The organism is Curtobacterium pusillum (assembly GCF_013359865.1).
Taxonomy (GTDB): Bacteria; Actinomycetota; Actinomycetes; order Actinomycetales; family Microbacteriaceae; genus Curtobacterium; species Curtobacterium pusillum.
Map to the genome: position 1 here is coordinate 227,141 of NZ_JABMCE010000085.1, position 54,080 is coordinate 281,220.

Here is a 54,080-nt window from a genome sequence, read left to right on the forward strand (position 1 = left end):
ATGGTGACGCCGAGTTCCCGGTTCACCCGGCGCAGCAGCGCGAGGACCTCGGACGTGGTCTCCGGGTCCAGGGCGCTGGTGGCCTCGTCGGCGAGCAGCAACTCCGGGTTCGAGGCCAGCGCACGGGCGATGCCGACGCGCTGCTTCTGGCCGCCGGACAGCTGCTCCGGGTAGGCGTACGCGCGGTCGAGCAGCCCGACGAAGTCGAGCAGCTCCGCGACACGACGGTCGCGCTCCTCCTTCGTCACGCCGGCGACCTTGAGCGGGTACGCCACGTTGCCGGCGATGGTGCGCGACCGGAAGAGGTTGAACTGCTGGAAGATCATCCCGATGCGCCGACGCGCCAGACGGCGGTCCCGCTCGGGGATCGCCGTCAGTTCCTGGCCGGCGACGGTCACCGATCCCGACGAGGGCAGCTCCAGCGCGTTCACCAGACGGACGAGGGTGGACTTGCCGGCACCCGAGTACCCGATGACGCCGAGGACCTCTCCCTGGTGCACGTCCAGGGAGACGTCCTCGACGGCCACCACGGTCTCGCCGGTGTCGGCGCGGCGGTAGTGCTTCGAGACGCCGCGGAGTTCGACGAGGACACTCACTCCTGCTTGGCCGCCTTCGCGTCCTTCTCGACCTTCGCGAGCTCGTCCTGCAGCGACGAGGCGCTCTCGTCACGGACGACCGCGTCGGGGTTGTCCTTGAGGAAGACCTTCTGCACGGACTCGTCCTGGAACAGCTTCGCGAGGGCGAGGTACGTCTTGTTGTCCTTGTCCTCGTCACGGGCGGCGAAGATGTTCACGTACGGGGCGGCGCTCGCGCTGGAGGGGTCGTCCTGGTAGACGACGTCGTCGGAGGGCAGGCCGGCGGCGGTCGCGAAGTTGTTGTTCACGACCGCGGCGGCGACGGAGCCCTGCTGCAGGGCGTTCGCCGTCTGCGAGGCGTCGAGCGGCTGGACGTCGACCTTGTGCGTCTCGATGTCGGACGTCGTCGAGAAGGCCGAGCCGCCGTCCTTGAGCGTGATGAGCTTCGCGCCCTGCAGGACGAGCAGCGCACGCGCCTCGTTGATCGAGTCGTTCGGGATCGCGATCTTCGCGTTCTCCGGGATCGCCGAGGCCTTGTCGTACTTGGTGGCGTACAGGGGCAGCGGGTACACGGCCGTCGAACCGATCGGCTGGAGGGTGTCGTTCGAGGTGACGTTGTAGTCGGCGAGGTACTGGATGTGCTGGAACTGGTTGAGGTCCAGCGTGCCGTCCTTGAGCGCCGGGTTCGGCAGCGAGTAGTCCGAGAAGTTGGTCAGCTTGACGGTGACGTTGAGCTTCTGCTTCGCGAGCTTCGTGTACGTGCTCCAGTAGGAGAGCGACTTGTCCGCGACGCCGATCGTGACGGTCTTCGGCGAGCCACCGGCAGCGGCGCCGTCGTCACCGGACCCGCCGGAGCGCACGGCTCCGACGATGACGGCGACGACGATCGCGACGACGACCACCGCGGCGGCGATGATCCAGCCGACCGGGCGCTTGCCCTTCGGCTTCTTGGGCAGTGCGGGTGCTGCGGACATGGTGCTCCTCGTGGGCGGTGCTGTGGGGCGCAGCGGTGGTCCGCGGCGTGCAGTCGAGTGTGACGGGCCGTCCGCGCGGGTGCGAGTTCCGTTCCGCCGTGTTACATCCGTGTCACGCGCTCGCGGGCACTGGGCCTGGAGGCGCGGGTCAGGTCCCGAGCACACGCTCGCCGAACGCCGACGCGAACGTCCGGTCCGGGTCGGCCGCCGCGACGAGCGCGCGGAAGTCCGCGAGGCGCGGGTACAGCCCGGCGATCGCCGTACCGTCGAGCGAGCTCATCTTCCCCCAGTGCGGTCGCCCGCCGAACGGCGCGAGCAGCGCCTCGAGGTCCGGCAGGAGCGCCGCCACCTCGACCGGGTGCTTCTGCCACGTGAACGCGATGCAGAGCACGTCCTCGCCCTGCGACGGGCTCAGCCAGAACGGGTCCGCCGCCATGGTCCGGATCTCGCACACGTGCAGGTGCGGCTGGATCCGCTCGGACATGCTGCGCACCGCGTCGAGCGCTCCGGCCGCGTGCCGGAGCGGGACGAAGTGCTCGCTCTGCACCTCCGACCCGTGGCTCGGCACCGATTCGATCGGGAAGTGCGGCAACCGGTCCCACCACGGACCGACCGAGCCGTCGCGGGCGGTGTGGTGGCCGTCGCCCGGGGATCCCGGCAGCTTCGGCGCCCCGAACAGCTCGTCGGGCACGGCCACGTCGTCGGCGCCGTCCGGGACGCGGGACTTGAGCAGTACCTCGCTGACCTCGTCCCCGAACACGGTGTACGAGCACACCGAGGCCGCGGCTGCGTGGACCTCGGCGACGTTCGCCGTGAACCTGTCCCACGGGATCGGGCCGTACGAGTCCTGCCGCATCCGGTAGGTCGGTTCGACGTCGAGGGTCACGCGGGTGACGATGCCGAGCAGCCCGAGGTGCAGCACGGAGCCGTCGAACGCCGGGTCGTCGCGGCCGATCGTACGTCCGGCGCCGTCGGGACCCAGGGCCTCGAACGAGCGGACGGCCGTGCTGAGCGAGCCGAGCGCGGTGCCGGAGCCGTGCGTGCCGGTCGCGATCGCGCCGCCGAGGGAGATGTGGGGGAGCGACCCGGTGTTGTGCAGGCCGAACCCGGCGCGGTCGATCTCCGGAGCGACCGCCCCGTAGCGCGTGCCGGCACCCATCGTCACGGTGCGGCGGTCGCGGTCCACCTCGAGGTCGGTCGGGATCCCGGTGAGGTCGAGCAGCACGCCGGGGGAGTCGGCGACGTCGTTGAACGAGTGCCGGGTGCCGAGTCCGTGCACGCGCGGCGACCGCGCGACGATCTCGGCCGCCTCGTCGATCGACGACGGGCGGAAGACCCGTTCGGCCGTGTACGTGACCGTGCCCGACCAGTTCAGTTCGCTCGTCGTCGACCGCATGGGGCCCACGATGCCACGCGTCAGTGCATCGTCGGTGCGGGTGCGCCCTCGGGCACGGCCGGACGGCGGACCATCGCGGACGTGGCGATCCCGAACAGCGAGATGACCGCGCCGACCAGGAACGCCGTCTTCACGCCCGACGCCGTCGCCGCGGCGAGGCCGGACGCACCGCCGCCCGCCGCCGCGCCCGACGCGCCGATGGTGAGCAGCGTCACGAAGAGCGCCGTGCCCGCGGCACCGGCGAGCTGCTGGGCCGTGCCGAGGACCGCGCTGCCGTGCGAGTACAGCTTCGGCGGCAGACCGCCGAGCGCCGCGGTGAACAGCGGCGTGAACGTGAGGGCGAGTCCGATGCTCAGCACGACGTGCGCACCCAGCACGAACCACACGCTCGTGTGGACGCCCACGGTCGAGAGTGCCCAGAGCACGGCGCTGACGATGATCGAGCCCGGGACGAGCAGTACCCGCGGACCACGGCGGTCGTAGATCCGGCCGACGACGGGGGACAGCAGACCCATGACCAGCCCGCCGGGGAGCAGCAGCAGGCCCACGCGGAGGACGTCGAGCCCGAGCACCCGCTCGAGGTAGATCGGGAGCAGGATCAGCGTGCCGAACATCGCGACGAAGCTGAGCGCCATGGCGACGATCGGGATCGTGAAGCCGCGCGTCCGGAACGTACGGAGGTCGAGCAGCGCGTTGTCCGAGCGCTGGAGGCGGGTCTGCCGGAACACGAAGAGGCCGAGTGCGACGACGCCCACGACGAGCGCCAGGACCGGGACGAGCGGGCCGGTCGTCGCGGCCTCGCCGATGCTCGACAGGCCGTAGACGACCCCGCCGAACGCGAAGGCGGACAGCACGACGGAGAGCACGTCGAGCGGGGCCCTGCGCGGCGTCGACACGTTCCGCACCTTGACCATGCCGAGGACGAGTGCGGCGACGGCGATCGGCAGGACGAAGCCGAACAGCCAACGCCACGAGAACGCGTTGAGGATGAGGCCCGAGATGGTCGGGCCGATCGCCGGGGCGACGGAGATGACGATCGAGATGTTCCCCATCACGCGGCCGCGGTGTGCCGGCTCGATGAGGGTCAGCACGGTCGTCATGAGGAGCGGCATCATGATCGCCGTCCCGCTGGCCTGCACGATGCGGCCGAGGAGCAGCATCGTGAACCCCGGCGCGAGCAGGGCGATCAGGGTGCCCGCGGAGAAGAGGCTCATCGCCCAGACGAACACCGGCCGCGTGTTGAACCGCTGCAGCAGGAACCCGGTGATCGGGATGACGACCGCCATGGTCAGGAGGAAACCCGTGGTCAGCCACTGACCGGTGGCCGCGCTGATCCCGAGGTCGTCCATGAGGCGGGGCAGGGCGACACCCATGATCGTCTCGTTGAGGATGACGACGAACGCGGAGACGAGCAGCAGCCCGATCACCAGGCGGGTCTCGCCGGCGGACGGTCGGGGGACGCTCCCCGTGCGGGGTGTGGAATCGACGGCCTGGGACATGCGGGGCTCCTGGTGGATCGCGACTGGTCGTACGAGGGGCGCGAGACGCGCTGACAGGGCAACCGTCTGAGTGGATTCGATTATTCCGCTCACCGGTGACATCGACGAGCGGGAATCCGGGAGCGGTCAGTGCAGGATCGAGAACCCCTCCGCGTCGCCGTGTGGCTCCACGGTCCGGCAGGTCACGTCGGTCACCGTCGCGGAGGGCGGGCCCGTCCGGATGAAGGTCATCAGCGCGTCGACCGCCGGGGCCGGTCCCTCCGCCTCGACCTCGACCGTGCCGTCGAACAGGTTCCTGGCGTACCCGGCGAGTTCCAGCCCGTCGGCCTTCCGCGCGGTCCAGTACCGGAAACCGACCCCCTGGACCGTCCCCGACACCACGGCGTGCACCCTCGTCACCGTCGTCATGCAGCTCAATGTAGGCGCGCTCCCCGGGCAGGAGTTTTCGCCGCTGTTTCCGTCTCGTGAAAGCCGGTGATAGTGTCATCCCAACCCGAACACTTCGAGTCAACATGACACTATCAAGCTCATCACGCAGTGAACCCTCCATCCGCGTCGCGGTCTCGACCGTGATCGTCGCGCTGCGCCGGCACCCGGACACGGGTGCGCCGGCGCTGTGGATGCCGCTCGTGCGCCGCGTGGCCGAGCCGTTCGAGGGGTTGTGGGCGCTGCCCGGCGGCTGGGTGCAGCCGGACGAGGGGCTCGAGGCCTCCGCCGCGGCCCGCCTCCGCGAGACGACCAACGTGCAGCCGCGGTACCTCGAGCAGCTCTACGCGTTCGGTGACGTCGACCGCTCCCCGAACCGGGTCGTGTCGATCGTGTACTGGGCCCTCGTGCACCAGGACGAGGCGAGCTCCGTGCCCGAGGACTGGAACGTGCGCTGGTTCCTGGCCGACGAGCACCCGCCGCTGGCGTTCGACCACGACCGCATCGTCGAGTACGCGCTCTGGCGGCTCCGCAACAAGATGTCGTACTCCCGGATCGCCCAGGCGTTCCTGGGGGACCGGTTCACCCTCGCCGAACTCCGCGGCGTGTACGAGGCGGTGCTCGGCCGTGCGCTCGACCCCGCGAACTTCCGTCGCCAGGTCGAGAAGACCGACGCGATCCTGCCGACGGACGAGACAACGAGCGGGGACCGGCACCGCCCGGCCCGGCTGTACCGCTCGAACCCCGACCTGGCCTACGCGGACAACGGCCCGCTGCAGCAGGGCAAGAAGCCGAAGAACCGATAGGAACCGACGTGTCCATCGCCACCACCATCGAACGCATCTCCAACGGTCGGGCAACCGGCAGCACCTGCACGCCCGACCTCGCGATGCCCACCTGGGACTTCGACGCCCTGCCCGGCTACGGTCCGGGTTCCTCGATGTCCGACGTCATCCCCACCTCCGCGCCGCGGCAGGGCGCCATCCCGGACGAGTACAAGCACGCACCGGTGGACGAACTGCACGGGCGCATCGAGCGGGCGAAGGCGACCCTGGGCGACCGGGTCGTGGTGCTCGGCCACTTCTACCAGCGCGACGAGGTCGTCCGGCACGCGGACTTCCTCGGCGACTCGTTCCAGCTCGCCAACGCGGCGCTGACGAAACCCGACGCCGAGGCGATCGTGTTCTGCGGCGTGCACTTCATGGCGGAGACGGCGGACATCCTCGCCCGGGACGACCAGCGCGTCATCCTGCCGAACCTCGCCGCCGGGTGCTCGATGGCGGACATGGCCGACATCGACAGCGTCGAGGCCGCCTGGGCCGAGCTCACGGCCGTGTACGGCACCGAGCCGGACGCCGACGGCCGCGTGCCGGTCATCCCCGTCACGTACATGAACTCCGCGGCCGACCTCAAGGCGTTCTGCGGCCGGAACGGCGGGATCGTCTGCACGTCCTCAAACGCGGCGACCGTCCTCGAGTGGGCGTTCGAACGCGGGCGGCGGGTGCTGTTCTTCCCCGACCAGCACCTCGGCCGGAACACCGCGAAGGCCATGGGGATCAGCACCGACCGCATGCCGATGTGGAACCCCCGTCGGGAACGAGGTGGCAACACGGTCGAGGACCTCGAAGCAGCCGAGGTGATCCTCTGGCACGGCTTCTGCTCGGTGCACCGTCGGTTCACCGTCGACCAGATCGACCAGGCCCGGCGGGACCACCCCGGCGTGCAGGTCATCGTCCACCCGGAGTGCCCGATGGCCGTCGTCGACGCCGCGGACGCCGCCGGCAGCACCGACCTCATCCGGAAGACCGTGGCCGCCGCGACCGAACCGACGACGTTCGCGATCGGCACCGAGATCAACATGGTGAACCGGCTCGCCGCCGAGTACCCGCAGCACACGATCTTCTGCCTCGATCCCGTGGTGTGCCCCTGCTCGACCATGTACCGGATCCACCCGGGCTACCTCGCGTGGGTGCTCGAGGCGCTCGTCGCCGGCGAGGTGCTCAACGAGATCGTCGTCCCCGCCGACGTGCAGGCCGACGCCAAGGTCGCGCTCGAGCGCATGCTCGCCGCGAAGCCGCGCGACTGACGGAACGGGGAACAGACAGTGCACGTCGTCATCGTCGGCTCCGGCATCGCCGGACTGACCGCGGCGATCCGCGCGAGCGCCCGCCACGACGTCACCCTCGTGACGAAGGGCGCGCTCACCGACGGTGCGACCGCGTACGCCCAGGGCGGTGTCGCTGTCGCACTCGGCGCCGACGACTCCGCGTCCCTCCACCAGGCGGACACCCACGTCGCGGCGGTCGGCAGCGCCGACGTCCGCGCCGTCGAGGTGCTCTGCACGGACGGCCCGGCCAGGGTGCGGGACCTGCTGTCGCTCGGCGTCCCGTTCGACCGCACCTCCGACCCGTCGAGCCTCGACCGGTACGGCGACGACCTGGCCCGGGGGCGCGAGGCGGCGCACGGCCGGTGGCGGGTCGTGCACGCCGACGGCGACGCGACCGGCGCCGCGATCGAGCGCACCCTCGTGGACGCCCTGCACCGCCGGCACGTCACGATCCTCGAACGCACCTGCCTCACCGACCTCGTCGTCCGCGACGGCGCGGTCGTCGGGGTCGAGGTCCTCGACCTGCTCGGCGAGCCCCGACGGCTCGACGCGGACGCCGTCGTGCTCGCCTCCGGCGGCGCCGGACACCTCTACCGCGAGACGACGAACCCGCTCGTCGCGACCGGTGACGGGCAGGCGGCCGCCTGGCGTGCCGGTGCCGTCCTCGCCGACCTCGAGTTCGTCCAGTTCCACCCCACCCGGCTCGCCGTCCCCGGGGGCGGGCTCGTCTCCGAGGCCGTGCGCGGCGAGGGTGCGGTCCTCCGTGACGCCCGGGGTCGGCGCTTCATGACGGGGATCCACCCGGACGCGGAGCTCGCACCGCGCGACGTCGTGGCGCGGGGGATCGCCGCCGCGGTACGGGACCAGGACGGGGAACCGGTGCTCCTCGACGCGACCGGACTCGACCCGGCCTTCCTCGTCGCCCGGTTCCCCGGACTCACCCGAGCGACGCGCGCGGCCGGCTTCGACTGGACCCGCGAGGCCGTCCCGGTCGCGCCGGCCGCCCACTACTCGATGGGTGGGATCGCCACCGACGCCGAGGGCCGCACGAGCGTCCCGGGCCTCCTCGCGATCGGCGAGGTCGCGTGCACCGGCGTCCACGGCGCGAACCGGCTCGCCTCGAACTCCCTCCTCGAGGGACTCGTCTTCGCCGTCCGCGCTGCGGACGCGCTGGACGCGCCGCGACCCGGCAGGCTGCGCCTGCGCGGCGACGCGGATCTCCACGTCACCACCGTGAGCAGCGCGGCCGACGCGATCCGCGCCTCCAGTCCGACCGACTTCGTCCACGTCCGCCAGGTGGTCCAGTCCGTCATGACCGACCGGGTGGGTCTGCTCCGCGACGCGGCCGGACTCGCGGTCGCGCGCCGCGCCCTCGACGGTCTCACCGTCGCGGACCCGATCGGCGTCCGAGACCACGAGGACCGTGCACTGCTCGACCTCGCCCGGATCACGGCGCTCGCCGCCGAGACCCGCACCGAGTCCCGCGGCGCCCACGCCCGCACCGACCACCCCGAAACCGACCCCACCGCACCCGCGTCGTACGCGTGGGTCGCCCAGCACGCCGCCGTCCCGCAGGAGGTACCCGCATGACCCTCGACCCCGGCACCATCCCGCCGCACGCCCTCCGCAGGGTCATCGAGACCGCGCTCGAGGAGGACGCACCCTGGGGCGACGTCACGAGCGAGACCCTCATCCCGGCCGACGCGACCGCGACGGCGACCCTCGCCGCGCGCGAACCGGGCGTCCTGAGCGGCGGCGGCGTGTTCGTCGCGGTCATGCACGCCGTCGACCCGACGATCGACGCGATCGTGCACGTGCCGGACGGCAGCAGGTTCGCCGCCGGGGACGTCCTCGCCACGGTGAGCGGCCCGGCGCGTGCCGTGCTCCGCGCCGAGCGGGTCGCGCTCAACCTCGCGCAGCGCATGTCCGGCGTCGCGACCGCGACCGCGCAGTACGTCGCAGCGGTCTCCGGGACGAGCGCCCGGATCGTCGACACGAGGAAGACGACGCCCGGGCTGCGGGCGCTCGAACGGTACGCGGTGCGGTGCGGTGGGGGCCACAACCACCGGAGCTCGCTGTCGGACGCCGTGCTCGCCAAGGACAACCACCTGGCCGTGCTCCTCGCCGGCGGCATCGGCATCGGTGACGCCGTCCGAGCCGCCCGGGAGCGCATCGGCCACACGGTGCACCTCGAGGTCGAGGTGGACCGGATCGACCAGATCGAACCCGTCGTCGCGGCCGGCGTGGACACGATCATGCTCGACAACTTCACCCCGTCCGAACTCGAGGCCGGCATCGCACTCGTCGCCGGTCGGGCACTCGTCGAGGCCTCCGGCGGCGTGTCCCTCGACACCGTCGCCGCGATCGCCGCAACGGGTGTCGACGTGATCTCCGTGGGGGCGCTCACACACTCCGCGCGGGCGCTCGACCTCGGACTCGACATCGACGTCGACGTCGCCGGTGCGGATGCCGGTGCCGCTCCCACCGAGGGCTGACGTGTTCTACCTCGACCGCGCGGCCACGACCCCGGTGCGCCGCGAGGTGCTCGAGGCGATGTGGCCGTACCTGACCGGCACCTTCGGCAACCCGTCGTCGACCCACGGTGTCGGAGACGCCGCCGCCCGTGGCCTCGCCGACGCCCGGGCCGCCGTCGCCGCGGTGCTCGGGTGCCGTCCGGCCGAGGTCGTCTTCACCACCGGCGGCACCGAGGGCGCGAACACCGCCGTGAAGGGCATCGCGCTCGCCGCACCCCGGGGACGACACGTCGTCACGAGCGCGATCGAGCACGAGGCGGTGCTGGAGAGCTGCCGGTACCTCGAACGGTTCCACGGCTTCGACGTCACGGTGTTGCCGGTCGACGCCGAGGGGCTCGTCGACCCCTCCGTGCTCGCGGGGGCGCTCCGGCCGGACACCACGCTCGTGTCCATCGCGCACGCCGACAACGAGATCGGGACGGTGCAGGACGTCCGGGCGCTCGCCGCGGTCGCCCACGAGGTCGGCGCGCGCTTCCACACCGACGCGGTGCAGTCGGCGCCGTGGCTTCCCGTCGGGCTCGATGTGCTCGGGGTCGACGCCGTGTCGCTGTCCGGGCACAAGCTCGGCGCCCCGAAGGGCACCGGGGTGCTCGCCGTGCGTGCCGGCGTGCCGCTCGAACCGCTGCTGCACGGCGGCGGCCAGGAACGGGGGAGACGTTCGGGCACCGAGGACGTCGCCGGCGCCGTGGCCGTCGCGACGGCGTTCGCGCTCGTCGCCGGGGTACAGGACGCTTCGGCATCGATCGCGACCGCGACGCGGGACGCCGTGCTCGACGGGGTGCTCGCCGCGGTCCCGGACGCGTTCGTCACCGGCTCGCGGACCTCGCGGCTGCCCGGGCACGCATCGTTCTGCTTCCCGGGCGTCAACGGCGAGGCCGTGCTGGTCGAACTGGAGCAGCGGGACGTCGTGTCGTCCGCCGGCAGTGCGTGCGCGGCCGGCAGCACCGAGGCCTCCCACGTGCTCACGGCCCTCGGCCTGCCGGAGGACGTGGCCCGGACGGCGCTCCGTCTGAGCTTCGACGGGAGCCTCACCGCGTCGGACGTGCCGGTGGTCGTGCGTGCCGTCCGTGACGCCGTGGCGGCCGTCCGGACGCTCGCCTGAGTCCCAGGTGGGGTGTACTAGACGTTCTACTCCATGAGTGGGGTCGTGTCCCCCCTTATGCGGACCGGCGAAGTACGCCAGAGTGTTCACATGGCAAACGCGATGACGACTCGGGCCCGGCAGGAGGACCACTTCCGGGCGGTCCAGCTCCTCCCCGCACCCGCGACGGTCGTCGCGCTCGTCCTGGCCGCACAGCACGACCTCGGTACCGCCCCGCTCGGGCTCATCGCCGTCGTCGGAGCACTGGCGACCATCGGGAGTGCGCTGCTCCCCATGGTCCGACCCGCCGCGGCCCGACGGTCGATGCCCGCACCGACCGAGACAGACCGGTACCGAGAGGACACCGAACACCCTTGAGGACCAGCACCGACGAGTCCGAACCCCTGCGGACCCGACGGTGCGACGAGCCGGACGCTCGCCCCTGATCCGCGTCCGGCGCGGGACACGACACCCCCTGATACGTCGTGTCCCGCAGTACCTGCGACCCGTCGTGGGCGCGGGCGCCGCTTCCCCTGCGCGGCGCCCGGCCCCCTCTGCCCACGACGGGTCCCGGTGAACACCCCGCCGTGGGCACCGCCCCGCCGCGGTACGGTGAGCCCGTGCCCTCCTACCGCGTGACCCTCGCCGTCGGAGCGCTCGCACCCGGTACGGCACCCGCTGCGGTCCTGCCCGAAGCGGCCCGTCTGGTGGCCGAGCTCACGGTGGTCGAAGCTCAGGACGTCCGGCTGCTCCGAGGTGTCCCGTGCGCCGTCGTCCGGTTCGAGGCACCGGAGGACGACGTGGCCCTGACGGTCGCCGAGCACGCCGTCGACGGGCTGGGGAGCACCGCCGAGGTCCGTTCCGCCATCGTCACCCGGCGAGACGGCCCGCGCTGGACGCCCGTCCGCTGACCGGCCAGATGTACTCGAGGTCGTCGGGGACGTCGGGGAACAGCGGCCGGTAGTGCTCCGGCGCCTTCTGCACGAGCTTCGACCGGTGCGAGCGGTGCACGGCCGGGTCGTCGTTCCACGGCGGGAACGGGTGGTCGCCGCGCTCGTACGCCACGAGGTCCTCCGGCACGAGGGCCAGGTCCGCGAGCGTCTTCCCCAGGCAGGTGTCCGCGTACCCGCGCTCGGTCCAGACCCGGCACGTGGCGTCCTGGTACGCCATCAGCGCCGGGCGGTACCCGCGCCACATCGCCACGACCGGGTGGCGCTGCCAGCCGTAGTCCGGCAGCGTCAGCGCACGCATCACCTGCAGCGTCTCGACCCGCTGCTTGCCGAGCCGCCGGTCGTCGAGCACCTCGGCGGAGGCGCGGAAGTCCGGGTACGGCAGGAACGTCTGCATGCGCCGGACGGTACGCGGGAGCGATCGGACCTCGACACATGTCGTCACAACCGGACCGCTCCGAGGACATGCGTGTGAGCATCGACCGCATGAGCGGAGAACTCGTCGTCGGTGTCAGCGGCAGCCCCTCGGACCCCTCGCGGACGTCCACGCTGGTGGCTGCGACGGTGGCGCGCCTCGGCCAGGAGATCGAGGGCGCGCGGACCGAGACGATCGAGATCGGGCCGCTGCTGGCGGACCTGGGCGCGGCGCCCTCGCGCGAGGCGATGTCGGCCCGCACGCGGCTCGCACTCGAGACGGTCGAGGCCGCGGACGTCCTCGTCGTGGGCAGCCCGGCGTTCCGGGCCGCGTACTCCGGCGCGTTCAAGCTCTTCTTCGACTGGATCGGGCAGTACGACCTCGTGGACACGCCGGTGCTCCTGACCGCGACGGGCGGCAGTGACCGGCACGCACTGCTCGTCGAACACCAGATGCGCCCGCTGTTCGGCTTCTTCCAGTCGACGACGCTGCCGATCGGCGTCTTCGGTAACGAGCGCGACTTCGCCAAGCGCGAGGGCGGCTACGACATCGCGAACGTCGACCTCGAGCTCCGCATCGACCAGGCCGTGCACCGCGCGCTCCCGCTCATCCGCGGGGGCTTCGCGACGGCCGGTGCCGCCGAGGTCCGGCGTCCCGCCGAATTCTGACCCGCGCGCGGCGCGCAGGAGTGCCGCCGCGCGGATGCGGAACGCGCCGAGTGACGGACGGGAGGCGCGGTGCGAGCTGGCACCGTCCCTCCAGACACGGCCGTCACCCCGCTGGCGCGGTGCGCCGGTACCGGCTGGTGGGACCCACCTCCAGTCCGCCCCGACTCAGCCCTGCAGGGACGCGACGTGCGCGACCGCCAGACGGTACCCGTCCGGGCCGGCGCCGGCGATGACCGCCGTCGCGGCGGTCGCCACGTGGTCCACGTGCCGGAAGGGCTCCCGCTTCCAGGTGTTCGAGAGGTGCACCTCGACGACCGGGACGGACAGGGCCTCGACCGCATCGTGCAGCGCGACGGAGGTGTGGGCGTAGGCGGCCGGGTTGATGACCACGCCCACGAAGTCGTCGAGCGCCTCGTGCAGCCACTCCACGAGCTCGCCCTCGCGGTTCGTCTGCCGGAAGTCCGCTTCGAACCCGTGCACCGCGGCCTCGGTGTGGACGATCGCCTCGATCTCGGCGAGCGTGACGGTGCCGTACTGCGCCGGATCGCGTCGTCCGAGGATGTCGAGGTTGGGGCCGTTGAGGACGAGGATGCGCGGCTGCTCGGTCATGTCGCGAGCCTACCGGCGGTCATTTCGTCGTCCCCCGGTTCAATGACACATGCAAGGGCTATGTGAACGGTCACAATAGGCCACCGCGCGGATCGGCGCAAAAGTTACAGAACGGTACTGCTGGGGTAGTGTCCCCCGATGGACCTGCGCAGACGCGGGTCGTGCAAACACATCGACGTGGAGTGTGAATGGTTCTCGCTGCAGCGAACAACGGGATCCGGCTCGATCTGGGCTGGGTCGACTACCTGATGATCATCGTGTACTTCGCGGTCGTCATCGGCATCGGGTTCACCGCCCGCCGGCAGGTCCGGACGAGCATGGACTTCTTCCTCTCGGGCAGGTCCATGCCCGCGTGGATCACGGGCCTCGCGTTCGTGTCCGCGAACCTCGGCGCGACCGAGATCCTCGGCATGGCCGCCAACGGTGCCCAGATCGGCATGGCGACCCTGCACTACTACCTCGTCGGCGCCGTGCCCGCGATGGTGTTCCTCGGGCTCGTGATGATGCCCTTCTACTACGGCTCCAAGGTCCGCTCGGTACCGGAGTTCATGCTGCGGCGGTTCGGCAAGGCCCCGCACCTGGTGAACTCGATCGCGTTCGCGGTGTCGAACGTCCTCATCGCGGGCATCAACCTGTACGCGATGGCGATCGTCATCGAGGCGATGCTCGGCTGGCCGGAGTGGCTCGCCATCATCGTCTCCGCGGGCTTCGTGCTCGTCTACATCACCCTCGGTGGGCTCTCGAGCGCGATCTACAACGAGGTCATGCAGTTCTTCGTCATCATCGCCGGGCTCATCCCGCTGACGATCGTCGGTCTGCACCGCGTCGGCGGCTGGGACGGGCTCACCACCGCAATCACCAAGACGCAGGGCGTGCAGCACCTGCAGGCATGGGCCGGCACCGGCTTCGGTGACGTCACCAACCCGATCGGTGCGAACTGGCTCGCGATCGTGCTCGGCCTCGGCTTCGTGCTCGGCTTCGGCTACTGGACGACGAACTTCACCGAGGTGCAGCGCGCGTTCTCCGCGAAGAACATGTCGGCCGCCCGACGGACCCCGCTCATCGCCGCGATCCCGAAGCTGTTCATCCCGGCCATCGTCGTCATCCCCGGCCTCATCGCCGCGGCCGTCGTCGGCAACCAGTTCGCCTCCGGCGCGCTCGACTACAACGACGCGATCCCGAAGCTCATCCAGATGTACCTGCCGACCGGCGTGCTCGGCGTCGCCGTGACGGGCCTCCTCGCGTCGTTCATGGCCGGCATGGCGGCGAACGTCTCGTCGTTCAACACCGTCTTCACGTACGACATCTGGCAGCGCTACATCAAGCCGAACATGCCGGACGTCCACTACCTGAAGACCGGTCGCTGGGTGACCGTCGTCGGAGTCCTCGTCGGCATCGCGACCGCGTTCATCGCCGCGCAGGCGTCGAACATCATGACGTACATGCAGACGCTGTTCTCGTTCTTCAACGCGCCGCTGTTCGCCGTGTTCATCCTCGGTCTGCTCTGGAAGCGGATGACCACGCAGGGTGCGCTCTGGGGGTACATCCTCGGCATCGTGACGCCGACGATCACGTGGATCGCCTACCTCGTCAACCCGAAGCTGTTCGCCACGGGAACGGCCGAGACGCTCTACGGCGCGATCATCTCGTTCGTCACGGTGCTCGTCGTCGGGTTCGTCGTGTCGATGTTCACGAAGCCGAAGGCCGAGAAGGAGCTGGGCGGCCTGGTGTACGGCGTCGGCAAGATCGACCTGCACGGGGACTCCGTCGCGACCGACACCGCCTGGTACCGCTCGCCGGCGCTGCTCGGCACCGTGGCGCTCGTGCTGTGCGTCGTCCTCTACCTCCCGTTCCTCTGATCACACGAAGGAGATCTCCCATGAGCGACACCAACACCGCCATGACCGAGGAGCAGAAGGCCGCCCTCGTCCGGTCCACCCGCCGACTCGACCTGCGCCGCATCCTCGGCGGACTCTTCGTGGTCTACGGCGTCATCACGACCATCGTCGGCATCGTCCACTGGGACACCGACCCCGAGAAGACCGGTGGCATCCACATCAACCTGTGGGTCGGGCTGTCGATGCTCGTCGGCGGGCTGCTGTTCTTCCTCTGGGACCGGCTGAACCCCGTCCCGGCGGAGGACATCATCGGTCAGGCCGAGGCCGAGGAGCACCAGAAGGCGGCCGGCGAGGGTCGCGAGCTCGCCTGATCCTGCTGCCCTGACTGGAGGCGCGGTGCCGGCTGGCACCGCGCCTCCCGTCCGTCTCGGCGCCGCTTGACGGCGTGTCTCACGAGAACTAGTATTGACATGTCGGTCGGGTGCTCTCGGTCGAAAGTGATCCCCGGAAGACCTGCAGCCAGCGCGGGGCCCGGGGATTTGCGCTGTCCGGAGCAGGCGAGGTCACGCCACCACGATCTCCTGCGCGCGATCGTCGTCCCGGAGCGCTCCGGTGCCGTGCGCGCCGCATGCGATGTCCGCGAGTGCGAGAAGCGGTTCGTCCGCTCCCCGGACGTGCTCGTGTCGCAGCGACCTGCCGAGGCCGCTGCCGCGGATGGCATCGAGCATTCGCCGGTCGCCACGGTCGGCGTGGGGGCCGCGCGATTCGAGAACCAGGTGCCGTACGCCCCGGGCGTCGAGTTCGAACACGAGGCGCTCGAGGCAACGTCGCCGACGGCGCTCTGGCCTCGCCGGGGCACCGTCGTACCGGATCACGAGGATCTCGACAGCACGGCGAAGCAGGTCGAGCCACGAGAACCGTTGCGTCGGGAGAGCCTCGTACCAGTGCAACTTCCGCATACGTGCCGGACGCAGCGCTTCCACTGCCCGGCGCGCGTCGTGCTCCTCTGCGACCGTCACCACAACCGCTGCGATGAGGTAGCTCCTGTTGTCGCGGCCGCCGCCCGGCTCTGACTCGTCGACGTACGCGCGCTGCATCGGAGCAGTATATTGCGTTCCAGTTGCTTCGCCGATGAAACGGTTGCGCGCCGGGCGACGGCGCGCCAGGTTGAAGCACGACGACGAAAGGAACCCGCATGGACACGATGGTCTTCATCAACCTGCCCGTCGACGACCTCGAACGGTCGAAGGCCTTCTACGAAGCACTCGGCTACTCGATCAACCCCGCGTTCACCGACGACACGGCCGCCTGTGTCGTGGTCAGCGACACGATCTTCGTCATGGTGCTGACGAAGCCCAAGTTCGCCGAGTTCACCGACAAGACCATCGCCGACCCGAGCTCGATCGAGGTCATCAACTCGCTCAGCGCCCCGTCGAAGGACGACGTGCGCCGGGTGGTCGACGCCGCGGTCGCCGCCGGGGGTACCGAGGACCGCCCCGAGACGGACCTCGGGTTCATGTACCAGCGGAGTTTCACGGACCCGGACGGGCACCGCTGGGAGTACGTGTGGATGGACCCGCAGGCGGCGCAGGACGGTCCGCCCGCCGAGTGATCGCGGAGCCGGGGTGGGCGGTGTCGGCGGCGCCCGCCAGGATGGGCGCATGAGCACCGACCCCGTCGCCGCACCCCCGTCGGACCTCGTCGTCGGGGACGACGGCCTCGCCCGCCCCGTCTGGGCCTCGACGGACGCGCTGCTCCGGGACTACTACGACACCGAGTGGGGCATGCCCGTGCGGGACGAGCGCGGCGTGTTCGAACGGCTCTCGCTCGAGGCGTTCCAGTCCGGCCTGTCGTGGCGGACGATCCTGGCGAAGCGGCCGGCGTTCCGTGCGGCCTTCGCGGACTTCGACGCCGACACGGTGGCCGGGTTCGGCGAGGACGACGTCGCCCGGCTGATGGCGGACGCCGGCATCGTCCGGAACCGGGCGAAGATCCTCGCGACGATCACGAACGCGAACGCCACGGTGGCGCTGCGCGAGGACGGCGGGCTCGCCGAGTTCGTCTGGTCGTTCCGTCCGGAGACGACCCCCGAACCGCACTCGTACGCCGAGGTCCCGACGAAGTCCGACGAGTCCGTCGCGCTGTCGAAGGCACTGCGGAAGCGCGGGTTCGCCTTCGTCGGTCCGACGACGATGTACGCCCTGATGGAGGCGCTCGGCATCGTCGACACGCATCTGGTCGGCAGCCACCGGCGGGGGACCTCGGGCGTCTGGAACTGACCGGGACGGCTCGGACCGACCAGGGCTAGGGTCGCGACATGAGCTCCGAGAACCCGCGCGTGCGCCCCGTCCACCCGGTCGACGCCGAGGTGGTGGAGGTCCCCGTCGATGCCGAGGTCCCGACGCCCGAGCCGGCCGACGGTCCCGACGCAGTGTCGCCCGAGCACGACCCGGACGAGGTCCGCATCGCGTTCCTGCTGTTCCCCGACCTCACGCAGCTCGACCTGACAGGCCCGGCGCAGGTGCTCTCGCGAGTGCCCGGCGCCCGTGTGGAGTACGTCGCCGCGACGCTCGACCCGGTCCGGAGCGACTGCGGGCTCGCCCTCGTGCCGACGACGACCATCGCCGACGCGAGTCCCGCGGACGTGCTCGTCGTCCCCGGCGGTGCGGGCGCGTTCGACGCCATGCTCGACCCCGAGGTGATCGGTTTCGTCCGGCGCGAGGCCGAGCGGGCGACCTGGGTGACCTCGGTGTGCACGGGCGCGTTCGTGCTCGGTGGCGCGGGGCTGCTCGCCGGCAAGCGGGCGACCACGCACTGGGCGTCGAAGCCGATGCTCGCCGCGTTCGGGGCGCAGCCGGTGGACGACCGCGTGGTGGACGACGGCGCGGTCGTCACGGCGGCCGGGGTCAGCGCGGGCATCGACATGGCGCTGTGGCTCGCGGCGGAGCTCGCGGGTCAGCCGGCGGCCGAGGCGATCCAGCTGCAGATCGAGTACGACCCGCAGCCGCCGTTCGACGCCGGGTCCGCCGAGCGGGCGGACACTCGGGTGGTGGCGGAAGCGCGGGCCGCTGCGGAGGAGGCGCGGGGCGAGCGGGTCGCGCGGGCTGCGGCGGCCGTCATCCGCTGACCACGGCGGGCGCGAGCGGGCCGCTCGTCAGCGGTTGCCCTTCGAGCCGCGCTTCGGCTTGCCCTTCATGCCGCGCTGGACACGACCGCGGCCGGCCTTGCCGGCGCCGGTCTTCCCGCTCGTGCCCTTCGTGGCGGCCTTCTTCGCGGCGGACTTCGTGTTGCCCGCTGTCGCCTTGCCGCCACGAGGCGGACGGGGGGCGGTCCCGTCGTCGGGATCCGCGCCTCCCGACTGGTCCTGCCCACGGGAACTGTTGGCGGTGCGGCCCCGGACCACGCCGATGAACTCCTCCGTCGAGTCCGAGGTGTCCTCGTCGCGCCAGGCGAGCACGATATGCGTGCCGGGCGAGCCGACGAGTGTGCGGGCGACGAGGTTCTTGCGGCTCGCGGCCCGGAACAGCGACTGGGGGAGGACCGCGACGCCGACGTTCGCCTCGACCAGGTCGAGCGCGGCATCGACGTCCGCCGGCACGGGTCCGGCGTCGACGACGTGCACGTCGGCCTCGGCGAGGTCGATCTCGTCGAGGTCGGCGAGCGGGGAGTCCTTCGGCATCGCGACCACGGCGGTCTCGGTCCAGAGCGGGATGGCGTGGTGCGCGTCCGAGACCGGCACCCGCGCGAAGACCATGTCGGCCTCGCCCGCGAGCGCGTCGTCGACCTCGTCCGCGCCGACCGGGCGGAGTCGGAGCTCGACCTCGGGGAAGCGTTCCCGCCAGACACGGGCCCACTTCGCGGGGGACACCCCGGGCACGAAGGCGATGGTGAGGGCCGCGGTCATGCAAACGAGCATAGGGGCCGTACCCTTGTCGGTATGGCGCAGGAACAGACCATGAAGCCCGAGACGGCCGCGAAGAAGCTCGGCATCCTGCTGGCGGCCGCCCCGGAGACCTTCCGGGACGCGCCGATCAGCCGGACCGCGTTCGACGAACTCCGCACGGAGCCCCCGACCTGGCTCGAGGAGCTCCGTCGCGACGGACCCCACCCGCGACCCGTCGTGGCGCAGAAGCTCGGCGTGTCGATCTCGGGACTGACCCGTGCCGGCATCGACGAGCCGCTGACCACCGCGCAGATCAAGACGCTGCTCGAGGAGAAGCCCGAGTGGCTCGTCCGTGAGCGCGCGACCCAGGCGGCCGTGCACGCCGAGAACGCCCGCGTGAAGCAGGAGCGCGCCGCGAAGGCCGCTGCCCGCGCCGAGGACTGACGACCCGCACCCCGACTCCGCCCGAGGACACCCGTGCACGAGACCGTCGCCGACGCCATGCTCGTCGTGCCGCAGTTCGCGTCGGTGTGCTGCATCGTCGGGGATCGGTACCGGCCCCGTCCGGGCGTGATCGTCCCCGCGGCCGTCATGCTCGTCGCGATGCTCATGCCCGTCGTGCACGCCGGTGCGGGGTGGACGCTCCTCGCGGCGACGCTGCTGCTGCTCCTCGCGCCGATGCCCGTGATGCGTCGTCGCCGTGCGGACGGCCGTCGTGCGGAGCCGATGGACGTGCACCGCGCGCTGTCGGCGGTCGTGATGGCCGGGATGCTCCTGATGGGGCACGCGACGGGGATCGCGGACGGGCATGCCGGGCACGGGATCGCGCTGACCGCGGTCCTCGGCGCCGGCGTCATCGGGTACTGCGCGTTCAGCGGGTGGCTGCTCCGGTACGAGTGGGCGCGAGAGGACCGGCGTGCGGTCCGGAGCGGCGAGGTGTTCGCGATGACCGTCGCCGTCGTCGGCATGACCCTCGCGATGTAGCCCGGTCCCGGGACCGCGCACGGACCGTACCGGGGAGCGGCGCGCGGTGGTGCCGCGACCGACAGGAGGCCCGGCTCGCGTCGTCGACGCGGGTCGGGCCTCCACTGTGGTCGCGGCGACGACCTAGTCGGTGACCCCGTCGAGATCGGTGATCCCGCGGGCCGCGGCCGCTGCGCGCCGGGCACGCATCGACGGGGCGATGAGCGCCCCGACCACGGCGAGGACGGCGACGCCGGTGCAGGCCCAGAAGCCGATCGTGAACGCGTCGTCGGTCGGCAGGCCCTGGGGCGTGCTGTGCGAGGTGATGAGCGCCGCGATGACCGCGGTGCCGACGCTCGACCCGATGGTCCGGACGACGGTGTTCGCGCTGATCGCCTCGCCGGTCTGGTTCGCGGGGACGCTCTCGATGATCGCGTTCGAGCACGCGGCGAGGGCGAGACCGATGCCGATGCCGGTCAGGACGCCGGAGACGACGACCTCGGCGATCGCTGCGTGCGAGATCGCGGGGATGACGAACGCGGCGACGATGGCGATCCCGCCGAGCAGCATCGGCGGCTTCGGGCCGACCTTGCGCACGAGGATGCCGGCGATGGGTCCGGCGACGATCATCATGACGACTGTCGGGAGGAGGAAGAGGCCGGCCTCGGTGACGTCCTTGCCGAAGCCGTACCCGACGGCGGTCGGCAGCTGCAGGAGCGTCGGCACGAGGACGAAGGTGCCGAACATCGCGAAGCCGAAGACGAGTGCGACGACGTGCGCGGTCCACACGCCGCGGACCGCGAACAGGCGGACGTCGATGAGGGGCTCGGCGACGCGGAGCTCGACGAACACGAACGCGATGAGCGCGACGGCGCCGAGGACGAGCAGGCCGATGGTCTTGCCGTCACCCCAACCCCAGGTCTCGCCCTCGCTGATCGCCAGCAGGATCGCGACGAGGGAGATCGCCAGGACGAACGTGCCGGCCATGTCGAGGCGGCCGGGCTTCCGCACGGGGGACTCGGGCATGCCGAAGATCGCCCCGAGCAGCGCGATGACCACGAGCACGGCGGGCAACCAGAACAGCCAGTGCCACGAGAGGTGTTCGACGATGGGGCCCGCCGCGACGATCCCGACGCCCGCGCCGATGCCGAAGATCGCGGAGAGCAGGCCGATCGTGACGCTGACCTTCTCCTTCGGGAGCTCGTCGCGCACGATGCCGATGGACAGCGGCATCACGGCGCCCGCGGCGCCCTGGAGCGCGCGGCCGACGATGAGCGTGCCGAGGTTCGGCGCGAGGGCGGCGAGGACGGCTCCGACGAGCAGGATCGACAGGACGACGATGAGCACCTTGCGCTTGCCGACCATGTCCCCGAGCCGGCCGAGGATCGGCGTGAGCACGGACGCGGACAGCAGGTAGGCGGTGAGGACCCAGCTCGTGGCGCTCGTCGAGGCGCCGAGGTCCTGTCCGATGGTGGACAGCGCCGGGGCGACGAGCGACTGCAGCACGGCGAAGGACAGACCACCGAGCGACAGGTAGACGATGATCGCCGTGCTGTTCGGTCGGCGACCGTCGGTGGTGGGGTGGGACCCGGTCCGCGGGCTCTCCATGGTCTCGGTCATCGTGCTCCGTACGGTCGATGTAAACACTTGCTGACTTGACGAGGGTACGCGGTTCCGTGCGGATGTCAACAGTTGCTTACATCGAGCGCGGAACCGGTACGCTTCGACCATGAGCAAGGACGCCGAGGCCACCCGCCTGCTCCTCGTGCAGGCCGCGCGCCGCCGCTTCGCGTTCGACGGCTACCGGGCCACGACGGTGCGGGACATCGCTGCCGACGCCGGGGTGAACGTCGCGCTCATCAACCGCTACTTCGTGTCGAAGGAAGGGCTGTTCCGGGCGTGCCTCGACCGGGTGGTGCGGGACCTCGACGCGGAGGAGCGGGCGACGCCGGACCTCGAGCGAGCCCTGCGGGACCTCATCGCGCACGTCGTGCAGTCACCGACCGACGAGGACTCGATCCAGCTCATGGTGCTGCTGCGGTCCTCGGGCGACGAGGGCGCCGACGCCATCCGCCGCGAGACGCTCCGGCACTACGCCGAACGCCTCGCCGGCGTCGTCGGCGGAGAGGTCACCGACGAGCTGCTCGTCCGTGCCGAGGTCGCGCTCGCCGTCGTGCTCGGCATGACGATGCTGCGGACGTCGACGCAGGTGGAGCCGCTGGCCTCCGCGGAGCACGCGGTCGTCGCGCGAGCGCTCGAGGACGCCCTCCGCGGTCTGTTCGACCTGGCGGACGAGGGCTCGTCCGCGCGCTGAACCGGTCGGTCGCGGTAGCGTCGAGCCGTGTCCGAACGCCCCGTCCGCCGCCCCGAGCCCGCCCCGCGCCTCGACGAGGTCGACGAGCGCATCCTCTGGACCCTGGCCGCCGACGCTCGGATCCCGAACAACCGGCTCGCCGCCGCCGTGGGCATCGCTCCGTCGACCTGCCTGACCCGGGTGCGGGCGCTCGAGGACGCCGGGGTCATCCGCGGCTACCGTGCGGACGTCGACATCGCCCGGCTCGGGTTCGCGATCGAGGCGATGGTCTCGGTGCGGGTGCACGCCGCCGCTCGGCACGAGCTGCGGGACTTCGCGAAGCGCCTGCTCCGCGTGCCCGTCGTGCAGGACGTGTCGTTCCTGGCGGGGGACAAGGACTTCCTCGTGCACATCGCCTGCACCTCCACCGAGCAGCTGCGCGACTTCGTGGCCGACGAGCTCAGCGGGGACCCGTCGGTGGCGACGACGCAGACGAACATCGTGTTCGAACGGCTCGTCGCGGAGCGGTCGCACCAGGGCCGGTCGTTCGACGAGCTCCGCCGGTGGCGGGCCTGACCGGCGCCCGCAGAGCGGCCGCTACCAGCAGCGCTCAGCGCGTGCGGGTCATCGGGACGTGCGGGATGCCGTCCTCGAGGAAGTCCTCACCCGCGCGCACGAACCCGAACCGGGCGTACCACTGCTCGAGGTACGCCTGCGCGTCGATCGAGATCCGCGCGGAGCGTGACTCGGCGATCGCCGCCTCCATGAGCTGCGACGAGAGGCCCTGCCCCCGCGCGGCCTTCGCGGTCGCCACCCGGCCGATGCGCTCTGTGCCGTCCGGTTCGCGCAGGAGGCGCAGCGTCGCGTCCACGGATCCCTGCCCCGCCCAGAACTGCAGCGTCCCCGGTTCGAGGTCGCGCCCGTCGATGTCGGGGTACGCACAAGCCTGCTCGACGACGAACACGTCCTGCCGGAGGCGGAGGATCTCGTGCAGCGTGACGATGTCCAGGTTGCGAGTCGGAGCGTTGAAGATCGAGACCAAGACCGGCCTTTCCTGACGATTTCTTCCGAAACGGGATGCGATCCGGAGTGGAGCGGCGTACCGTGCCGACCAACCACTCTACGTGCGCAGCCGAGATCGGGAGGTGAGCGCATGGACCAGCCATTGCGCGCACCGTGGCGCGCGGTGATCCGGTACGCGCTGTTCGGCGTCGGCATCGTCGCCGGCCTCGTGCTGCTCTCGCTGGTCATCGGCGCCCGCCCGGCCGCTGCGGCGACGCCCGCGCAGTCGCAGCAGACCCAGGAGCAGCCGCAGCCGCAGCACCGAGGGCTGGTCGCCGGCCTCGGCGACACCGTCCACGGCCTCACGAGCGGTGTCGGACGGACCGTCGAGAGCGTCGCCGAGCCCGCGCGGAAGGCCGTCGCCCCGGCGGCCGCCGCACCCGCACCCGCACCCGCACCCGCACCCGCACCCGCTCCGGCGACGCCGGCCTCGGCACCGGAACACACCGCGCCCGCTCCGGCACCGGCTGCTCCTGCCCCCTCGGCAGCCGCTCCGGCCGCTCCGGCTCCTTCGACGCCCGCCACGGCAGCGCCCGTGGCGGAGACGCCCGCGGTCAGCGCGGAACCAGCCACCCGTCCCGACCCGACCACCCCCGCGGCGCAGGCCGGATCACCTGGGGCGAGCAGCGCCTCCAGGCCGGCGACCGACACCCTCGTCACCGTCCTCCGACCCGCCACCGGGACCGTCCGGGCACTCACCGGCGCACGTCCCGTGACCGCCGTCGTCACCGCACTCGACCAGGTGGTCGGCGCCGTTCCGGTAGTCGGCACGGTCCTCGGTGACGACACGCTCGGCTCCGTCACCGGTCCGGTCACCGGACTGGTCGACGACACGCTCGGAGCAGTCGGGACGACCGTCGGTTCGGTGCCGGACGTCCTCACCGACGTGCCTCCCGTCGTCGGCGTCCTGCCTGGAGGCACGGATCCCGTCGTCGACGTCCCCCCGGTCCCCGCGGGCGGCACGCCCAGTGCACCGCTCGCCACGGCGACGGGCGCGCACGACGCGCGCGTGGTGGCCGAGCGCTCCGCCACGGGGTCCCGAATGGACGCGACCGTCCTCGCCGGGACCACCGGCATCGTCGCGGCCGGCGAGCCGCAGGACGCCACGTTCGGCGGCCGAGCGCTCCTCGTCCCGGAAGGCCACGGCGCCGGGTACGGCGATGGCGCGGTCGACGGCGCCGGCTCGGGCGTACTCGGCGGCAGCGCTGCCGGTTCGGCCGGCTCGGCCCCAGCGGTCGGCACCGTCGGCACGGCCGACGCCCGGTTCTCCCTCGCCGCGGGGTCACGCGGCAACCTCTCCGACGACGCCGTCCCCGCGTCGATCGTCGGCGAGCACGACGTCGCCCCTGACTGAGATCGGTGCGCCTGTCCGGCACGGCAGGCACCCACCACTGGCCGCCGCCACCGCGGTCGGCCGCCGATCTCGATCAGGAAGAAACGACCATGAACAAGTACGTCTCGAGAGGGCTCTGGTTCGCCCTCTTCGTCGGCGGGCTGACGCTCGGAGGTGCTGCTGCGGCGAACGCTGCGACGACCTCCGGCGCGGACGGCACCGCTTCGGGCACGCAGGTGGCGCCGTCGATCGACGCGCCCGTGTCCGCGACCGGCGACGCGCTCGGGGTGCTCGGCGACGCGGTGTCGTCGCCCACGAGTGCTACGACGCCGGCCGATGCAGCAGCGACGGATCCGGCCGTTGCCCCGTCCACCTCGGGTGCGGACGGCACGGCGTCGGGCACGCAGGTCGCCCCCGAGGTGACAGCGCCCGTGCAGGTCTCGGACAACGCGATCGCCGTCGACGGTGACGCTGCCGCTGCGCCCGCGTCGGCGGCTCCCGCAACCGAGGAGGCGGCACCGGTGACCGCCGCTGACTCCACCTCGGGTTCGGACGGTGTCGCTTCGGGCACCCAGGTCGTCGGCGACGTGACCGCACCGGTCGAGGCCTCCGGCAACGCGATCGCCGTGGGCGGTGACGCGGTGTCGTCCGAGCCCGCCGCAGCGCAGACCGCGGATGCCGGGTCCACGGCGTCGTCGGCGTCGACGACCTCGGGGTCGGACGGCACGGCGTCGGGCACGCAGGTCGCTCCGGTCGTCGCGGCACCGATCACGGTGTCGGACAACGGCGTCGGGCTGCTCGGTGACGGCGACGCGACCGGGGCGACCGCCCCGGCGGACGGTTCGACGGGTACGACCGGTTCGACCGACGCGACCACGCCGGCCGCGGACGGCACGACCTCGGGGTCGGACGGGATCGCGTCGGGTTCGCAGGTGTCGCCGGTGGTGTCGCTGCCGGTGAGCATCGGTGGGAACGGCATCGGCCTCGTCGGTGACGGTACGAGCACGGCGTCGACGACCTCGGCGACCGACACGACCGCGCCCACGGCGGGTGGCACGACCTCGGGGTCGGACGGCACGGCGTCGGGCACGCAGGTCGCTCCGGTCGTCGCGGCGCCGATCACGGTGTCGGACAACGGCATCGGGCTGCTCGGTGACGGCGACGCGACCGGGGCGACCGCCCCGGCGGACGGTTCGGCGGGTACGACCGACGCGACCACGCCGGCCGCGGACGGCACGACGTCGGGGTCGGACGGGATCGCGTCGGGTTCGCAGGTGTCGCCGGTGGTGTCGCTGCCGGTGAGCATCGGTGGGAACGGCATCGGCCTCGTCGGTGACGGTACGAGCACGGCGTCGACGACCTCGGCGACCTCGGCGACCGACACGACCGACGCGACCGACACGACCGACACGACCACGACCGGCGGGACCACCTCGGGTGACGGCGCGGTCCTGGGTGGGACCCAGGTCACGCCGGTCGTCAGCCTCCCGCTCACGATCGGCGGCAACGGGATCGGTCTCGTCGGGGACGGCACCAGCACCACCACCACGCCCGGTGACGGCACCACCCCTGGTGACGGCACCACCCCCGGTGACGGCACCACCCCGGGCGACGCCACCATCCCCGATGACGCGATCGGCGCAGGAGACGTCAGCACGACCGGAACCGTGACCCCCGTCACCGGAGCCGACGTGGCGGTGTCGACCAGCGCCTCCAGGGCCGGGACCGTCATCGCGACGACCGCCGGCATCGCGACGATCGCCCGGACCGCCGTGCGTGCCGTCGACGCGTGGAGCACCCAGCCGGCGCTCGCCTACACGGGAGCGTCGTCGCCGATCGTTCCCGCCGGCATCGCGCTGCTGCTGCTCCTCGCCGGGGCGGGAACGCTGGTGCTGCACACGCGGCACTGACCGCAGGCGCGCACCGAACCACGAGACCGACGTCGAACCAGGCGCGCAGCCCGGTTCGACGTCGGTTCCGTGGCTCGTCACGGACCGGAGGAGCACTGTGTGACGCCCCGCGAACCGGCGAGATCCCGCCGTCGTCCGTGTGGGGTATCGTTCCGACTACGCAAGTGCTCCGGGGTCGGTGCAATTCCGAACCGGTGGTGACAGTCCACGAACTGATGACGGGTGCGAACCCGGCAGAGGTTGACCCGGTGGGATTCCGGGACCGACGGTGAGAGTCCGGATGGGAGGAAGCGCTGGCGGACGAGACGCGACCACGAGCTGGACGCGACCCGTCCGTCGATGCCGACGATCGTCGAACGCCCCCGGAGTCCCGTTGAGAGGACACCAGTGTTCACCGGCATCATCGAGGAACTCGGCACCGTCACCGCCGTCGAGCAGCACGGCGACTCCGTCGCGCTCACCGTCCACGGGCCGCTCGTGGTCGGGGACGCCCGGCACGGCGATTCCATCGCGACGAGCGGCGTCTGCCTGACCGTCGTCGAGCAGACCCCGGAGACCTTCACGGCCTTCGTCATGAAGCAGACGCTCGACATGAGCGCGCACGGTTCGCTCGCCGTCGGCGACCGCCTGAACCTCGAGCGCGCAGCATCGGTCGGCGACCGGCTCGGCGGTCACATCGTGCAGGGCCACGTCGACGGCACCGCGACGGTGCTCGAGACGACGGACGGCGACGGCTGGCGGCGCGTGCGCTTCTCGCTCGCTCCCGATCTCAGCCCGCTCGTCGTGGACAAGGGCTCGGTCGCGATCGACGGCGTCTCCCTGACCGTGAGCGCGGTGTCCGCCGAGGACACCCCGCCCGCCGACGCCTGGTTCGAGGTGAACCTCATCCCGGAGACGCTCGAGGCCACCACCCTCGGCACTCGCGTCCCCGGCGACCGGGTGAACATCGAGACCGACGTCCTGGCGCGGCACGTCCGGCGGATGCTGCGGCTCGACGCCGCGCTGCGTCCGCTGGAGACGGCCGGTCTGGAGGCGCGGTGATGGTCGCCGAGACCGGCTCGGTCCCGCAGACGGTAGCGCCCGGCGGGAGTGTGCCGGCTGTGGCCGCGGTCGCTGGTGCGCCGGCCGCCGGTGCACTCGGCCTGGCGAGCATCGAGGACGCCGTCGCGGCGATCGCTGCCGGTCGTCCGGTCATCGTCGCGGACGACGAGGACCGTGAGAACGAGGGCGACGTCATCCTGTCCGCCGAACTCGCGAGCCCCGAGTGGATCGCCTGGACGGTGGCCCACTCGTCCGGGTTCATCTGCGCCCCGGTGAGCATCGAGATCGCGGACGCGCTCGACCTCCCGCCGATGGTGGCCCACAACGAGGACGTCCGCGGCACGGCCTACACCGTGACCGTCGACGCCGCCGCCGGCGTGACCACCGGCATCAGCGCGCACGACCGGGCCCGGACGCTGCGGGTCCTGGCCGACCCCGCCTCGGTCCGCGACGACCTGCACCGTCCCGGACACGTCGTGCCCCTGCGTGCGCGACCGGGCGGCGTCCGCGAGCGTGCGGGTCACACCGAAGCAGCGATCGAGCTCGTCACCGCCGCCGGACTGCGTCCCGCCGCGGCGATCTGCGAGATCGTCGACGAGGACGGCGGCATGATGCGCCTGCCGGGACTTCTCGCACTCGGGGCACGCGCGGGCGTGCCCGTCATCACCATCGCCGCACTCGTCGAGTGGCTCGACGCGGCAGACCGGGCAGCGGCCGAGGCCGCGCCCACGGAAGGAACGACACGATGAGCGGAGCAGGCGCGGCGGACCGCGACCACGTCGACGGGACCCGGATCCGGGTGGCGATCGTCGCCGGTCGGTGGCACGACACGATCGCGGGCGGCCTCCTCGCCGGTGCCCAGCGCGAGGTCGAGCGGCTCGGGGCGTCGGCGGAGGTCATCCCGGTGCCGGGGAGCTTCGAGTTGCCGGTCGTCGCGAAGGCCGCCCTCGAGGCCGGTTTCGACGCGGCGGTCGCCCTCGGCGTGATCATCCGCGGCGGCACACCCCACTTCGAGTACGTCTCGGACGCGGCCACGAGCGGGCTCACCCGCGTGGCGCTCGACACCGGGAAGCCCGTCGGGTTCGGCGTGCTCACGCTGGACGACGAGCAGCAGGGGCTCGACCGCGCCGGGCTGCCGGGGTCGAAGGAGGACAAGGGTGCCGAGGCCGTGCACGCGGCGGTGTCGACGGCGGTGACCCTGCGCGCGCTGCGCGTCCTCGCGTAGGCGCCCCGCGCCTCCCGGGAAACGCAACGGGCCCCGCACCTCGAGAGGTGCGGGGCCCGTTCGGACGCGGTGGGTGACTACCGCTTGCCGAACACGTGGATCGGCAGGAAGAACGAGAGGGACATGAGCAGGAGACCGCCCATGAAGATGAACGCCTGACCCGAGCTCACCTGGAACGCGAAGCCGAACAGGTACATCGACACCAGCAGCAGCAGGATCGAGAAAACAGCGGCGATGACGCGGCCCACAGTGGTACCTCCGGAATCAGGCGGGTGGATCGGACCCAGTCTATCCCCAGCAGCGGGGATGTTCGTTCACGCGCCGGGTCTGGTGGCGATCAGGCGGTCGACGACGGCGAGCAGCGGCTCCATGTCGACGCTCGCCCGGTCGGGGCGGACCTCGCTCGCGGCGCCGAGGGAGGCCGCGTGGTACAGCCCGTCGCCCATGAGCTTGATCGCCTGCGCCGTCGGGACGTCACCGAGCGAGTCGACGAGCGCCGCCAGCCAGGCGTTCTCGGTCTCGTCGAGGGTGCGGCCGGCCTCCTCGTAGCCCGCCTGCTGCAGACGGCTCGCTGCCAGGAGGGCGAGGTCGAGCTCACTGCCGACGAACTGGCAGTTGCGCACGAAGTAGCGCGGCGCGCCGTCCTCGGCCTCGCGCATGCGCTCGACGTCGATGGCGGAGAGGTCGGACAGTCGCTCGCAGAGCCCCTCGACCAGCGCCGCCTTCGACCCGAAGTGGTAGAGCAGTCCGCCCTTCGACACGCCGGCGCGGGCGGCCACGGCGTCGAGGGTCGCCGGACGCTCTCCTTCCTCGCACACGATGGCGACGAAGCTGTCCAGGACACGATCGCGGGCGCTTGCCATGCGCACGAGTCTAGGGATTCGCGGGCAGCAGTGCGGGACACGCGCTGCTGCCCGCGAACCCTCAACCCTTCAGAGCACCGGCGGCGATGTTCGCGATGAAGTGCCGCGAACCGATGATGAACACCCCGATGAGCGGGAACACGCTGATCACCGCGCCGGCCATCACCGCGCCGAGGTCCGTCGCGTTCACCGAGCTCAGGCCCGCGAGCGCCACCTGCAGCGTCTGCCCCTTCGGGTCGATGAGCACGATCAGCGGCCACACGTAGTCGTTCCAGGCCGTGACGAAGGTGAAGATGCCGAGGAACGCGAGGCCGCCGCGGAGCATGGGCACCGCGATCGACCACCAGGTGCGGAAGAACCCGGCACCGTCCACCCGCGCGGAATCGATCACCTCGTTCGGGATCGAGCCGGTCGCGAACTGCCGCAGCAGGAAGATGCCGAACGCGTTCGCCGCGCCGGGGACGATGAGCGCCTGCAGCCCGCCGATCCACCCGAGCTTCGCCATGAGCACGAAGCTCGGCACGAGCGACAGGCTGCCCGGCACGAGGAACGTCGCGAGCATCACCGTGAACAGGGTCCGCTTGAACGGGAACTCGTACTTCGCGAACGCGAACGCCGCCAGGGAGTCGAACACCATCACGAGGACGGCCGTGCCGCCCGACACGATCACCGTGTTGAGCAGGGCGCGGAGCATGTCGACGTTGCTGAACACCGACGCGACGTTCGCCATGGCGTTGCCGCCGAACCACAGCGACGGCGGGTACCCGAAGATCTCCGCGTTCGTCGAGGTCGACATCACGAGCAACCAGTAGAACGGGAAGATCGACAGCACCACGCCGACGATCAGGCAGAGGTGCGTGACGGCCGTCCCCACCCATCCGCGCCGGAACCCGTGGCCGCGGTCGTTGCCCGCGGCACCCGGTCGTCCGAGCGCTGCGGCGGTGTTGGTGGTCGTCGTGGTCGGCGTCGCGGTCATGCGTCGACCCCCTTCGCGCTCGTGCGGGTCGTGCGCGGTGCGCGCAGCCGTCTCGGTGTCTTCAGGCCGTCGCGTTCGCTGAGGAGGCGCCAGTTGATGATCGCGAAGACCACGGAGAAGATGAACAGCACCCAGGCGATCGCCGACCCGTACCCGAAGTCGAACTGGTTGAACGCCTGCTCGTACTGGTAGAGCACGATCGTCATGCCGGCCTCGTCCGGACCGCCGACGGCCTGCCCGTTGAAGAGGATCTGCGGCTCGGTGAAGAGCCCGAGTCCACCGATGGTCGACGTGATGACGGTGAACAGGATGACGGGCCGGAGGAGGGGGACCGTGATCCGGGAGAAGATCTGCCAGGTGTTCGCGCCGTCGACCTTCGCGGCGTCGTACAGCTCCGTCGAGATCGACTGCAACCCCGCGAGGTAGATGATCGCGTTGTACCCGGTCCAGCGCCAGATCACCATCACCGAGATCGTGACCTTGATGCCCCAGTAGGACGACAGCCAGCCGACCGGGTCGGCACCGAGAGCACGCATCGCGGCGTTGACGAGGCCGAAGCCGTCGGAGAACACCGACCCGAACACGATGGCCATCGCGACCATGCTCGTGACGTTGGGGATGAAGAAGGCCACTCGGTAGAAGCCCTTCGCGCGGATGTCGCCGTGCAGCAGGAACGCGAGGACGAGCGCCAGGAACAGCATCGGGATCGTGGACATGATCCAGATGAGGAAGGTGTTCGAGACGGCGTTCCAGAACCGCGGGTCGCCGAGCAGGTACTGGTACTGCGCGAGTCCGACGAACGCGGGCGAGCCGATGCCGTCCCAGTCGGTGAACGACAGGACGATCGAGAACACGATCGGGAACAGGCCGAACACGAGGAACAGCACGTAGAACGGTGCGATCGCGACGTACTGCGGCCAGAACCGGCGAAGGCCGAAGCGCTTCCCGGTGGCGGCCGTGGTGATGGACGAGGTGGGGGTGCCGACGACGGCGGGGATGCTCGTGGTCCGTGGTGCCTGCTTGGTGCTCATGCCCGGACCCCGCGCTTCTCGAGGACCCGGTTGGTCTGGTCGACGGCGTCCTGCCAGGCGCGGTCGGGGTCCTTCCCCGCTGCCTCGACGTTGGTGATCTCGGTGGTGAAGGCGCCGATGAACCGTTCGGAGTTCGAGATGTACGTCACCGGGACGTCCATCGCCGAGGCGTTGAAGAACCCGAGCGGGTCCTGGTCGCCGAAGTAGTTCCCAGGGTTCCGCATGAGGCCGTTGTCGAACGACGCGGGCGTGGAGGGGAACAGCTGGACGTCGTTGTACGTGTGCGACTGCACCTCGGGGGAGGTGATCCACTGCGCGAACGCCGCAGCCGCAGCGGGGTCCTTGGAGGACTTCGGGACGGCGAGGAAGGAGCCGCCGCTGTTCCCGGGTCGCTCCGGCTGCCGCGCGATCCGCCACTTCCCGGCCGCGGCGGGAGCGGTGTCGTGGATGACCTGGGTCCACCAGGCGCCCTCGATCTGCCCGGCGACCCGGCCGGAGACCCAGCCCGCGTTCTGGTCGGTGCCGGACTGCAGGTTGCCGGTCAGGCCGGAGCGCACGCACGCGACGGCGTTCTCCCACGCCTGCCGCACCGAGCTGTCGCTGCGCTCGAACACCGGCTGGTCGTCGCGGTCGAAGTACCGCGTGGGGCTCGCGGCGATGTACTGGGTGAAGAGCTGGTTCGCCGTGATCACGGTCGCCGACCCGGCACCCTTGCGGATCTTCGCGCCGAACGTCCGGAAGTCGTCCCAGGTCGTGATCGCGTCGGCGACCTCGTCCGGGTCCGTGGGCAGCCCGGCCTTCGCGAGCACGTCCTGCCGGTAGAAGAACCCGGTCGGGCCGGTGTCCACGGGCCAGAAGCACTGCCGACCGCTCGGAGTCCGCCCGAGCGCGAGCTTCCAGTCGTAGTACTCGCCCTTCTTCGACGCACCGCCGTGGTCGTCGAAGTCGGTGAAGAGGTCCTCGTCGGGGAAGTACAGCCAGCAGTTCGAGTTGACCATGAGCACGTCGGGGATGAACGCGTTGCCGGCGAGGGCCGTCCGGAACTTCGTGTCGTAGGACGCGCCGCCGATGAGGTCGGGCCTGAGCCGCATGGGCTCGTGGCCGCTGATCCCACCGGCGGCCTGCTTCAGGAACTTCGGGTCGAGGGAACGGTTCCAGTACCAGAGGACCAGTTCGTCGGGGTCCTTGGAGATGGCGGTGCCGGTGGAGCACCCGGTGAGGAGCGCCGTCGTGGCGAGGGCGCCGAGGGCGCCTGCGCCGGCGAGGAACCCCCGCCGGCTGAGACTGATCGATGGTGCTGCTGTCACGGAGTACCTGCTCTCGTCGTTGAGATCGGGATACCTGGAGCGTTCGACCGTGAACGCTCACGAAGTGGCTCAGAGCCTGCCCGCACCGACACGCCGTGTCAAGCACCAGGATCGTTGCAGTGCTGCTCCGAGGGCATTACGTTCGTCACGACCGTGAAGGTTCACGACACGATAGGGATCCGCATGTCAGCGCAGACCGCGCCCACCACCGGCAACAGCACGACCGGCCGCCACGACGCCCCCGGCTGGGCCGTCCTCGGCCCCGGCGGCATCGCCCGCCGCTTCCTCTCCCAGCTGCCGGCGAGCGGTGTCGGCGCGACCATCGTCGCGGCCGGGAGCTCCTCGCCGGACCGCGCGCGGGCCTTCGCCGCGGACGCCGTCGAGCACGGGTTCGCCGACGTCGCCGCGGTCTCCTACGCCGACGCCCTCGCCGACCCCAGCGTGGACGCCGTGTACGTCTCGACGGTGCACACCGGTCACGCCGCGCTCGTGCTCGCCGCGCTCGAGGCGGGCAAGGCCGTCCTGTGCGAGAAGCCGCTGTCGCCGAACCACGGCACCGCGATGGCGCTCGCCGATGCCGCGCGCCAGGCCGGCCTGCCGCTCGTCGAGGCGTACATGTACCGCTTCCACCCGCAGACCGCGGCACTGCTGGACCTCGTCCGCCAGGGCTCGATCGGCGCCGTGACGCACGTCGACGCCTCGTTCGCGTTCCGCTCCGGTGACCGGACCGGGCGTCTCTTCGACGTCGACACCGCCGGTGGGGGCATCCTCGACGTCGGCGGCTACCCGGTGACGATGGCGGCGGCGATCGTCCAGGCCGCGACCGGGGTGGCCGCCGCGGAGCCGACCGAGCTCACCGCCACGGGGACGCTCGGGCCGACGGGCGTCGACGAGTGGACCGTCGCGCACCTGACGTACACGCCGGGCATCACCGCCAGTGTCCGCACCGGTGTCCGCGTCCAGGACGAGAACGCGGTCGTGGTGTACGGCACGACCGGGAAGATCACGCTCACCGACCCGTGGACGCTCGGCGAGGAGCCCACGATCGAGGTCCACACCGTCGACGAGGAGCCGCGCGCGCTGTCCTTCGCGGGGGCGCACCCCTACGCGCTCGAGGCCGACGCCACCACCGCGGCCCTCGCCGACCGCAGGGTCGACGCGCCGCAGATGACCCTCGACGAGTCGCTCGCCGCAGCTCGCACGCTGGACCGCTGGCGCGCCGCGATCGGCCTGCGCTTCCCGTTCGAGGCCGAGACCGCCGACATCCCGACGGTCAGCGGCCGACCGCTCGTCGTCGCCGCACGCGAACCAGAGCGGACCGACGTCCCGATGCGGTACGGCGAGATCGCGGGCGTCGGGAAACGGATGTCCCGGCTCGTCATGGGCGTCGACAACCAGCCCGACCTCGCGCACGCCAGCGCGATCTTCGACCTGTTCGTCGAGCAGGGCGGCAACGTCTTCGACACCGGGTACATCTACGGCGGCGGCGTGCTCGAGGGGCGGCTCGGCACGTGGATCCGGAACCGCGGGGTCCGCGAGGACGTGGTGGTCATCACGAAGGGCGCGCACACGCCCTACTGCGACCCGGAGTCGCTCAGCCGACAGCTGCTCGAGAGCCTCGAGCGCCAGGGCACCGACTACGCGGACATCTACATGATGCACCGCGACGACGAGGACGTCCCCGTGGGGGAGTTCGTCGACGTCCTCGACGAGCACCGTCGCGCCGGCCGCATCCGCGTGTACGGCGGGTCGAACTGGAGCACGGCGCGCTTCGACGAGGCGAACGAGTACGCCCGTGCCAACGGCAGGCACGAGTTCGAGGTCCTCAGCAACCACTTCGGCCTCGCCGAGGCGTACGACGTGCCGTGGGCGGGGTGCCGGCACGCGACCGACGCCGCGTCGAAGCAGTGGCTCGAGGAACGTCAGGTGCCCCTGCTGCCGTGGTCCTCGCAGGCGCGCGGGTTCTTCACCGGCCGGGCGAAGCCGGAGGACACCAGCGACGCCGAGCTCGTCCGCTGCTACTACAGCGACGAGAACTTCGAGCGCCTCCGTCGCGCGTCCGAGCTCGGCGAGCGGTTCGGCGTGCCGGCCACGGCGATCGCGCTCGCCTACGTCCTGAACCAGCCGTTCCCGACCTTCCCGCTCTTCGGACCGCGTACGATCGCGGAAGCCCGTTCCTCCATGACGGGTCTCTCCGTCGACCTCACTCCCGAACAGGTGGCATGGCTGGACCTCCGCGACTGACGCCCCAGCACCCGGACCCGCTCCCCGCGAGCAGCAGCCCCGGCGGCCGGGCGACGATCCTCGACGTCGCCGCGGCCGCCGGGGTGTCCCGGCAGACCGTCACCCGGGCGATGAACGGCATGTCCGGCATCAGTGCGGCGACGAAGCAGCGGGTCCTCGCCGAGGCCGAACGGCTCGACTACCGCCCCTCGCGGTTCGGTCGCGGACTGGTCACCGGCGGCGACCACCAGCTCGGACTCGTCGTGAACGACCTGCGGAACCCCTACACGCCGCAGCTCGCGTCCGCGGTCTTCCGGCTCGCGGCCGAGCAGGGGTGGAACGTCATGCTCGCCGACGTCGACCTGGCGAGCGACGCCGACCGGATGGTCCAGGCGCTCGGGGCGCAGACCGACGTGGTCATCGGGTACCTCGGTTCGCGCCGGGAGCGGTGGAACGAGCTCCTCGGCACGGTGCCGATGGTGGAGCTCGACCCGTACGCCGAGCCGCCGACCGCAGCCGTCTGGATCGACCCCGCGGACGCGATCGAGGTCCTCGCCGACCATCTGGTGGCGACGGGCGTGCGGCATCCCGTCGTGCTCGACAACTCGTCGCCGGAGCACACCAGCGTCCGCGGCGTGCTCATGATGGACGCCCTCCAGCGCCGCGGCTACCTCCCGGAACTCGTGCACGCGGAGCACGGTACGGCCGAGTGCGGCGCCGAGGAGACGGTCCGGATCCTGGCGCGGAAGCGTCGACTCGACGCGATCCTGGCGTTCAACGACGTGATGGCGCTCGGTGTGCTGCAGGCCTGCCGTCGCGCCGGGGTGGACGTCCCCGGAGACGTCCGCGTCGTCGGGGTGGACGGGCTGCCCCTCGGCTCGCTCGTCGCACCGACGCTGACGACCCTCGCGGTGGACCTCGACGCCGTCGCGCGCGAGGCGCTCGACCTCGCGCTCGGCATGCTGTCGGGTGCGCTGCCCCGCCAGGGCGCTGCAGTGCAGCGGACGGTGCGACACAGCCTGCTCCTGCGCGAGTCGGCGTAGCGCGACGCTCGGCGGCGACGCGCCTACCGGGCGGCGACGCGCCCTGGACGTGACCCGGTGACGGACTGGAGGCGCGGTGCACGCCCGCACCGCGCCTCCAGTCCGTCGACCGGTTGCATTTGCAACCAATACCGTCCAGACGGTACACTCGTGAGGTCCTGACGGGGCGCGTGCCCGCACCGCGCCCCGTCTCGTCTGCACCGCCGTCGACCCGGTCCGGCTCGAAGTCCCAGGAGTCCGAAGTGTCCGCACTGCTCACCAGCCCCGTCGCCACCGCCGTCACCGGCAGCCGTGCCCGACGGTTCGCCGCGCTCGCCGTGCTGATGCTCCCCGTCCTGCTCATCTCGGTCGACAACACCGTGCTGAGCTTCGCGCTCCCGTCGATCTCCCGCGCACTGAACCCCGACGCCACCACGCAGCTCTGGATCGTCGACGCCTACCCGCTCGTCCTCGCGGGCCTGCTCGTCGTGATGGGCAGCATCGGCGACCGCATCGGCCGCCGCCGGATCCTCGTGACCGGCGCCACCGGCTTCGCGGTGTTCTCGGTCGCGGCGGCGTTCGCGACGGATGCCTGGATGCTCGTCGCTGCCCGGATCGTGATGGGCGTGTTCGGGGCCATGCTCATGCCGGCGACGCTGTCGATCATCCGCAACGTCTTCGTCGACGCGGGGGAGCGGCGGATGGCGCTCGCCCTCTGGTCGACGATGTTCGCGGCCGGCAACGCCCTCGGGCCGCTCGTCGGCGGCGTCCTCCTCGCGCACTTCCACTGGGGCTCCGTGTTCCTCGTCGCGGTGCCGATCCTCGTGCTCATGCTCGTCGGCGTGCCGTTCTGCGTGCCGGAGTCCCGCGACCCGAACCCGGGGCCGGTCGACGTGCCGAGCATGTTCCTGTCGCTCGGCGCCCTCGCCCCCACGGCGTGGGCGATCAAGTCCGTGGTGCATCCGGAGGAGCGGGGCTTCGCGATCGCCATGCTCGCGGTCGGCGTGCTCTGCGGGGTCGCGTTCGTGCGCCGGCAGCTCCGGTCGCGGACCCCGATGCTCGACCTCAGACTGTTCCGGAGCACGGCGTTCACCGGCGGCGTGCTGATGAACATGACGGCGATGTTCTCGCTCACCGGGTTCCTCTTCTTCATCGCGCAGCACCTGCAGCTCGTCGCCGGCCTCGACCCGTTCGCCTCGGGCGTCGTGCTCGTCCCCGGATCGGTGCTCACGATCGTGGCGGGGCTCGTCGTCGTGCCGGTCGTCGCCCGGGTAGCGCCGCGCTGGGTCGTCGCCGTGTCCCTGCTGTTCTCGGCGGCCGCGTACGCGATGGTGTCGGTGCTCGGGCACCACGCCTCGATCGTGGCGCTCGCGTTCGCGTTCGTGCTGCTCGGCATCGGCATCGGGGCGTCCGAGACGGTCACGAACGACCTCATCATCTCGACGGCGCCCGCGGACAAGGCCGGTGCGGCGTCGGCGATGTCCGAGACGGCGTACGAGATCGGCGCCGTGCTCGGCACCGCGGTGCTCGGGACGATCCTGGCCACCGCCTACCGGGCGCACGTCGTCGTGCCGGACGGGTTGTCCTCGTCGGCGCACACCGCGGCCCAGGAAACCCTCGGCGGTGCGGTGTCCGCCGCCGCCGACCTCGGCGGCTCGGCGGGACAGGCGCTCCTCGAGTCGGCGCGGGCGGCGTTCGACTCCGGGGTGACGGTCACGGCGGGGGTCGCGGCGCTCCTCATGGTCGTCGCGGCGGCCGGCGCGGTCGTCATGCTCAAGCGGCGCTGAGGCGACAGCTCGCCTCGCCGGAGCCCCGCACGGCACGCCCGGGATCGGACGAACCTGGGAATCGTTGACCTCAACCAGGGTTGAGGTCATACGTTGGGACAAGGCCGCGGAGCCGCGGCCCTCCCCATCCGAAGGAACGGCCACGACTCCCATGCCCGACGAAGCACCGGCGACCATCGCGGACGCGTACAAGGCCGCCTTCCGCGGGCACCCCGCCGGTGTCGCGGTCATCACCGCGGAGGGCCCGGACGGCCCCACCGGCCTGACCGCGTCCAGCGTCGCCAGCGTCGCCATCGACCCGCCCGTGCTCGTCTTCTCACTGTCCACGAACTCCGGGTCCGCCGGTGTCGTGCTCGGTGCCCCGGTCTTCGTCGTGCACCTGGTCGACTCCCTCGGCGTCGCCCTCGCGAAGCGCTTCGCCGCGACGGGCAGTCCGGCGGCCGACGACCCGATCTGGGGCACCCTCCCGTCGGGGGACCGCTACCTGCCGAGTGCCGCGAGTGCCCTCCGCTGCCGACCCCTGTCGACCACGCCGATCGGTTCGTCGACGGTCGTCGTCGCCGAGGTCCTCGACATCGTCGTCGGCCTCGAGCGGGGCGAGCCGCTGGTCTACCACAACCGGGAATTCCACTCCCTCACCGATCGTTCCCGGCTCTCGTGAGCCGCGGAGCACCATCCGCCCACCACTGATCGAAAGGAACTCACATGGCTGAGTACACCCTGCCGGAGCTGCCGTACGACTACGCCGCGCTCGAGCCGCACATCAGCGGCAAGATCATGCAGCTGCACCACGACAAGCACCACCAGACCTACGTGACGGGCGCGAACACCGCGCTCGAGCAGCTCGCCGAGGCCCGCGAGTCCGGGAACCTGGCGAACGTCAACAAGCTCGAGAAGGACCTCGCGTTCCACCTGGGCGGCCACGTGAACCACTCGATCTTCTGGACCAACCTCGGCCCGGAGACGAAGGTCCCCGAGGGCGAGCTCGCCGCGGCGATCGACGAGTTCTTCGGCTCGTTCGAGAAGTTCCAGGCCCAGTTCGCCGCCGTCGCCAACGGCATCCAGGGCTCCGGCTGGTCGGTCCTCGCCTGGGACACCCTCGGTCAGAAGCTCACGACCTTCCAGCTGTTCGACCAGCAGGGCAACATCCCGTTCGGCCTCGTGCCGATCTTCATGCTCGACATGTGGGAGCACGCCTTCTACCTCGACTACCTCAACGTCAAGGCGGACTACGTGAAGGCCGTCTGGAACATCGTCGACTGGGAGAACGTCGCCGCGCGCTTCGCGAACGCGAAGTCGCAGAACTTCGTCACGCTCTGAGACACCGTCAGCGGGTCGCGATCGTGACCGCTTGACGGACTGGAGGCGCGGTGCCGGCCGGCACCGCGCCTCCAGTCCGTCCCGGGGTGCGTCCCGTGCCTCAGGCGGCTTGGAAGTGGACGCCCGAGACGAGCTTGTCCGCGATCGCGCGCAGCGCGGCGTCGGGGTCCGATCGATCGCGGTCGACGATCGCGCCCCACTGGATGCCACGCGCGGCGAGGACTGCACCGCGGGCAGCGCGCTCGGCGTCCGATGCGCCGTACCCGTGGGCGACGCACCACGCGGTGATCGCGGCGATCTGCTCGCGGTGGAAGGTGCGTTCGCGGTCCCGCCCGTCGAGGGACTCCACCGATCCCAGTTCGAACGTCAGCCGTGCCGCGAGGGACCGCTCCGGGTCGTCGAGCCCACCGAACACGGCGATCAGGTAGTCGGCCAGGGCGAGGTCGTCGGCGCGGGGGTCGAGCACCACGTCCGAGACGGCGATGGCGAGGTGGTCCACGACCGCATCGATGAGCGAGTCGCGCGTGCCGAAGTGGTAGACGATCGGGTAGGCGCTCGTGCCGAGCACCCGGCCGAGGCTGCGGACGGAGACGTCCTCGAGCTTGGTGTCCTGGAGGTGCTCCGCCACCTTGGCGATGATCGCGGGCTTGAGCGTCGGGTCGGGCTTGCGGGGCATGGCGTCTCCAGCATGGTCGTGGGCGGTACGCGACCGTTCACATACGATCTATGAGTATATTACCCTCTCGATCTCCGGAGCGCCAGGTGCGCCCGGGTGGGCGCGAGCGGCTCGTGGGTGTCGAAGCGGCGAAAACGGAGATTTGCTCGATTCCGCGTAGGATGGCGGCGATGAGCATGTCGTCCGAACCCCGCGCGTCCCCGCCGCACCCCGTGGCGTCCCGTGCCGGGCGCGCGGAGGCGGGCCGGCGCCGTGGCGCGGGCAAGCGCTTCCTCGTCGTCGGGGACGTCCTCGACGGAGTCCTCGTCCAGACCACGGCGACGTCCACCGGGGCGCACGACCCGGCGGCGGTGATCCGGCACCGGGCGGTCGGGGCTGCAGGCAACACCGCGACGTGGCTGGGGTGGCTCGGCGCCGAGGTCGACCTCGTCGCGCGGGTCGGCGTCGACGACGTGTACCGGCACGAGCGCGCGCTCGTCGACGCCGGAGTGCGCCCGCACATCCGCTACGACGCGAGGACGGCCACCGGTGCCGTCGTGTCCGTGAGGAACAGCGACGGCCACACCGCGATGTCCGATCCCGCAGCGAGCGGTGCGCTCACGGCGGCCGACGTCCCGCTCGACCTCGTGGCGCGCGCGGACATCGTGCACCTGACCGGCTCCGCGATGCTCGGTGGCGGCGGAGCCGAGCGCATCGCCTCGCTCGTCGCGCGGGCCCGGTCGGGATCGGCGCGGGTGTCGCTCGACCCGTCGTCCGCGGCGGTCGTGCGGGCCGTCGGGGCCTCCGCGTTCGTGGAGGCCCTGGCCGGCGTGGACGTGCTCTTCCCGAGCGAACCGGAGGCGCTCGCCCTCACCGGAGCGTCCACCGTCGCCGACGCGGTCCGGTCGCTCACCGACCACGTGCCGCTCGTCGTGGTCACGATCGGTCACGAGGGGGTGCTGCTCGGTCGGCCGGGCCGGAGTCCGCAGCGGGTGCCGGTGACACCGGCGATGGTCGTCGACACGCTCGGCGCGGGCGACGCGTTCGCGGCCGGCTTCCTGCGCGCGTGGGCGACCGACCCCGTACGGGTCGGCGCGGCTGCACGCGAGGGGACCCGGGTGGCGGCGCGTGCGCTCGGCTTCGTGGGTGGTCGGCCGCCGGTCTGATCGCCTTGCGGCTGGGGTCAGCGTTCGCCGGGTTCGGGTCAGCGTTCGCTGGGTTCGGCGGTGACGTTCAGCGTCTGGACGAGGCCGGTCGCGAGCGGCGCCAGCCGGATCTCGACCCGGAGCCGCCCGGCCGTGCCGGACAGCCACCACCGCAGGTGCGACGGGGCCGTGGACTGCTCGTCCGAGGGCGCGGCCGTCAGGTCCGCGCCCACCTGCGCGGCCGCCTCGGCGATCGCGCGCCGACGGCGTTCGTACGGCACGTCCATGGCCACGTTCGGCGTGCAGATCGCGTCCGCGAGGTCGTCGCTCCAGTCGGCCAGGAGGCGCGACACGGCTCCCTGCGCCGCCCGCGTGGCGTCCGTGGTGCGTCCGGCACCTGGTGCGAGGTACGCGTCGCCCGCGGCGTCGACGGCGCCGTCGGCCACGCGGTGCGCGAGGACGAGGTCGAGGGCGTGATCGGCCGCGGCGGAGACCTTCGCCTGCGTGGCGTTCTCGAACGCGACGACCCCGACGCCGTCCCGCAGCGACCACCGCATGTGCGCCGAGAACCCCGGATAGCCGCCGGAGTGGGACACGAGGTCGCCGGATCGGGCGTCCTGCTCCACGAAGAGCCCGAAGCCGTACGCGGTCGCGCGGCTCGACGTCGGCACCACCGACGCCGGCACGACGCGCATCGCCTGCTGCATGAGCCGTCGGTCGGCGGGGGACACCGGGCCGGGTTCGGGCGCCTCGGTGAACGCCGAAGCCAGGTGCGCGCCCCAGCGGGCCAGGTCGGTCACCGTGGAGAACAGACCGCCGATCGACGAGAACGCCCCGGGACCGGTGAGCGGCAGCGGTTCCCAGGCACCGGCGTGCGGACGGACACCGGTGACCACGAAGCCGCGAGCGTCGGCGGCGCTGAACACGGTGTCGTCGAGTCCGAGCGGGCGCAGGACGGTGTCCGTGGCCACCTCGGTGTAGGGGCCGCCGGCGACGACGGCGATCACCCGACCGAGCAGCGCGTACCCGAGGTTCGAGTAGGCGAAACGCGTGCCCGGCACCGAGTCGAACAGCAGCCCGCGCCGGAGGACGGCGTCGAGGTCGGCGTCGGTGATCGACTCCTGCCGGTCGGCCCACGGGTCGTCGGTCGGGAACCCGCCGGCCATGGTGAGGAGCATGCGGAGCGTCGGGACGGGGGAGTCCGCCGTCGGGAGCGCGACGTCGGCGAACGCGGGGACGAAGTCGGTCACGGGGGCGTCGAGCCGGACCCGGCCGTCGGCGACGAGTGCGAGCAGGGTCGCGGCGGTGACGCTCTTCGTGCAGGACGCGATCCGGTAGACCGTGTCGGCGTCGGGTGCGCTGCCGTCGCCGCGGTCGCCGTGCCCGCCGGAGGCCACGAGCCCGGTGCGGTCGAACACACCCCACACGCTGCTCGGGGCGACGCCGCGCTCGACCCGCTCGCGGAAGACGGCGTCGACGTCGTCGAGCAACTGCGGACCGAACCCGCTCATGATCGACGCATCCGGTCGTAGGCGTCGAGCGCGCGCTGACGGGTCTCCCTGAGGTCGACCATCGGCTCGGGCCGCAGCTCGTCCGACGGGACCCATCGGTGCACGTACTCGCGGTGCGGGTCGAACCGCTCGAGCTGCCGATCCGGGTTGAAGACCCGGAAGAACGGGGCGGCGTCGAACCCCGAGCCCGCGACCCACTGCCAGTTCGCCGGGTTGTTCGCCGGGTCGGCGTCGACGAGGGTGTCCCAGAACCACCGCTCGCCCACGCGCCAGTCCACGAGCAGGTTCTTCACGAGGAAGCTGCCCGCGGCCAGGCGCACCCGGTTGTGCACGGCGCCGGTGCGCCAGAGCTCCCGCATGCCGGCGTCGACGAGGTCGAACCCCGTGTCGCCCCGACGCCATCGGTCGATCTCGTGCTCGTCCGGTTCGCGCCAGGGGAAGGCGTCGAACTCGCGGCGGACGTTGACCGTCGCGATGTCCTCGCAGTGGAAGTACTCGTTCCAGTTGAACTCGCGCCAGGCGAGCTGCCGGAGGAACGCCGATGTGTGCTTCTGCTGCTCGGGCTCGAGGCGCTCGTGCAGGCGGTGCCACACCTGGTACGGGCTGACCTCGCCCCACCGCAGGTGCGGGGAGAGGGCGCTCGTCGCTTCCATCGCCGGCTCGTCGCGGTGGTCGTAGTCCTCGAGCGCACCGGTGACGAAGTGCTCGAGGCGCAGGTGCGCTCCGCGCTCCCCGGGCTCCCATACGTCGCGGAGTCCGCCGGCCCAGTCCGGTCGCGTGGGCAGCAGCGCCCAGTCGTCGAGGTCGTCGCTCGCGACCCGTGCCGGAGTCGGCAGATCACGGGGCATCGGCAGCGGGTGCCGCGGCTCGGGCATCGCCTGAGCAGCACGCCAGAACGGCGTGAACACCTTGTACGGCTCGCCCTGTCCGGTGAGGACCGTCCACGGTTCCCAGAGCAGGTTGGCGGCGAAGCTGTGCGCCGCCGTGCCGGCGTCGGTGAGCGCCGACTTGATGCCGGCGTCGAGATCGCGCTCGGCCTTCCCGTAGCGCCGGTTCCAGAAGACGGCATCGGCGCCGGTGTCGGCGATGAGCGTGTCGATCACCTTCGCAGCCGCCCCGCGACGGAGCACCAGCCGTGACCCGCGCTCACGGAGCTCGGCGTCGAGCGCTGCGAGGGAGTGGTGCAGCCACCACCGGCTCGCCGCCCCGATCGGCCGGATGCCCGGGGACTCGTCGTCGAGGACGTACGCGACCGTGACCGGTCCGCCGTGGTCGATCGCGGCGCACAGGGCGGGGTTGTCCGCGAGCCGGAGGTCGTCGCGGAGCCAGACCAGTGCGCCGGTCACACCGCTGCCGGGTCCGCCGTCGGGGTCACCCGCGCCGTCGTGCGTCGAGGGGGCGTGGACGCCGCTGCCGTCCGGAGCTTCGTGCACAGCTCGGTCAGCGTGCGGAGTTCGGCGTCGTCCAACCCGGCCCCGACCTGGTCGGCGATCGTCTGGGCGTGCTGGACGGCCACTGCCCGGTACACGTCGAACCCGTGCGCGGTGAGCGCCACGATGACGCCGCGCGCATCGGCAGGGTCCGGCTGCTTCTCGACGATGCCGCGCGCCGCGAGGCGGTCGACCAGGCGGCTGACGCTCGGCTGGGTGAGGAGGAGGTGCCCAGTGAGTTCGCGCATGCGGCACCGGCGCCCGGGCTGTGTCGACAGGTTGAAGCAGACGTCGTACTCGTTGAAGGAGATCTCGCCGCCGGGGAACTCGGCGTTGAGCGCACGCATCACCGTCACCTGGGCGCGGAACAGCGCTTCCCAGGCCGCGACGGCGGTCGCCTTCTCGCTCCGGCGTGACTCGTCCACGATCGCGCTCCCTCTGGTCGTACGGTCATCCCACACTACCGACGGGCTGCGACACCGGAGGCCGGTGGACGCAACGAGGGCCGGTCGTCACGGGGACGACCGGCCCTCTCCCTTGCACCAAGAGTGTCCTGCAATCACATTCCACAGGCGATGCCACAGCAAACATCGTCTGCACCGACGACTGTATAACGAAGCGGTAACGGCGCGCTAGGGACCGCGGCGCTCGTTCGCTGCGAGTTCACCAAGAGCTGCCGATGCGGATCAGAAGAGGTCGGGCGACGGCGTCGAGGCGTAGCGCACGGCGACGTCCGCGTGGCGGTCGAAGCGGTAGCCGACGCCGCGCACGGTGCGGACGATCTCCTCGAACGCGCCGAGCTTCGAACGGAGCCGGCGGACGTGCACGTCGATGGTGCGCTCGTTCGGCGTCTCGTCCTCGCCGTCGGACCACAGCCCGTCGATGATCGCCGAACGGTCGACGGTCTGGCCCTCGCGCAGGACGAGGAACTGCAGGAGCTCGAACTCCTTGTAGGTCAGGGGAGCGGCCTCGCCGTCGAGGGTGACGCGCTTCCGCGAGATGTCGATGACGACACCGGTCTCCTCGGGCTCGGGCTTCTCCGCCTGCTTGCGGGCAGCGACCGCGGAACGGTCCTGCAGGGCGAGGCGCACGACGTCGACGTCCCGCCCGCCGGAGCCCTCCGCGGCGACGGCCACGGCGGCGTACGTCTCCGAGGTCGGGACCAGCTGCGCCGTCAGGGCCTTGAGCTGCTCGACGACCGCCGCGAGGGTCGTGCCGGCCGCGGCGGCCTTCGCCTCGTCGATGCCGACGTAGAGGGCGAAGCCGCGGGCCTCGGTGCCCTCGGGGAGTGCGCGGTTCCGCTGGGGCGCCACGACCGGGCTGGTCGGCACGCCGTTCGTCGTCGACGGCGTGACCGGCTCGCGGCGCGGACGGATCGGCGTGACCGTGCCGAGGTCGGTCGGCGCGGGAGCAGCGGTGCGGAGGGCGGTACGGGGCTGGGCGATGGTGAGCGACATGGCGGTTCTCCGGGCGATGTGGCTGCGGTGCACGAGATGGCGCCGCGGCCGTGTCGAATGCGTCGGCCCGGGCGCGGCGAGAGCCGCGGTGCCCTGCGGTCCTGCTGCGGACCGGGGCGGACCCGGGGGTACGGGAGACAGACCTCGTGACGTGGTACGCGTCGTCGACGTGGTCGTCACCCGGGGATCACGCTCGCGCGACGGGGGTGGTGTCGCGGGGGATCCGGCTGGAACGGGTGCCGATCAGGCACACATTCGACAACGCATGACGGCCATGGCCGGCATCATCATGCCGGTGGTCCCCAGTGCCTCGGAGAGGACGCGGGTGGACACGGTTGCAGTCATGGGACGAGTATCCGTGGGATACCAACGTCGTGTCAACCGTCCGTGCGGACGGTCGGGGGAACCGGACAGGCGGGAGACAGCAGACGGGAGGCGCGCGCCAACCGGCACCGCGCCTCCCGTTCGTCAATGGTCGCGTCGCGGCGACCGCTCGCTACTCGGCCAGGCCGTAGAGTCGGTCGCCGGCGTCGCCGAGGCCCGGCACGATGTACCCGTTCTCGTCGAGCTTCTCATCGAGGGCGCCGAGCACGATCGACACGTTGCGGTCGCCCACCGATTCCTCCACAGCGGCGAGGCCCTCGGGGGCACCGAGGATGCACACGCAGGTGACCTCTTCCGCACCGCGGTCGAACAGGAACTCGATCGCCGCCGCGAGCGTGCCGCCCGTCGCGAGCATCGGGTCGAGCACGAAGCACTGGCGACCGGACAGATCGTCCGGCAGGCGTTCGGCGTAGGTCTGCGGCTCGAGGGTCTCCTCGTTCCGCGCCATGCCGAGGAAGCCGACCTCGGCCGTCGGGACGAGCTTGACCATGCCCTCGAGCATGCCGAGTCCGGCGCGGAGGATCGGCACGACGAGCGGCCGCGGCTTCGCGATGGCGACGCCCATGGTGTGCGCCACGGGCGTGTCGATGGGGGTCGCGGTGACGCGCACGTTGCGGGTCGCCTCGTACGCCAGGAGCGTGACGAGCTCCTCGGTGAGGGCACGGAACGTGGGGGAGGGCGTCGTACGGTCGCGGAGCACCGAGAGCTTGTGGGTGATGAGCGGGTGGTCGGCGACGTGGACTCGCATAGGGTCGAGCCTACCGTGCTGCCGACCGCCAGGAGGTCCCGTGGAAGAGCCCGCCGCCCGCCCGTTCGTCCCGGCGATGGAACGTGCGCTGGACGAGGCCCGGGCGTGCCTGGCGACCGGGGACGTCCCCGTCGGCGCCGTCGTGCTCGACCGGGACGGCACCGTTGTCGCCGTCGGACGGAACGAGCGCGAGGCGCTGCAGGACCCGACCGCGCACGCCGAGGTGCTCGCGCTCCGTGCCGCCGCGGCCGCGGCGGGCGACTGGCACCTCGAGGGCCACACCCTGGTCGTGACGCTCGAGCCCTGCCCGATGTGCGCGGGCGCGATCATGGCGTCCCGGGTGTCCCGGATCGTCTTCGGCGCCTGGGACCCGAAGGCCGGCGCCAGCGGGAGCGTCTACGACATCGCCCGCGACCGCCGGCTGCCGCACCGCTCGGAGGTCGTCGCCGGCGTGCTCGAGGGTGCGTGCGCAGCGCTGCTGGACGCCTTCTTCGCCGAACGGCGCTGAGGTCAGCTCCAGAGCACCGCGATGAGGACGTTGACGATCGCGAGCGCACCGGCCGAGTGGAAGAACGGCAGGGCGGCCTTCGGCTTCGCGGCACCGCTGTCGGCCCGCTTCTGACGGGCCCGGGCGACGAACGCCAGGACGAGCGCGACCGCCGCGATCACGAGCTTCACGCCGAGCTTGGCGTGGTTCGCGCCGCCGTCGTGCGTCGCGTCGATGATGCCCATCATCCCGAGGCCGGTGACGAGCTGCACGATCAGGCCGGTGATCGGCCAGAACGTCTGGAAGCCGCCCTTGCGCCGGACCTGCACGAGGAACGCGCCGATGACCGCCGCGAGGCCGAGGAAGTGCAGGATGAGCAGGATGTTGAAGAGCACCGACATGCCACCATCGTGGGTGATCGACGAGGGTGCTCGCCAGCAAGGCAGCCCTTAGTCGGCGGCCCGGATCACGATCGCCTCGGTCGGCGGACGCGGTCCGGTGCGGAGCACGTCGGGCTCGACGTAGATCACGCGCGCGATGGGCACGCTCGCCCGGACCCGCTGCTCGACGGTGTCGATGCCGGCCGCGACGTCGCCGAGCCGCCGGTCCCCGTCCACCGCGACCTTCACGCCGACCATGAGCTCGTCCGGCCCGAGGTACAGCGTCTTGATGTGGATGATCGAGTCGACCTCCGGACCGTCGAGGACCGCCTGCTTGATCCGCTCGACGTCGGCGGGGCTCGCGCCCTCCCCGACGAGGAGGCTCTTCGTCTCGATTCCCAGCACCACCGCGACCGCGATGAGGAGCGCCGCGATGAGGATGGTGCCGATCGCGTCGAACACCCCGTTGCCGGTGATCGCCGTGAGACCGACGCCGAACAGGGCGAACACGAGGCCGAGCAGCGCCGCGGTGTCCTCGAGCATGACGACGGGCAGCTCCGGAGCCTTGGCCCGGCGGATGAACTGCACCCAGCTCTGTCGGCCCTTCTGCGGACGGGCCTCCTTCAGGGCGGTCCGGAGCGAGAAGCCCTCGAGGCCGATCGCGATGAGGAGCACGACGATCGGCAGCCACCAGTTCTCGAGCGGATGCGGGTGGGTGAGCTTCTCGATGCCCTCGTACAGCGAGAACACCCCGCCGACGGAGAACAGGATGATCGAGACGACGAACGCGTACACGTACCGTTCGCGCCCGTAGCCGAACGGGTGCTCTTCGTCCGCTGCCCGCCGCGCCCGCCGACCGCCGAGCAGCAGGAGGAGCTGGTTCGCGGAGTCGGCGAGGGAGTGGACGCCCTCGGCGAGCATCGACGCCGATCCACTGATCGCCGCGGCGACGAACTTCACGATCGCGATGCCGACGTTGGCCCCGAGTGCCGCGAGGATGGCCCTGGTGCCTCCAGATGCGCTCACAGACGTCCCTTCTCCCTGACCTGCGATCCGATCCTAGGCGCGTGCGCTGGATAGGGTCGGGAGCATGACGATCGAACTGCCCCGCACCGCTCTGCTCGGCGTCGGATCCATGTCCGGCGCGGTCCTCGACGGGCTCCTCGCCGCCGGCCTGGACCCCGCCACCGTGACGCTCACCACGAAGTCCGAGCAGTCCGCCGCGGCGCACCGGGAGCGCGGGCTCGACGCGACCGCGACCGACACCGACGCCGACGCGAACCGATCGGCCGTCCGCGGCGCAGCGCTCGTCGTGCTCGGGGTGAAGCCCTACCTGATCGGGGACCTGCTCGACGAGGTCTCGGCCGACCTGGAACCCGGGGCCGTCGTCGTGAGCGTGGCCGTCGGGACGACGATCGCGAGCATGGAGGCGAAGGTCCCGGCGGGCGTCCGGGTCGTGCGGGCCCTGCCGAACACGCCGATCGGGGTCGGGCACGGGGTGACCGGCATCAGCGCCGGACCGTCGGCCGATGACGACGCGGTGGCGCTCGCGTCGTCGGTGTTCGCGGCCTCGGGGGTCGTCATCGAGGTGCCGGAGTCACAGCTCGACGCCCTCTCCGCGGTCTCCGGCTCAGGTCCGGCGTACGTCTTCCTGCTCGTCGAGCAGTGGCAGCGGGCCGCCGAGTCGCTCGGCTTCTCCCACGACCAGGCCGAGGCCATGGTCCAGGGCACCCTCCGCGGTGCCGTCGAGCTGCTCGCGGCCTCGGGCAAGGAGCCGGCGGACCTGCGGAAGGCCGTGACGAGCCCGAAGGGCACGACCGAGCGCGCGGTGGCGGTGCTGCAGAACGCCGACCTCGCCGGCGTGTTCGAGCGCGCCTCCCGCGCGGCGATCGCCCGCGCCGAGGAGCTGTCGCAGGCCTAGTCACCACCCCGGTGCGCGCGGCTACTCGAGCGCGGCGAACCGTTCCAGGTCGCCCTCGGTCCCGGAGACGATGATGACGTCGTCCTGCCCGATCACGCTCTCCGGCGTCGCCGGCACGAAGGCCTTCCCCGGCGTCTTGATGCCGAGCACCGTCAGCCCGAACCGGGTTCGGATCACCGTCGTGGCGAGGTCCTTCCCGCGGACGGCGGCCGGCGGGAACATCTTCACCACGGCGAAGTCGTCGTCGAACTCGATGAAGTCGAGCATGCGGCCGGACACGAGGTGCGCGGTGCGCTCGCCGGCCTCGCGCTCGGGGTAGACGACGTGGTTCGCGCCAATGCGCGACAGGATCGTGCCGTGCGAGCGGCTGACGGCCTTCGCCCAGATCTGCGGGATGCCGAGGTCGACGAGGTTCGCCGTGATGAGGACGCTCGACTCCAGGTCGGAGCCGATGCCGACGACGGCGATCGCGAAGTCCTGCGCGCCGATCTGCCGGAGCGCGTCGATGTCGGTCGCGTCGGCCTGGACCGCGTGCGTCACCCGGTCCGACCACTTCTGCACGAGGCCGGCATCGGTGTCGACCACGAGGACCTCGCGGTGCTGTCGCTCGAGCTGCCCCGCGGTCGCGGCGCCGAACCGGCCGAGACCGATGACGAGCACGGGGGCGTCGTGGCTGACGGCGCCGGTGACGGGGTGGGGTGAGCGGCGGTCAGCCAACGATCGGCCTCTCCTCGGGGCGGCGGAACAACTGCCGGCTCTGGCTGGCGGCCAAGGCTGCGGCGATGGTCACTGTACCGACACGACCGAGGAACATGGTGGCGGCGAGCACGTACTTGCCCGACTCCGGCAGGTGCGCGGACACCCCCGACGACAGGCCGCACGTCGCGAACGCCGAGATCACCTCGAAGAGCACACGGTCGAGGGACTCGTGCGTGATCTGCAGCAGCACGACCGTGGCCACGGCGACGATCGTCGCGCCCCACAGCACGACGGCGACCGCGACACGGAGGACGTCGCTCGGGATCCGGCGGCCGAACGCCTCCATGCTGCGACGGCCGCGGGCCTCGGCGACGGCGGCGAGGAAGAGCACGGCGAGCGTCGTGACCTTGATGCCGCCCGCCGTCGAGGCGGAGCCGCCGCCGATGAACATGAGCATGTCGGTCACGAGCAGGCTCGAGCCGTGCAGCTCGTCGAAGTCGACGAGGGAGAACCCTCCCGAACGGGTCATCGTGGACAGGAACAGTGCCTGGAACGCTGTCCTGCCGGCGCCCTCCTGCCCGAACGTCTCGGGGTTCGAGGCCTCCAGCGTGACGTAGACGATCGCGCCGCCGACGAGCAGCACCGCACTCGTCACCAGGGTGAGCTTCACGTGGATCGGCCAGCGGCGCGGGTGCCGGAGCTGCTTCGTGAGCGCGCGGATGACCGGGAAGCCGATCGAGCCCGCGACGACGCCGACCATCAGGAGCGACAGGAACCAGTAGTCGTGGGCGAACGGGGTGAGGCCGGTGTCGTTCGGCGCGAACCCGGTGTTCGTGAACGCCATCGCGGCGTAGTAGAACGAGTCGCCGACGGCGGACCAGAACGGGATGCCCGCGACGAGCACCGACGGCAGGAGCAGGATGCCGAGCGCCACCTCGATCGTCAGCGTGCTCACCGCGACCGTCGCGAGCAGCGTGCCGACCTCGCCGAGGCGCACCGCCTGTCCCTCCGGCACGGCCCCGTGGTGGGTCCGCAGGGGATTCGAGTCGCCGGCCGCGATGAGCTTCGCGCGCAGGCCCAGCCGCCTGGTGACCACGAGGCCCAGGATGGACGCGAAGGTCAGGACGCCGACCGCGCCGATCTGCGTGCCGATCACCACGAGGGTCTTGCCGAACACCGACCAGTGCGTCGCCATGTCCACCGTCGCGAGGCCCGTGACGCAGACGACGGACGCCGCGGTGAACAGCGCGTCGGAGAAGTGCGTGGTCGAACCGTCCGCGGATGCCCAGGGTGTCATGAACAACACCGTGAAGACGAAGATGAGCGAGACGAACACGAGGATCGCCAACCGGGACGGCGACGACCGGAGCACGGCGGCGATCCCGTTCGTCCGTCGTCTCGGCACGCCCACCTGTGCGGGGAGCGGCTCGTGGCGGTCGAGCATCGTATGCCTCCGGGGACATGGGCGGGGACGGTTCGTCATGGTACATCCGTGGCGCCCCGGCTAGCCTTGCCGCATGGCCGACATCTTCAGCGTCGTGGCGGACCCCACCAGGCGTGAACTGCTCGGGGCGCTCCTGTCCGCGTACGGATCGGACGTCACGGGCGGGGAGCTGAGCGTCGGGCAGCTCGTCGAGAAGCTCGGCGTCAGCCAGCCCACCGTCTCGAAGCACCTCCGAGTGCTCCGCGACTTCGGCCTCGTGTCCAGCCGCGAGGAGGGGCAGCACCGCTACTACCGGCTCGACCCGGAACCGCTCGTCGGCATCGAGGAGTGGGTGCTGCCGTTCACGGGCGCGGTGGACGCCGACGGCACGCCGGCCACGACGGCCTGGACGCTGGACGGGCAGCCCGTCTCGATCCGCCGCAACGGCGCCGCCGGGAAGGCCACGGTCGAGGTCGGCACCGAACTCGGCCGCGTCATGGCCGAGGCGTCCTACCGGGCCACCGCGGCACTGTCCGGGGCGCAGCAGGGTTGGGAGCGCGTCGTCGACCGCAGTCGCAAGCGCTTCACCCGCCGCAGCGACGAGGACTGAGCCGCGACCTGGACACCGGGTCCCACCGGCCCCTACAGTTGCCGGTGACCACACAGGTCACACCGATCCCGAAGGCGGACCATGACCGGCAGTTTCGACGACGTGCGCTTCCTCACCGTCGCTGAGGTCGCCGAGATGATGCGCGTCTCCAAGATGACCGTCTACCGCATGGTCCACGCGGGAGAACTCCCCGCCATCCGCTTCGGCCGGTCCTTCCGCGTCCCGGAGTCCGCCGTCGCGGACGTCCTGCGCGGGGGCGTCGCCGACGTCGGGTAGTCGGGTCCGAACCGCGCCGTTCGACATCGCGTCAGCGCTCCGCTAGACTCGGCGGGGTTGTTTTTCCGCGGTCTCGTTGGCCCGGTGTCCACACAACATCAGTCCGAGTGAGGTCCGTTATGGGTTCTGTCATCAAGAAGCGCCGCAAGCGCATGGCGAAGAAGAAGCACCGCAAGCTCCTTCGCAAGACGCGCCACCAGCGTCGCAACAAGAAGTAAGTCCAGTACTTGCACTCGAAGCCCCGGTTCGCCGGGGCTTTCGTGTGTCCTAGGGTGGTGCCATGCCCGCCGTGACCCTCCTGACGAAGCCCGGCTGCCATCTCTGCGACGACGCCCGTCCGGTCGTCGAACGCGTGGTGGCCGAGCACCCCGGGACCACCCTGCAGGAGCTGTCCATCCTCGACGACGACGCCCTCCGCGAGGAGTACGCGGAGGACATCCCCGTCGTCCTGGTCGACGGGCGTGTCCACAGCAACTGGCACGTCGACGCCGACCGGCTCCACCGTGCCCTCGAGAAGGCCGAGGCCCGCGCATGATCCACCACGTCGTCTCCTGGACCCTGCGGGAGGACCTCGACCGCCAGGACTCCGTCGCCCGGATCCGCGAGCTCCTCGTCGGACTCATCGGTACCGTCGGGTCGATTCGCTCCCTCGAGGTCGTCGAGAACGTCGCCTACCCGGGGAAGAACCAGGACGTCGCCGTCGTGGCGACCTTCGACGACCTCGCCGGGCTCGACGAGTACCAGGTCCACCCGGAGCACCAGGCCGCGGCAGCGGAGATCCGCGGCCTCGTCACCGGGCGGGCGGCCATCGACTGGGAGAGCTGAGCCGCGCCTCCAGGCCCCGGGCCGGAACCGCAAGACGCAACGTTGACGGTTACGCGCAGAGGGATACCGCTGCGACGTGTCGTCAACGTTGCGTTTTGCGGTCGGCGGGCCGGGCCGCGCCCGGCCGGGCTACGGGGTGAGGCGCGTCGGGCCGCGGAACAGGTAGGTGACCTCGCGGATCGACGGCTCGTGCAGCGCGAGCATGAGCACGCGGGCCAGGCCCATGCCGAACCCGCCGTGCGGCGGCACTCCGTAGCGGAAGAAGTCGAGGTACCAGCCGAGCTCCTCCGGGTCGAGGCCCTTCTCGACGGCCTGCGCCGTCAGGGTCTCCACGCGGTGCTCGCGCTGCGCGCCCGTCGAGATCTCCGCGCCGTTGAACAGCAGGTCGTAGCTGTTCGTGAGCGTCGGGTCGTCGGCGTGACGCATGTGGTAGTACGGCCGGATCGACGCGTCGTAGTCGGTGACGAAGACGAACTCCGAGCCGTGCGTCTCCTTCGCCCAGGCGCTCACGCGGCGCTCGCCCTCGGGGTCGAGGTCACCGTCGGCCCGCACGACCTCGTAGCCGCTGTCGGCGACGATCTTCCGGGCCTCGGCGAGGGTCACGCGGGGGAACGGCGCGGTCGGCACGACGAACTCGAAGCCGAAGACCTCCTCGATGTCCTTGCCGTACTTCTCCTTGACGGCGGTGAAGCCGGCGACGAGGAGTTCCTCGTGCATCGCCATGACGTCCTCGTGCGACTCGACCCACGAGATCTCCGCGTCGACGCTCGTGAACTCGGTGGCGTGACGGCTCGTGAACGACGGGTCCGCGCGGAACG

Annotated in this window: 61 protein-coding genes, 1 pseudogene and 1 riboswitch (2 of these 63 running past the window's edge); of the genes and pseudogenes, 35 read left to right on the forward strand and 27 right to left on the reverse strand. The window is 71.5% G+C overall.

Annotated features, from left to right (window positions below):
• The 5 genes from HP507_RS15790 to HP507_RS15810 form a co-directional block, all read right to left on the reverse strand.
• On the reverse strand, positions 1–596 hold the 5' portion of the coding sequence (locus HP507_RS15790) for a methionine ABC transporter ATP-binding protein (RefSeq protein ID WP_175352737.1). The gene continues 436 nt to the left of window position 1, outside the view; 596 of the gene's 1,032 nt are visible here — the first part of the coding sequence; its start codon is at positions 594–596; its stop codon lies beyond the left edge, outside the window.
• On the reverse strand, positions 593–1,549 hold the full coding sequence (locus HP507_RS15795) for a MetQ/NlpA family ABC transporter substrate-binding protein (RefSeq protein ID WP_175352738.1): 957 nt from the start codon (positions 1,547–1,549) through the stop codon (positions 593–595). Before HP507_RS15795 ends, HP507_RS15790 begins: the two co-directional genes overlap by 4 nt.
• 148 nt (positions 1,550–1,697) lie before the next feature.
• A complete protein-coding gene (locus HP507_RS15800; protein ID WP_175352739.1) occupies positions 1,698–2,945 on the reverse strand; it encodes a D-arabinono-1,4-lactone oxidase in 1,248 nt (415 codons plus the stop codon).
• A 20-nt stretch (positions 2,946–2,965) separates the two neighbouring features.
• Positions 2,966–4,444 (reverse strand): MDR family MFS transporter, encoded by a 1,479-nt coding sequence (locus HP507_RS15805; protein ID WP_175352740.1) that lies wholly within the window; start codon positions 4,442–4,444, stop codon positions 2,966–2,968.
• Between the two features lie 126 nt (positions 4,445–4,570).
• On the reverse strand, positions 4,571–4,852 hold the full coding sequence (locus tag HP507_RS15810; protein ID WP_175352741.1) for an acylphosphatase: 282 nt from the start codon (positions 4,850–4,852) through the stop codon (positions 4,571–4,573).
• A 104-nt stretch (positions 4,853–4,956) separates the two neighbouring features.
• Between HP507_RS15810 and HP507_RS15815 the strand changes: the two genes are divergently transcribed.
• The 7 genes from HP507_RS15815 to HP507_RS15845 all read left to right on the forward strand — a co-directional run bounded on the left by HP507_RS15815 (position 4,957) and on the right by HP507_RS15845 (position 11,503).
• On the forward strand, positions 4,957–5,676 hold the full coding sequence (locus HP507_RS15815) for an NUDIX hydrolase (RefSeq protein WP_175352742.1): 720 nt from the start codon (positions 4,957–4,959) through the stop codon (positions 5,674–5,676).
• Positions 5,677–5,684: 8 nt separating this feature from the next.
• Positions 5,685–6,956, forward strand: a complete 1,272-nt coding sequence (gene nadA, locus HP507_RS15820; protein ID WP_175352743.1) for a quinolinate synthase NadA — start codon at positions 5,685–5,687, stop codon at positions 6,954–6,956.
• Positions 6,957–6,974: 18 nt separating this feature from the next.
• On the forward strand, positions 6,975–8,567 hold the full coding sequence (nadB, locus tag HP507_RS15825; RefSeq protein ID WP_175352744.1) for an L-aspartate oxidase: 1,593 nt from the start codon (positions 6,975–6,977) through the stop codon (positions 8,565–8,567).
• Entirely contained in the window at positions 8,564–9,472 is a 909-nt protein-coding gene (gene nadC / locus HP507_RS15830) for a carboxylating nicotinate-nucleotide diphosphorylase (protein WP_175352745.1), read from the forward strand. Before nadB ends, nadC begins: the two co-directional genes overlap by 4 nt.
• A 1-nt stretch (position 9,473) precedes the next feature.
• Positions 9,474–10,613 (forward strand): cysteine desulfurase family protein, encoded by a 1,140-nt coding sequence (locus HP507_RS15835; RefSeq protein WP_175352746.1) that lies wholly within the window; start codon positions 9,474–9,476, stop codon positions 10,611–10,613.
• A 90-nt stretch (positions 10,614–10,703) separates the two neighbouring features.
• The gene (locus HP507_RS15840) at positions 10,704–10,970 is read left to right on the forward strand and encodes a hypothetical protein (RefSeq protein WP_175352747.1); all 267 of its coding nucleotides are present in this window, start codon (positions 10,704–10,706) and stop codon (positions 10,968–10,970) included.
• A 242-nt stretch (positions 10,971–11,212) separates the two neighbouring features.
• On the forward strand, positions 11,213–11,503 hold the full coding sequence (locus HP507_RS15845; protein ID WP_175352748.1) for a hypothetical protein: 291 nt from the start codon (positions 11,213–11,215) through the stop codon (positions 11,501–11,503).
• Here the strand turns inward: HP507_RS15845 and HP507_RS15850 are convergent.
• Positions 11,463–11,939, reverse strand: coding sequence for an MSMEG_6728 family protein (locus HP507_RS15850; protein WP_175352749.1), 477 nt, complete (start codon positions 11,937–11,939; stop codon positions 11,463–11,465). The genes HP507_RS15845 and HP507_RS15850 overlap by 41 nt on opposite strands.
• A 68-nt stretch (positions 11,940–12,007) precedes the next feature.
• Between HP507_RS15850 and HP507_RS15855 the strand changes: the two genes are divergently transcribed.
• Positions 12,008–12,625 (forward strand): NAD(P)H-dependent oxidoreductase, encoded by a 618-nt coding sequence (locus HP507_RS15855; RefSeq protein WP_246328543.1) that lies wholly within the window; start codon positions 12,008–12,010, stop codon positions 12,623–12,625.
• Positions 12,626–12,790: 165 nt separating this feature from the next.
• Here the strand turns inward: HP507_RS15855 and aroQ are convergent, their stop codons facing one another.
• A complete protein-coding gene (aroQ, locus tag HP507_RS15860) occupies positions 12,791–13,234 on the reverse strand; it encodes a type II 3-dehydroquinate dehydratase (RefSeq protein WP_175352750.1) in 444 nt (147 codons plus the stop codon).
• A 188-nt stretch (positions 13,235–13,422) separates the two neighbouring features.
• Here aroQ and HP507_RS15865 point away from each other — a divergent pair, with 188 nt between their 5' ends.
• The gene (locus HP507_RS15865; RefSeq protein WP_175352751.1) at positions 13,423–15,093 is read left to right on the forward strand and encodes a sodium:solute symporter family protein; all 1,671 of its coding nucleotides are present in this window, start codon (positions 13,423–13,425) and stop codon (positions 15,091–15,093) included.
• A gap of 20 nt (positions 15,094–15,113) precedes the next feature.
• The gene (locus HP507_RS15870; RefSeq protein ID WP_217508853.1) at positions 15,114–15,443 is read left to right on the forward strand and encodes a hypothetical protein; all 330 of its coding nucleotides are present in this window, start codon (positions 15,114–15,116) and stop codon (positions 15,441–15,443) included.
• Positions 15,444–15,635: 192 nt separating this feature from the next.
• Here the strand turns inward: HP507_RS15870 and HP507_RS15875 are convergent, their stop codons facing one another.
• Complete coding sequence (locus HP507_RS15875; RefSeq protein ID WP_175352752.1) at positions 15,636–16,169, reverse strand: DUF3800 domain-containing protein; 534 nt, start codon at positions 16,167–16,169, stop codon at positions 15,636–15,638.
• A 98-nt stretch (positions 16,170–16,267) separates the two neighbouring features.
• Here HP507_RS15875 and HP507_RS15880 point away from each other — a divergent pair, with 98 nt between their 5' ends.
• From HP507_RS15880 to HP507_RS15890, 3 genes are read left to right on the forward strand one after another with little or no spacing between them, the layout of a single operon-like run.
• Entirely contained in the window at positions 16,268–16,684 is a 417-nt protein-coding gene (locus HP507_RS15880; RefSeq protein ID WP_175352753.1) for a VOC family protein, read from the forward strand.
• A 49-nt stretch (positions 16,685–16,733) separates the two neighbouring features.
• A complete protein-coding gene (locus HP507_RS15885) occupies positions 16,734–17,351 on the forward strand; it encodes a DNA-3-methyladenine glycosylase I (protein WP_175352754.1) in 618 nt (205 codons plus the stop codon).
• Positions 17,352–17,389: 38 nt separating this feature from the next.
• On the forward strand, positions 17,390–18,199 hold the full coding sequence (locus tag HP507_RS15890) for a DJ-1/PfpI family protein (RefSeq protein ID WP_175352755.1): 810 nt from the start codon (positions 17,390–17,392) through the stop codon (positions 18,197–18,199).
• A 27-nt stretch (positions 18,200–18,226) separates the two neighbouring features.
• Here HP507_RS15890 and HP507_RS15895 read toward each other — a convergent pair whose 3' ends face one another.
• Positions 18,227–18,976 (reverse strand): LysR family transcriptional regulator substrate-binding protein, encoded by a 750-nt coding sequence (locus HP507_RS15895; RefSeq protein ID WP_175352756.1) that lies wholly within the window; start codon positions 18,974–18,976, stop codon positions 18,227–18,229.
• Positions 18,977–19,009: 33 nt separating this feature from the next.
• On the opposite strand from HP507_RS15895, the gene HP507_RS15900 reads away from it, so the two are divergent.
• Positions 19,010–19,399, forward strand: a complete 390-nt coding sequence (locus HP507_RS15900; RefSeq protein ID WP_175352757.1) for a DUF5997 family protein — start codon at positions 19,010–19,012, stop codon at positions 19,397–19,399.
• A 33-nt stretch (positions 19,400–19,432) separates the two neighbouring features.
• Complete coding sequence (locus HP507_RS15905) at positions 19,433–19,939, forward strand: hypothetical protein (protein WP_175352758.1); 507 nt, start codon at positions 19,433–19,435, stop codon at positions 19,937–19,939.
• Positions 19,940–20,062: 123 nt separating this feature from the next.
• Here the strand turns inward: HP507_RS15905 and HP507_RS15910 are convergent, their stop codons facing one another.
• Positions 20,063–21,538, reverse strand: a complete 1,476-nt coding sequence (locus tag HP507_RS15910) for an MFS transporter (protein ID WP_175352759.1) — start codon at positions 21,536–21,538, stop codon at positions 20,063–20,065.
• Positions 21,539–21,647: 109 nt separating this feature from the next.
• Between HP507_RS15910 and HP507_RS18230 the strand changes: the two genes are divergently transcribed.
• Positions 21,648–22,232, forward strand: a complete 585-nt coding sequence (locus tag HP507_RS18230) for a TetR/AcrR family transcriptional regulator (RefSeq protein ID WP_175352760.1) — start codon at positions 21,648–21,650, stop codon at positions 22,230–22,232.
• A 27-nt stretch (positions 22,233–22,259) separates the two neighbouring features.
• Entirely contained in the window at positions 22,260–22,787 is a 528-nt protein-coding gene (locus HP507_RS18470; protein WP_175352761.1) for an Lrp/AsnC family transcriptional regulator, read from the forward strand.
• Positions 22,788–22,821: 34 nt separating this feature from the next.
• On the opposite strand, the gene HP507_RS15925 is transcribed toward HP507_RS18470, so the two are convergent.
• On the reverse strand, positions 22,822–23,253 hold the full coding sequence (locus HP507_RS15925) for a GNAT family N-acetyltransferase (RefSeq protein WP_175352762.1): 432 nt from the start codon (positions 23,251–23,253) through the stop codon (positions 22,822–22,824).
• Positions 23,254–23,364: 111 nt separating this feature from the next.
• On the opposite strand from HP507_RS15925, the gene HP507_RS15930 reads away from it, so the two are divergent.
• From HP507_RS15930 to ribH, 5 genes and pseudogenes are all read left to right on the forward strand, one after another.
• Entirely contained in the window at positions 23,365–24,627 is a 1,263-nt protein-coding gene (locus HP507_RS15930; RefSeq protein WP_175352763.1) for a hypothetical protein, read from the forward strand.
• Positions 24,628–24,716: 89 nt separating this feature from the next.
• Positions 24,717–26,516, forward strand: coding sequence for a chaplin family protein (locus HP507_RS15935; protein WP_175352764.1), 1,800 nt, complete (start codon positions 24,717–24,719; stop codon positions 26,514–26,516).
• A gap of 162 nt (positions 26,517–26,678) precedes the next feature.
• Positions 26,679–26,812, forward strand: a riboswitch (FMN riboswitch).
• A 91-nt stretch (positions 26,813–26,903) separates the two neighbouring features.
• Entirely contained in the window at positions 26,904–27,557 is a 654-nt protein-coding gene (locus HP507_RS15940; RefSeq protein WP_175352765.1) for a riboflavin synthase, read from the forward strand.
• A gap of 50 nt (positions 27,558–27,607) precedes the next feature.
• Positions 27,608–28,285: pseudogene (gene ribB, locus HP507_RS15945) on the forward strand (3,4-dihydroxy-2-butanone-4-phosphate synthase); the annotation flags it as partial.
• Positions 28,286–28,302: 17 nt separating this feature from the next.
• On the forward strand, positions 28,303–28,782 hold the full coding sequence (gene ribH / locus HP507_RS15950) for a 6,7-dimethyl-8-ribityllumazine synthase (protein WP_175352767.1): 480 nt from the start codon (positions 28,303–28,305) through the stop codon (positions 28,780–28,782).
• Positions 28,783–28,859: 77 nt separating this feature from the next.
• Here ribH and HP507_RS15955 read toward each other — a convergent pair whose 3' ends face one another.
• From HP507_RS15955 to HP507_RS15975, 5 genes are all read right to left on the reverse strand, one after another.
• Positions 28,860–29,030, reverse strand: coding sequence for a hypothetical protein (locus tag HP507_RS15955; RefSeq protein ID WP_175352768.1), 171 nt, complete (start codon positions 29,028–29,030; stop codon positions 28,860–28,862).
• 66 nt (positions 29,031–29,096) lie between these two features.
• Positions 29,097–29,645 carry a TetR/AcrR family transcriptional regulator gene (locus HP507_RS15960; protein WP_175352769.1) on the reverse strand — a complete coding sequence of 183 codons (549 nt, stop codon included), beginning with the start codon at positions 29,643–29,645 and terminating at the stop codon, positions 29,097–29,099.
• 61 nt (positions 29,646–29,706) lie between these two features.
• Entirely contained in the window at positions 29,707–30,621 is a 915-nt protein-coding gene (locus tag HP507_RS15965; protein ID WP_175352770.1) for a carbohydrate ABC transporter permease, read from the reverse strand.
• Positions 30,618–31,652 carry a carbohydrate ABC transporter permease gene (locus HP507_RS15970; protein ID WP_175352771.1) on the reverse strand — a complete coding sequence of 345 codons (1,035 nt, stop codon included), beginning with the start codon at positions 31,650–31,652 and terminating at the stop codon, positions 30,618–30,620. The genes HP507_RS15965 and HP507_RS15970 overlap by 4 nt, the downstream gene beginning before the upstream one ends.
• Positions 31,649–32,959, reverse strand: a complete 1,311-nt coding sequence (locus HP507_RS15975) for an ABC transporter substrate-binding protein (RefSeq protein WP_271207237.1) — start codon at positions 32,957–32,959, stop codon at positions 31,649–31,651. Before HP507_RS15975 ends, HP507_RS15970 begins: the two co-directional genes overlap by 4 nt.
• Positions 32,960–33,142: 183 nt before the next feature.
• Here HP507_RS15975 and HP507_RS15980 point away from each other — a divergent pair, with 183 nt between their 5' ends.
• The 5 genes from HP507_RS15980 to HP507_RS16000 all read left to right on the forward strand — a co-directional run bounded on the left by HP507_RS15980 (position 33,143) and on the right by HP507_RS16000 (position 39,311).
• Entirely contained in the window at positions 33,143–35,203 is a 2,061-nt protein-coding gene (locus HP507_RS15980) for an aldo/keto reductase (RefSeq protein ID WP_175352772.1), read from the forward strand.
• Positions 35,182–36,225: a LacI family DNA-binding transcriptional regulator gene (locus HP507_RS15985; RefSeq protein ID WP_175352773.1), complete on the forward strand. Its 1,044-nt coding sequence runs from the start codon at positions 35,182–35,184 to the stop codon at positions 36,223–36,225. The genes HP507_RS15980 and HP507_RS15985 overlap by 22 nt, the downstream gene beginning before the upstream one ends.
• Before the next feature lie 242 nt (positions 36,226–36,467).
• On the forward strand, positions 36,468–37,991 hold the full coding sequence (locus HP507_RS15990; protein WP_175352774.1) for an MFS transporter: 1,524 nt from the start codon (positions 36,468–36,470) through the stop codon (positions 37,989–37,991).
• 151 nt (positions 37,992–38,142) lie between these two features.
• Entirely contained in the window at positions 38,143–38,652 is a 510-nt protein-coding gene (locus HP507_RS15995; protein WP_175352775.1) for a flavin reductase family protein, read from the forward strand.
• A gap of 44 nt (positions 38,653–38,696) precedes the next feature.
• Entirely contained in the window at positions 38,697–39,311 is a 615-nt protein-coding gene (locus HP507_RS16000; RefSeq protein WP_175352776.1) for a superoxide dismutase, read from the forward strand.
• Between the two features lie 100 nt (positions 39,312–39,411).
• Here HP507_RS16000 and HP507_RS16005 read toward each other — a convergent pair whose 3' ends face one another.
• Positions 39,412–39,987, reverse strand: coding sequence for a TetR/AcrR family transcriptional regulator (locus tag HP507_RS16005; RefSeq protein WP_175352777.1), 576 nt, complete (start codon positions 39,985–39,987; stop codon positions 39,412–39,414).
• A gap of 170 nt (positions 39,988–40,157) precedes the next feature.
• Here HP507_RS16005 and HP507_RS16010 point away from each other — a divergent pair, with 170 nt between their 5' ends.
• Positions 40,158–41,132 carry a carbohydrate kinase family protein gene (locus HP507_RS16010; RefSeq protein ID WP_175352778.1) on the forward strand — a complete coding sequence of 325 codons (975 nt, stop codon included), beginning with the start codon at positions 40,158–40,160 and terminating at the stop codon, positions 41,130–41,132.
• A gap of 38 nt (positions 41,133–41,170) precedes the next feature.
• On the opposite strand, the gene HP507_RS16015 is transcribed toward HP507_RS16010, so the two are convergent.
• The 5 genes from HP507_RS16015 to upp form a co-directional block, all read right to left on the reverse strand.
• Entirely contained in the window at positions 41,171–42,622 is a 1,452-nt protein-coding gene (locus HP507_RS16015; RefSeq protein ID WP_175352779.1) for a serine hydrolase domain-containing protein, read from the reverse strand.
• Positions 42,619–43,968 (reverse strand): cryptochrome/photolyase family protein, encoded by a 1,350-nt coding sequence (locus tag HP507_RS16020; RefSeq protein WP_175352841.1) that lies wholly within the window; start codon positions 43,966–43,968, stop codon positions 42,619–42,621. The genes HP507_RS16015 and HP507_RS16020 overlap by 4 nt, the downstream gene beginning before the upstream one ends.
• Positions 43,965–44,477 carry a MarR family winged helix-turn-helix transcriptional regulator gene (locus HP507_RS16025; RefSeq protein WP_175352780.1) on the reverse strand — a complete coding sequence of 171 codons (513 nt, stop codon included), beginning with the start codon at positions 44,475–44,477 and terminating at the stop codon, positions 43,965–43,967. The genes HP507_RS16020 and HP507_RS16025 overlap by 4 nt, the downstream gene beginning before the upstream one ends.
• Positions 44,478–44,738: 261 nt before the next feature.
• The gene (locus tag HP507_RS16030) at positions 44,739–45,509 is read right to left on the reverse strand and encodes a winged helix-turn-helix domain-containing protein (RefSeq protein WP_175352781.1); all 771 of its coding nucleotides are present in this window, start codon (positions 45,507–45,509) and stop codon (positions 44,739–44,741) included.
• A 496-nt stretch (positions 45,510–46,005) separates the two neighbouring features.
• The gene (gene upp, locus HP507_RS16035; protein WP_175352782.1) at positions 46,006–46,641 is read right to left on the reverse strand and encodes a uracil phosphoribosyltransferase; all 636 of its coding nucleotides are present in this window, start codon (positions 46,639–46,641) and stop codon (positions 46,006–46,008) included.
• A 76-nt stretch (positions 46,642–46,717) separates the two neighbouring features.
• Between upp and HP507_RS16040 the strand changes: the two genes are divergently transcribed.
• A complete protein-coding gene (locus tag HP507_RS16040; RefSeq protein ID WP_175352842.1) occupies positions 46,718–47,149 on the forward strand; it encodes a nucleoside deaminase in 432 nt (143 codons plus the stop codon).
• A 2-nt stretch (positions 47,150–47,151) separates the two neighbouring features.
• On the opposite strand, the gene HP507_RS16045 is transcribed toward HP507_RS16040, so the two are convergent.
• Both HP507_RS16045 and HP507_RS16050 read right to left on the reverse strand, forming a co-directional pair.
• Positions 47,152–47,529 carry a hypothetical protein gene (locus HP507_RS16045; protein ID WP_175352783.1) on the reverse strand — a complete coding sequence of 126 codons (378 nt, stop codon included), beginning with the start codon at positions 47,527–47,529 and terminating at the stop codon, positions 47,152–47,154.
• Between the two features lie 48 nt (positions 47,530–47,577).
• Positions 47,578–48,534, reverse strand: coding sequence for a cation diffusion facilitator family transporter (locus HP507_RS16050; RefSeq protein WP_175352784.1), 957 nt, complete (start codon positions 48,532–48,534; stop codon positions 47,578–47,580).
• Between the two features lie 64 nt (positions 48,535–48,598).
• On the opposite strand from HP507_RS16050, the gene proC reads away from it, so the two are divergent.
• Positions 48,599–49,429 (forward strand): pyrroline-5-carboxylate reductase, encoded by an 831-nt coding sequence (gene proC / locus HP507_RS16055; protein WP_175352785.1) that lies wholly within the window; start codon positions 48,599–48,601, stop codon positions 49,427–49,429.
• 21 nt (positions 49,430–49,450) lie between these two features.
• Here proC and HP507_RS16060 read toward each other — a convergent pair whose 3' ends face one another.
• A complete protein-coding gene (locus tag HP507_RS16060; RefSeq protein WP_175352786.1) occupies positions 49,451–50,146 on the reverse strand; it encodes a potassium channel family protein in 696 nt (231 codons plus the stop codon).
• Positions 50,139–51,572, reverse strand: a complete 1,434-nt coding sequence (locus HP507_RS16065; protein WP_175352787.1) for a TrkH family potassium uptake protein — start codon at positions 51,570–51,572, stop codon at positions 50,139–50,141. Before HP507_RS16065 ends, HP507_RS16060 begins: the two co-directional genes overlap by 8 nt.
• A 73-nt stretch (positions 51,573–51,645) precedes the next feature.
• Between HP507_RS16065 and HP507_RS16070 the strand changes: the two genes are divergently transcribed.
• The 5 genes from HP507_RS16070 (at position 51,646) to HP507_RS16090 (ending at position 53,262) form a co-directional block, all read left to right on the forward strand.
• Entirely contained in the window at positions 51,646–52,161 is a 516-nt protein-coding gene (locus HP507_RS16070) for an ArsR/SmtB family transcription factor (protein ID WP_175352788.1), read from the forward strand.
• Positions 52,162–52,242: 81 nt separating this feature from the next.
• Positions 52,243–52,437, forward strand: a complete 195-nt coding sequence (locus tag HP507_RS16075) for a helix-turn-helix domain-containing protein (protein WP_017888579.1) — start codon at positions 52,243–52,245, stop codon at positions 52,435–52,437.
• 119 nt (positions 52,438–52,556) lie between these two features.
• Complete coding sequence (locus HP507_RS16080; protein WP_003792170.1) at positions 52,557–52,655, forward strand: 30S ribosomal protein bS22; 99 nt, start codon at positions 52,557–52,559, stop codon at positions 52,653–52,655.
• 62 nt (positions 52,656–52,717) lie between these two features.
• Entirely contained in the window at positions 52,718–52,972 is a 255-nt protein-coding gene (locus HP507_RS16085; RefSeq protein ID WP_175352789.1) for a glutaredoxin family protein, read from the forward strand.
• Entirely contained in the window at positions 52,969–53,262 is a 294-nt protein-coding gene (locus HP507_RS16090) for a Dabb family protein (protein ID WP_175352790.1), read from the forward strand. The genes HP507_RS16085 and HP507_RS16090 overlap by 4 nt, the downstream gene beginning before the upstream one ends.
• A 129-nt stretch (positions 53,263–53,391) precedes the next feature.
• Here the strand turns inward: HP507_RS16090 and aspS are convergent, their stop codons facing one another.
• Positions 53,392–54,080, reverse strand: partial view of an aspartate--tRNA(Asn) ligase gene (aspS, locus tag HP507_RS16095; RefSeq protein WP_175352791.1) — the 3' portion only. Its footprint extends 652 nt past the window's final position; 689 of the gene's 1,341 nt are visible here — the last part of the coding sequence; the start codon falls outside the window, past its right edge — the gene reads right to left on this strand; it ends in the stop codon at positions 53,392–53,394.

What these genes read in the sequence shown, in the direction of transcription:
- HP507_RS15795 (WP_175352738.1), bottom strand. Translation starts at nt 1,549, where the DNA reads ATGTCCGCAGCACCCGCACTGCCCAAGAAGCCGAAGGGCAAGCGCCCG.
- HP507_RS15800 (WP_175352739.1), bottom strand. Translation starts at nt 2,945, where the DNA reads ATGCGGTCGACGACGAGCGAACTGAACTGGTCGGGCACGGTCACGTAC.
- HP507_RS15805 (WP_175352740.1), bottom strand. Translation starts at nt 4,444, where the DNA reads ATGTCCCAGGCCGTCGATTCCACACCCCGCACGGGGAGCGTCCCCCGA.
- HP507_RS15810 (WP_175352741.1), bottom strand. Translation starts at nt 4,852, where the DNA reads ATGACGACGGTGACGAGGGTGCACGCCGTGGTGTCGGGGACGGTCCAG.
- HP507_RS15815 (WP_175352742.1), top strand. Translation starts at nt 4,957, where the DNA reads ATGACACTATCAAGCTCATCACGCAGTGAACCCTCCATCCGCGTCGCG.
- nadC (WP_175352745.1), top strand. Translation starts at nt 8,564, where the DNA reads ATGACCCTCGACCCCGGCACCATCCCGCCGCACGCCCTCCGCAGGGTC.
- HP507_RS15840 (WP_175352747.1), top strand. Translation starts at nt 10,704, where the DNA reads ATGGCAAACGCGATGACGACTCGGGCCCGGCAGGAGGACCACTTCCGG.
- HP507_RS15850 (WP_175352749.1), bottom strand. Translation starts at nt 11,939, where the DNA reads ATGCAGACGTTCCTGCCGTACCCGGACTTCCGCGCCTCCGCCGAGGTG.
- HP507_RS15855 (WP_246328543.1), top strand. Translation starts at nt 12,008, where the DNA reads ATGCGTGTGAGCATCGACCGCATGAGCGGAGAACTCGTCGTCGGTGTC.
- aroQ (WP_175352750.1), bottom strand. Translation starts at nt 13,234, where the DNA reads ATGACCGAGCAGCCGCGCATCCTCGTCCTCAACGGCCCCAACCTCGAC.
- HP507_RS15865 (WP_175352751.1), top strand. Translation starts at nt 13,423, where the DNA reads ATGGTTCTCGCTGCAGCGAACAACGGGATCCGGCTCGATCTGGGCTGG.
- HP507_RS15870 (WP_217508853.1), top strand. Translation starts at nt 15,114, where the DNA reads ATGAGCGACACCAACACCGCCATGACCGAGGAGCAGAAGGCCGCCCTC.
- HP507_RS15875 (WP_175352752.1), bottom strand. Translation starts at nt 16,169, where the DNA reads ATGCAGCGCGCGTACGTCGACGAGTCAGAGCCGGGCGGCGGCCGCGAC.
- HP507_RS15880 (WP_175352753.1), top strand. Translation starts at nt 16,268, where the DNA reads ATGGACACGATGGTCTTCATCAACCTGCCCGTCGACGACCTCGAACGG.
- HP507_RS15885 (WP_175352754.1), top strand. Translation starts at nt 16,734, where the DNA reads ATGAGCACCGACCCCGTCGCCGCACCCCCGTCGGACCTCGTCGTCGGG.
- HP507_RS15890 (WP_175352755.1), top strand. Translation starts at nt 17,390, where the DNA reads ATGAGCTCCGAGAACCCGCGCGTGCGCCCCGTCCACCCGGTCGACGCC.
- HP507_RS15895 (WP_175352756.1), bottom strand. Translation starts at nt 18,976, where the DNA reads ATGACCGCGGCCCTCACCATCGCCTTCGTGCCCGGGGTGTCCCCCGCG.
- HP507_RS15900 (WP_175352757.1), top strand. Translation starts at nt 19,010, where the DNA reads ATGGCGCAGGAACAGACCATGAAGCCCGAGACGGCCGCGAAGAAGCTC.
- HP507_RS15910 (WP_175352759.1), bottom strand. Translation starts at nt 21,538, where the DNA reads ATGACCGAGACCATGGAGAGCCCGCGGACCGGGTCCCACCCCACCACC.
- HP507_RS18230 (WP_175352760.1), top strand. Translation starts at nt 21,648, where the DNA reads ATGAGCAAGGACGCCGAGGCCACCCGCCTGCTCCTCGTGCAGGCCGCG.
- HP507_RS15930 (WP_175352763.1), top strand. Translation starts at nt 23,365, where the DNA reads ATGGACCAGCCATTGCGCGCACCGTGGCGCGCGGTGATCCGGTACGCG.
- HP507_RS15935 (WP_175352764.1), top strand. Translation starts at nt 24,717, where the DNA reads ATGAACAAGTACGTCTCGAGAGGGCTCTGGTTCGCCCTCTTCGTCGGC.
- ribH (WP_175352767.1), top strand. Translation starts at nt 28,303, where the DNA reads ATGAGCGGAGCAGGCGCGGCGGACCGCGACCACGTCGACGGGACCCGG.
- HP507_RS15960 (WP_175352769.1), bottom strand. Translation starts at nt 29,645, where the DNA reads ATGGCAAGCGCCCGCGATCGTGTCCTGGACAGCTTCGTCGCCATCGTG.
- HP507_RS15965 (WP_175352770.1), bottom strand. Translation starts at nt 30,621, where the DNA reads ATGACCGCGACGCCGACCACGACGACCACCAACACCGCCGCAGCGCTC.
- HP507_RS15970 (WP_175352771.1), bottom strand. Translation starts at nt 31,652, where the DNA reads ATGAGCACCAAGCAGGCACCACGGACCACGAGCATCCCCGCCGTCGTC.
- HP507_RS15980 (WP_175352772.1), top strand. Translation starts at nt 33,143, where the DNA reads ATGTCAGCGCAGACCGCGCCCACCACCGGCAACAGCACGACCGGCCGC.
- HP507_RS15985 (WP_175352773.1), top strand. Translation starts at nt 35,182, where the DNA reads ATGGCTGGACCTCCGCGACTGACGCCCCAGCACCCGGACCCGCTCCCC.
- HP507_RS15995 (WP_175352775.1), top strand. Translation starts at nt 38,143, where the DNA reads ATGCCCGACGAAGCACCGGCGACCATCGCGGACGCGTACAAGGCCGCC.
- HP507_RS16000 (WP_175352776.1), top strand. Translation starts at nt 38,697, where the DNA reads ATGGCTGAGTACACCCTGCCGGAGCTGCCGTACGACTACGCCGCGCTC.
- HP507_RS16005 (WP_175352777.1), bottom strand. Translation starts at nt 39,987, where the DNA reads ATGCCCCGCAAGCCCGACCCGACGCTCAAGCCCGCGATCATCGCCAAG.
- HP507_RS16010 (WP_175352778.1), top strand. Translation starts at nt 40,158, where the DNA reads ATGAGCATGTCGTCCGAACCCCGCGCGTCCCCGCCGCACCCCGTGGCG.
- HP507_RS16015 (WP_175352779.1), bottom strand. Translation starts at nt 42,622, where the DNA reads ATGAGCGGGTTCGGTCCGCAGTTGCTCGACGACGTCGACGCCGTCTTC.
- HP507_RS16030 (WP_175352781.1), bottom strand. Translation starts at nt 45,509, where the DNA reads ATGTCGCTCACCATCGCCCAGCCCCGTACCGCCCTCCGCACCGCTGCT.
- upp (WP_175352782.1), bottom strand. Translation starts at nt 46,641, where the DNA reads ATGCGAGTCCACGTCGCCGACCACCCGCTCATCACCCACAAGCTCTCG.
- HP507_RS16040 (WP_175352842.1), top strand. Translation starts at nt 46,718, where the DNA reads ATGGAACGTGCGCTGGACGAGGCCCGGGCGTGCCTGGCGACCGGGGAC.
- HP507_RS16045 (WP_175352783.1), bottom strand. Translation starts at nt 47,529, where the DNA reads ATGTCGGTGCTCTTCAACATCCTGCTCATCCTGCACTTCCTCGGCCTC.
- proC (WP_175352785.1), top strand. Translation starts at nt 48,599, where the DNA reads ATGACGATCGAACTGCCCCGCACCGCTCTGCTCGGCGTCGGATCCATG.
- HP507_RS16065 (WP_175352787.1), bottom strand. Translation starts at nt 51,572, where the DNA reads ATGCTCGACCGCCACGAGCCGCTCCCCGCACAGGTGGGCGTGCCGAGA.
- HP507_RS16070 (WP_175352788.1), top strand. Translation starts at nt 51,646, where the DNA reads ATGGCCGACATCTTCAGCGTCGTGGCGGACCCCACCAGGCGTGAACTG.
- HP507_RS16075 (WP_017888579.1), top strand. Translation starts at nt 52,243, where the DNA reads ATGACCGGCAGTTTCGACGACGTGCGCTTCCTCACCGTCGCTGAGGTC.
- HP507_RS16080 (WP_003792170.1), top strand. Translation starts at nt 52,557, where the DNA reads ATGGGTTCTGTCATCAAGAAGCGCCGCAAGCGCATGGCGAAGAAGAAG.
- HP507_RS16085 (WP_175352789.1), top strand. Translation starts at nt 52,718, where the DNA reads ATGCCCGCCGTGACCCTCCTGACGAAGCCCGGCTGCCATCTCTGCGAC.
- HP507_RS16090 (WP_175352790.1), top strand. Translation starts at nt 52,969, where the DNA reads ATGATCCACCACGTCGTCTCCTGGACCCTGCGGGAGGACCTCGACCGC.